This is a genomic window from Stenotrophomonas sp. YJH_SMC_119, from assembly GCF_059368315.1.
Genome location: NZ_JCAFRP010000007.1, coordinates 1 through 55,269 on the forward strand (window position 1 = coordinate 1; position 55,269 = coordinate 55,269).

The 55,269-nt window shown below is 66.9% G+C and carries 52 protein-coding genes and 1 pseudogene (1 of these 53 only partly in view); 27 read left to right on the forward strand and 26 right to left on the reverse strand.

Annotation, left to right across the window (positions count from 1 at the left end):
* Window positions 1-282: 282 nt before the first annotated feature.
* Entirely contained in the window at window positions 283-942 is a 660-nt protein-coding gene (locus AC5P6S_RS12075) for an RIO1 family regulatory kinase/ATPase domain-containing protein (RefSeq protein ID WP_495204620.1), read from the reverse strand.
* A gap of 436 nt (window positions 943-1,378) precedes the next feature.
* Here AC5P6S_RS12075 and AC5P6S_RS12080 point away from each other — a divergent pair, with 436 nt between their 5' ends.
* Entirely contained in the window at window positions 1,379-2,284 is a 906-nt protein-coding gene (locus AC5P6S_RS12080) for an aspartyl/asparaginyl beta-hydroxylase domain-containing protein (RefSeq protein WP_176433094.1), read from the forward strand.
* A gap of 118 nt (window positions 2,285-2,402) precedes the next feature.
* Here the strand turns inward: AC5P6S_RS12080 and speE are convergent, their stop codons facing one another.
* Complete coding sequence (gene speE / locus AC5P6S_RS12085) at window positions 2,403-3,254, reverse strand: polyamine aminopropyltransferase (protein ID WP_049432009.1); 852 nt, start codon at window positions 3,252-3,254, stop codon at window positions 2,403-2,405.
* Window positions 3,255-3,445: 191 nt separating this feature from the next.
* Here speE and speA point away from each other — a divergent pair, with 191 nt between their 5' ends.
* Genes speA through AC5P6S_RS12100 form a run of 3 tightly spaced genes read left to right on the forward strand, consistent with a single transcriptional unit; the run spans window position 3,446 to window position 6,037 of the window.
* Window positions 3,446-5,335, forward strand: coding sequence for an arginine decarboxylase (speA, locus tag AC5P6S_RS12090; protein ID WP_005411370.1), 1,890 nt, complete (start codon window positions 3,446-3,448; stop codon window positions 5,333-5,335).
* Between the two features lie 44 nt (window positions 5,336-5,379).
* Window positions 5,380-5,700, forward strand: coding sequence for a DUF6122 family protein (locus AC5P6S_RS12095; RefSeq protein WP_006474656.1), 321 nt, complete (start codon window positions 5,380-5,382; stop codon window positions 5,698-5,700).
* Between the two features lie 10 nt (window positions 5,701-5,710).
* Window positions 5,711-6,037 carry a hypothetical protein gene (locus AC5P6S_RS12100; RefSeq protein ID WP_043034269.1) on the forward strand — a complete coding sequence of 109 codons (327 nt, stop codon included), beginning with the start codon at window positions 5,711-5,713 and terminating at the stop codon, window positions 6,035-6,037.
* A gap of 249 nt (window positions 6,038-6,286) precedes the next feature.
* Here AC5P6S_RS12100 and AC5P6S_RS12105 read toward each other — a convergent pair whose 3' ends face one another.
* From AC5P6S_RS12105 to AC5P6S_RS12115, 3 genes are read right to left on the reverse strand one after another with little or no spacing between them, the layout of a single operon-like run.
* Window positions 6,287-7,606 carry a sensor histidine kinase gene (locus AC5P6S_RS12105; RefSeq protein ID WP_495204621.1) on the reverse strand — a complete coding sequence of 440 codons (1,320 nt, stop codon included), beginning with the start codon at window positions 7,604-7,606 and terminating at the stop codon, window positions 6,287-6,289.
* Entirely contained in the window at window positions 7,603-8,262 is a 660-nt protein-coding gene (locus AC5P6S_RS12110; RefSeq protein WP_062605489.1) for a response regulator transcription factor, read from the reverse strand. The genes AC5P6S_RS12105 and AC5P6S_RS12110 overlap by 4 nt, the downstream gene beginning before the upstream one ends.
* Window positions 8,262-8,552, reverse strand: a complete 291-nt coding sequence (locus AC5P6S_RS12115) for a PepSY domain-containing protein (protein WP_033834860.1) — start codon at window positions 8,550-8,552, stop codon at window positions 8,262-8,264. Before AC5P6S_RS12115 ends, AC5P6S_RS12110 begins: the two co-directional genes overlap by 1 nt.
* A 151-nt stretch (window positions 8,553-8,703) precedes the next feature.
* On the opposite strand from AC5P6S_RS12115, the gene AC5P6S_RS12120 reads away from it, so the two are divergent.
* Window positions 8,704-9,138, forward strand: a complete 435-nt coding sequence (locus AC5P6S_RS12120) for a PepSY domain-containing protein (RefSeq protein WP_012481469.1) — start codon at window positions 8,704-8,706, stop codon at window positions 9,136-9,138.
* Window positions 9,139-9,290: 152 nt separating this feature from the next.
* Here the strand turns inward: AC5P6S_RS12120 and AC5P6S_RS12125 are convergent, their stop codons facing one another.
* The 3 genes from AC5P6S_RS12125 to AC5P6S_RS12135 form a co-directional block, all read right to left on the reverse strand.
* Complete coding sequence (locus AC5P6S_RS12125; RefSeq protein WP_005411364.1) at window positions 9,291-9,773, reverse strand: hypothetical protein; 483 nt, start codon at window positions 9,771-9,773, stop codon at window positions 9,291-9,293.
* A gap of 126 nt (window positions 9,774-9,899) precedes the next feature.
* The gene (locus AC5P6S_RS12130; protein WP_414489631.1) at window positions 9,900-11,108 is read right to left on the reverse strand and encodes an NAD(P)/FAD-dependent oxidoreductase; all 1,209 of its coding nucleotides are present in this window, start codon (window positions 11,106-11,108) and stop codon (window positions 9,900-9,902) included.
* Between the two features lie 11 nt (window positions 11,109-11,119).
* Entirely contained in the window at window positions 11,120-11,614 is a 495-nt protein-coding gene (locus tag AC5P6S_RS12135) for a lipocalin family protein (protein WP_005411362.1), read from the reverse strand.
* Between the two features lie 182 nt (window positions 11,615-11,796).
* Here AC5P6S_RS12135 and AC5P6S_RS12140 point away from each other — a divergent pair, with 182 nt between their 5' ends.
* Window positions 11,797-12,045, forward strand: coding sequence for a hypothetical protein (locus tag AC5P6S_RS12140; RefSeq protein WP_005414723.1), 249 nt, complete (start codon window positions 11,797-11,799; stop codon window positions 12,043-12,045).
* A 334-nt stretch (window positions 12,046-12,379) separates the two neighbouring features.
* Entirely contained in the window at window positions 12,380-14,809 is a 2,430-nt protein-coding gene (locus AC5P6S_RS12145) for a DUF3772 domain-containing protein (RefSeq protein WP_050426961.1), read from the forward strand.
* Between the two features lie 536 nt (window positions 14,810-15,345).
* Here the strand turns inward: AC5P6S_RS12145 and AC5P6S_RS12150 are convergent.
* Together AC5P6S_RS12150 and AC5P6S_RS12155 are read right to left on the reverse strand one after the other, a co-directional pair.
* On the reverse strand, window positions 15,346-17,451 hold the full coding sequence (locus tag AC5P6S_RS12150; protein ID WP_495204622.1) for a phosphoglycerol transferase I: 2,106 nt from the start codon (window positions 17,449-17,451) through the stop codon (window positions 15,346-15,348).
* 244 nt (window positions 17,452-17,695) lie between these two features.
* A pseudogene (locus AC5P6S_RS12155) lies at window positions 17,696-19,342 on the reverse strand (ABC1 kinase family protein); the annotation flags it as partial.
* Between the two features lie 207 nt (window positions 19,343-19,549).
* On the opposite strand from AC5P6S_RS12155, the gene AC5P6S_RS12160 reads away from it, so the two are divergent.
* A complete protein-coding gene (locus AC5P6S_RS12160; RefSeq protein WP_005411357.1) occupies window positions 19,550-20,476 on the forward strand; it encodes a DUF808 domain-containing protein in 927 nt (308 codons plus the stop codon).
* Window positions 20,477-20,583: 107 nt separating this feature from the next.
* Here the strand turns inward: AC5P6S_RS12160 and AC5P6S_RS12165 are convergent, their stop codons facing one another.
* A complete protein-coding gene (locus AC5P6S_RS12165; protein ID WP_005411356.1) occupies window positions 20,584-22,122 on the reverse strand; it encodes a GGDEF domain-containing protein in 1,539 nt (512 codons plus the stop codon).
* 106 nt (window positions 22,123-22,228) lie between these two features.
* Here AC5P6S_RS12165 and AC5P6S_RS12170 point away from each other — a divergent pair, with 106 nt between their 5' ends.
* From AC5P6S_RS12170 to AC5P6S_RS12180, 3 genes are all read left to right on the forward strand, one after another.
* On the forward strand, window positions 22,229-22,864 hold the full coding sequence (locus tag AC5P6S_RS12170) for a Rossmann-fold NAD(P)-binding domain-containing protein (protein WP_012481462.1): 636 nt from the start codon (window positions 22,229-22,231) through the stop codon (window positions 22,862-22,864).
* Window positions 22,864-23,571 carry a helix-turn-helix transcriptional regulator gene (locus AC5P6S_RS12175; protein WP_049417955.1) on the forward strand — a complete coding sequence of 236 codons (708 nt, stop codon included), beginning with the start codon at window positions 22,864-22,866 and terminating at the stop codon, window positions 23,569-23,571. The genes AC5P6S_RS12170 and AC5P6S_RS12175 overlap by 1 nt, the downstream gene beginning before the upstream one ends.
* Before the next feature lie 192 nt (window positions 23,572-23,763).
* On the forward strand, window positions 23,764-24,150 hold the full coding sequence (locus AC5P6S_RS12180) for a VOC family protein (RefSeq protein WP_012481460.1): 387 nt from the start codon (window positions 23,764-23,766) through the stop codon (window positions 24,148-24,150).
* A 138-nt stretch (window positions 24,151-24,288) separates the two neighbouring features.
* On the opposite strand, the gene AC5P6S_RS12185 is transcribed toward AC5P6S_RS12180, so the two are convergent.
* Genes AC5P6S_RS12185 through pdhA form a run of 4 tightly spaced genes read right to left on the reverse strand, consistent with a single transcriptional unit; the run spans window position 24,289 to window position 28,180 of the window.
* Window positions 24,289-25,686: a dihydrolipoamide acetyltransferase family protein gene (locus AC5P6S_RS12185; RefSeq protein WP_012481459.1), complete on the reverse strand. Its 1,398-nt coding sequence runs from the start codon at window positions 25,684-25,686 to the stop codon at window positions 24,289-24,291.
* Window positions 25,683-26,036 (reverse strand): SH3 domain-containing protein, encoded by a 354-nt coding sequence (locus AC5P6S_RS12190; protein ID WP_005411349.1) that lies wholly within the window; start codon window positions 26,034-26,036, stop codon window positions 25,683-25,685. Before AC5P6S_RS12190 ends, AC5P6S_RS12185 begins: the two co-directional genes overlap by 4 nt.
* A gap of 1 nt (window position 26,037) precedes the next feature.
* Window positions 26,038-27,105, reverse strand: a complete 1,068-nt coding sequence (locus tag AC5P6S_RS12195; RefSeq protein WP_005414714.1) for an alpha-ketoacid dehydrogenase subunit beta — start codon at window positions 27,103-27,105, stop codon at window positions 26,038-26,040.
* Window positions 27,098-28,180, reverse strand: a complete 1,083-nt coding sequence (gene pdhA / locus AC5P6S_RS12200) for a pyruvate dehydrogenase (acetyl-transferring) E1 component subunit alpha (protein WP_188246401.1) — start codon at window positions 28,178-28,180, stop codon at window positions 27,098-27,100. The genes AC5P6S_RS12195 and pdhA overlap by 8 nt, the downstream gene beginning before the upstream one ends.
* A 335-nt stretch (window positions 28,181-28,515) precedes the next feature.
* On the opposite strand from pdhA, the gene AC5P6S_RS12205 reads away from it, so the two are divergent.
* From AC5P6S_RS12205 to AC5P6S_RS12220, 4 genes are all read left to right on the forward strand, one after another.
* Entirely contained in the window at window positions 28,516-29,391 is an 876-nt protein-coding gene (locus AC5P6S_RS12205) for a tryptophan 2,3-dioxygenase (RefSeq protein ID WP_005411346.1), read from the forward strand.
* A gap of 181 nt (window positions 29,392-29,572) precedes the next feature.
* Window positions 29,573-31,072 (forward strand): peptide MFS transporter, encoded by a 1,500-nt coding sequence (locus AC5P6S_RS12210; RefSeq protein ID WP_005411345.1) that lies wholly within the window; start codon window positions 29,573-29,575, stop codon window positions 31,070-31,072.
* A gap of 19 nt (window positions 31,073-31,091) precedes the next feature.
* The gene (locus tag AC5P6S_RS12215; protein WP_005411344.1) at window positions 31,092-31,697 is read left to right on the forward strand and encodes a thioredoxin family protein; all 606 of its coding nucleotides are present in this window, start codon (window positions 31,092-31,094) and stop codon (window positions 31,695-31,697) included.
* Window positions 31,698-31,998: 301 nt separating this feature from the next.
* Complete coding sequence (locus tag AC5P6S_RS12220) at window positions 31,999-33,138, forward strand: hypothetical protein (RefSeq protein ID WP_005411343.1); 1,140 nt, start codon at window positions 31,999-32,001, stop codon at window positions 33,136-33,138.
* A gap of 31 nt (window positions 33,139-33,169) precedes the next feature.
* Here the strand turns inward: AC5P6S_RS12220 and AC5P6S_RS12225 are convergent, their stop codons facing one another.
* Window positions 33,170-34,012, reverse strand: coding sequence for a PDDEXK nuclease domain-containing protein (locus AC5P6S_RS12225; RefSeq protein ID WP_425519723.1), 843 nt, complete (start codon window positions 34,010-34,012; stop codon window positions 33,170-33,172).
* A gap of 607 nt (window positions 34,013-34,619) precedes the next feature.
* Window positions 34,620-35,177 carry a MarR family winged helix-turn-helix transcriptional regulator gene (locus AC5P6S_RS12230; RefSeq protein ID WP_005411341.1) on the reverse strand — a complete coding sequence of 186 codons (558 nt, stop codon included), beginning with the start codon at window positions 35,175-35,177 and terminating at the stop codon, window positions 34,620-34,622.
* A gap of 66 nt (window positions 35,178-35,243) precedes the next feature.
* On the opposite strand from AC5P6S_RS12230, the gene hppD reads away from it, so the two are divergent.
* Window positions 35,244-36,356 (forward strand): 4-hydroxyphenylpyruvate dioxygenase, encoded by a 1,113-nt coding sequence (gene hppD / locus AC5P6S_RS12235; protein ID WP_005411340.1) that lies wholly within the window; start codon window positions 35,244-35,246, stop codon window positions 36,354-36,356.
* Between the two features lie 85 nt (window positions 36,357-36,441).
* The gene (hmgA, locus tag AC5P6S_RS12240; protein WP_005411339.1) at window positions 36,442-37,740 is read left to right on the forward strand and encodes a homogentisate 1,2-dioxygenase; all 1,299 of its coding nucleotides are present in this window, start codon (window positions 36,442-36,444) and stop codon (window positions 37,738-37,740) included.
* An 84-nt stretch (window positions 37,741-37,824) separates the two neighbouring features.
* On the opposite strand, the gene AC5P6S_RS12245 is transcribed toward hmgA, so the two are convergent.
* Window positions 37,825-38,361 (reverse strand): hypothetical protein, encoded by a 537-nt coding sequence (locus tag AC5P6S_RS12245; RefSeq protein ID WP_033833880.1) that lies wholly within the window; start codon window positions 38,359-38,361, stop codon window positions 37,825-37,827.
* Window positions 38,362-38,486: 125 nt separating this feature from the next.
* Between AC5P6S_RS12245 and AC5P6S_RS12250 the strand changes: the two genes are divergently transcribed.
* Window positions 38,487-39,143, forward strand: a complete 657-nt coding sequence (locus tag AC5P6S_RS12250; RefSeq protein ID WP_049427647.1) for a hypothetical protein — start codon at window positions 38,487-38,489, stop codon at window positions 39,141-39,143.
* A 73-nt stretch (window positions 39,144-39,216) separates the two neighbouring features.
* Window positions 39,217-40,176: a sodium:calcium antiporter gene (locus tag AC5P6S_RS12255; RefSeq protein WP_049419056.1), complete on the forward strand. Its 960-nt coding sequence runs from the start codon at window positions 39,217-39,219 to the stop codon at window positions 40,174-40,176.
* Window positions 40,177-40,250: 74 nt separating this feature from the next.
* On the opposite strand, the gene AC5P6S_RS12260 is transcribed toward AC5P6S_RS12255, so the two are convergent.
* The 8 genes from AC5P6S_RS12260 to AC5P6S_RS12295 form a co-directional block, all read right to left on the reverse strand.
* Complete coding sequence (locus tag AC5P6S_RS12260) at window positions 40,251-40,640, reverse strand: Na+/H+ antiporter subunit G (RefSeq protein WP_005414707.1); 390 nt, start codon at window positions 40,638-40,640, stop codon at window positions 40,251-40,253.
* Window positions 40,637-40,921: a K+/H+ antiporter subunit F gene (locus tag AC5P6S_RS12265; RefSeq protein WP_005411334.1), complete on the reverse strand. Its 285-nt coding sequence runs from the start codon at window positions 40,919-40,921 to the stop codon at window positions 40,637-40,639. The genes AC5P6S_RS12260 and AC5P6S_RS12265 overlap by 4 nt, the downstream gene beginning before the upstream one ends.
* Complete coding sequence (locus tag AC5P6S_RS12270) at window positions 40,918-41,424, reverse strand: Na+/H+ antiporter subunit E (RefSeq protein WP_005411333.1); 507 nt, start codon at window positions 41,422-41,424, stop codon at window positions 40,918-40,920. Before AC5P6S_RS12270 ends, AC5P6S_RS12265 begins: the two co-directional genes overlap by 4 nt.
* Window positions 41,421-42,956 carry a monovalent cation/H+ antiporter subunit D gene (locus AC5P6S_RS12275; RefSeq protein ID WP_049419052.1) on the reverse strand — a complete coding sequence of 512 codons (1,536 nt, stop codon included), beginning with the start codon at window positions 42,954-42,956 and terminating at the stop codon, window positions 41,421-41,423. Before AC5P6S_RS12275 ends, AC5P6S_RS12270 begins: the two co-directional genes overlap by 4 nt.
* Window positions 42,953-43,345 carry a Na+/H+ antiporter subunit C gene (locus tag AC5P6S_RS12280; RefSeq protein ID WP_012481447.1) on the reverse strand — a complete coding sequence of 131 codons (393 nt, stop codon included), beginning with the start codon at window positions 43,343-43,345 and terminating at the stop codon, window positions 42,953-42,955. Before AC5P6S_RS12280 ends, AC5P6S_RS12275 begins: the two co-directional genes overlap by 4 nt.
* Window positions 43,345-46,173: a monovalent cation/H+ antiporter subunit A gene (locus AC5P6S_RS12285; RefSeq protein WP_005411330.1), complete on the reverse strand. Its 2,829-nt coding sequence runs from the start codon at window positions 46,171-46,173 to the stop codon at window positions 43,345-43,347. Before AC5P6S_RS12285 ends, AC5P6S_RS12280 begins: the two co-directional genes overlap by 1 nt.
* 333 nt (window positions 46,174-46,506) lie before the next feature.
* Window positions 46,507-46,992: an Mpo1 family 2-hydroxy fatty acid dioxygenase gene (locus AC5P6S_RS12290; RefSeq protein WP_495204623.1), complete on the reverse strand. Its 486-nt coding sequence runs from the start codon at window positions 46,990-46,992 to the stop codon at window positions 46,507-46,509.
* A 142-nt stretch (window positions 46,993-47,134) separates the two neighbouring features.
* Window positions 47,135-48,061, reverse strand: a complete 927-nt coding sequence (locus AC5P6S_RS12295) for a phosphoribosylaminoimidazolesuccinocarboxamide synthase (protein WP_043034284.1) — start codon at window positions 48,059-48,061, stop codon at window positions 47,135-47,137.
* A gap of 144 nt (window positions 48,062-48,205) precedes the next feature.
* Between AC5P6S_RS12295 and AC5P6S_RS12300 the strand changes: the two genes are divergently transcribed.
* From AC5P6S_RS12300 to trpD, 8 genes are all read left to right on the forward strand, one after another.
* Window positions 48,206-48,535, forward strand: a complete 330-nt coding sequence (locus AC5P6S_RS12300; RefSeq protein WP_005411327.1) for a J domain-containing protein — start codon at window positions 48,206-48,208, stop codon at window positions 48,533-48,535.
* 29 nt (window positions 48,536-48,564) lie between these two features.
* Window positions 48,565-49,239 carry a ribulose-phosphate 3-epimerase gene (gene rpe, locus AC5P6S_RS12305; RefSeq protein WP_005411326.1) on the forward strand — a complete coding sequence of 225 codons (675 nt, stop codon included), beginning with the start codon at window positions 48,565-48,567 and terminating at the stop codon, window positions 49,237-49,239.
* 59 nt (window positions 49,240-49,298) lie between these two features.
* Window positions 49,299-49,781 (forward strand): GNAT family N-acetyltransferase, encoded by a 483-nt coding sequence (locus AC5P6S_RS12310; RefSeq protein WP_049417710.1) that lies wholly within the window; start codon window positions 49,299-49,301, stop codon window positions 49,779-49,781.
* A gap of 325 nt (window positions 49,782-50,106) precedes the next feature.
* Window positions 50,107-51,036, forward strand: coding sequence for a lipid kinase YegS (yegS, locus tag AC5P6S_RS12315; protein ID WP_049418008.1), 930 nt, complete (start codon window positions 50,107-50,109; stop codon window positions 51,034-51,036).
* 300 nt (window positions 51,037-51,336) lie between these two features.
* Complete coding sequence (gene trpE / locus AC5P6S_RS12320; protein WP_049418006.1) at window positions 51,337-52,812, forward strand: anthranilate synthase component I; 1,476 nt, start codon at window positions 51,337-51,339, stop codon at window positions 52,810-52,812.
* Window positions 52,813-52,878: 66 nt separating this feature from the next.
* The gene (locus AC5P6S_RS12325; protein ID WP_049407132.1) at window positions 52,879-53,658 is read left to right on the forward strand and encodes an SIMPL domain-containing protein; all 780 of its coding nucleotides are present in this window, start codon (window positions 52,879-52,881) and stop codon (window positions 53,656-53,658) included.
* Window positions 53,659-53,660: 2 nt separating this feature from the next.
* Window positions 53,661-54,248, forward strand: a complete 588-nt coding sequence (locus AC5P6S_RS12330; protein WP_012481439.1) for an anthranilate synthase component II — start codon at window positions 53,661-53,663, stop codon at window positions 54,246-54,248.
* 16 nt (window positions 54,249-54,264) lie between these two features.
* Window positions 54,265-55,269: the 5' portion of an anthranilate phosphoribosyltransferase gene (gene trpD / locus AC5P6S_RS12335; protein ID WP_005411320.1), read on the forward strand. Its footprint extends 27 nt past the window's final position; 1,005 of the gene's 1,032 nt are visible here — the first part of the coding sequence; the start codon lies at window positions 54,265-54,267; its stop codon lies beyond the right edge, outside the window.

Consider the following 55,269-nt stretch of genomic DNA (forward strand, 5'->3'; position numbering starts at 1 on the left):
ACTATGGACGGTCAAACGGGCATTTTTATGGTGGTTCATCCGGGCTCTTTGGGGTCTGGAGAGGTGTGGTAACCACCATTTTCCAAAGATGTCCCGGATGAACAACCTACCGAGAGATCACAACTAACAGTCGACTCTACCTGATAAGGCGCACACAGCCGCCGAGATGTCGTCCCCATCGGCGCACGCACCCCCCGAGGCATCGTCCCCGTCGGGGCACGCAGCCCGCCGGCGCTGTCCCATCTCATCTCGCGATCCATCGCCGCCCGAAAGACGCGGCGCTTACCGCCGCTTGGCCCACTTGTAGAACCGCTTCCAGCCCTGCCGCACGGCCGCGACCCAGCCCGGGTCGGCCACCAGTGCAGCCTGCGCGGCGCTCGGCGCCTGGCCGGTCACGCGCTGACGGATCTTCAGTAGGTTCTTCATGTCGCTGCGGCTCAGTTGCCGGCTCAGCGGGTTGCGGCGCAGCCAGCGTGGCGCGCGCCAGGCCGAGGTGAAGTCCAGCAGCACCGGTACGCCGCCGCTGACTACCACGTTGGTGCCATGCAGGTCGTTGTGGGTGATGCCGGCGGCGTGCAAACGGCTGAGCGCGTGCTGCAGCTGCTCGAACACCTCATTGCCGACGGCCTGTGCGTTGCTCAGGGTCTGGCCGGGGATGAACTCCATGCCCAGCGCCAGGCCACCGAGGGTGCCGAGCAGCGCGGGGGCGTGCTTCCAGCCGCCGAGGCGCTGCAGCATGCGGGCCTCGCGGCGCACCATCAGTCGCGCGATCAGCGAAACGGGAGTGCCGCGGTAGCGGGAATAGTCCTTGATGACTGCCTCGCGCCCGTCCAGGCAGGTGCGATAGACGTCAGGGGCCAGGAAGCGTTCGCCGCGCTTGAGCAGCAGCGGGGTGGCGGCCTCATCGCCGCAGGAGGAGGGGGGCAGAGCAGGAAGATACATGTCGGGGTCTCGGACGACCCGGTGGGTGGCGCAAAGCGTCAAGCGAACCGGTGTTACAGGGAGTTACTAAGTTTTCGTTAATTTTAGTACTCGCCAGTTCGCTATTCCACGATTTGTCGGAGAAATGTCAGGGGCGTGGCTGGAACAGTTCGTCGCGCTCAATCGGACAATTCTGTCTGACTTGGTCGACGGTTCTTTCAGAATCAATAGGTTGGGACTCGCATCGGTTCGTTCATCCGCAGCCCGCTGAACGCCACGCACGCCCGGCTTGACCCCGACGCACGGCCTGCCGACCATAAGCTGTTAATTCGCGACATCGGCGGCCGCCCCTTCCTGGCACGTCCCCGTCCCCTGCCGCGGTCCCCACCGGTGCTGGCCGTCCGGCCGTGCATCGCCCTGATTCCCGTTCCGGCTGCGGCTGGAGGAAAGTGTTTTGATCATCAAAATCGTCATTGCAGCGCTGTTCGTCGCCTGCGTGCTGTACATCCACTTCCGTGGCAAGGTCCGCGCGCGCTGGTCGCGCCAGCTGCTGGACCACTCCAGTTTCATGGCCCCGATCAACGTGGTCATGTACATGTTCTCGAAGGTGCCGACCACGCCGTTCCTGGACCCGGCCAAGGAGTTCCCGCAGCTGGAGCCGCTGCGCCAGAACTGGCAGATGATCCGCGACGAGGCGCTGGCGCTGCGCGATGCGCAGGCGATCGCGGCCTCCAGCACGTTCAATGATGCCGGCTTCAATTCGTTCTTCCGCCGGGGCTGGAAGCGCTTCTACCTGAAGTGGTATGGCCCGTCGCACCCGTCGGCCAAGGCGATGTGCCCGAAGACCACGGCGTTGCTGGAGTCGCTGCCGGACGTGCGTGCGGCGATGTTCGCGCAGCTGCCGTCGGGCAGCGAGCTGCGTCCGCACCGCGACCCGTTCGCCGGTTCGCTGCGCCTGCACCTGGGCCTGGCCACGCCGAACAACGACGGCTGCTACATCGAAGTGGACGGCATCAAGAAGAGCTGGCGCGATGGCGAGTGGATGATGTTCGACGAGACCTACATCCACCACGCGCACAACGAGACGCCCGATGACCGCGTGATCCTGTTCTGCGACATCGCCCGCCCGCTGCGCTTCGGCCTGCCGGGGCTGTTCAACCGCGCGGTGGCGGCCACGTTGCTGGCCGGTGGTGCCTCGCCGAACCTGCCGGGTGACCCGACCGGTGGCGTCAACAAGGCATTCGGCAGCGTCTACAAGGTGCGGTTGAAGGCCAAGGCACTGCGCGAGCGCAGCGTGGTGGCCTACCAGCTGATCAAGTGGGGCCTGGTGGTGGCGGTGATTGCCGGTATCTGGGCGCTCTGATCGTTGCATGAGGTTGCCGGCCAGCGGCCGGCACTACCGGAACATCAAAAAACCCGCGCTGTCGCCAGCGCGGGTTTTTCTTTTGCATGGGTGGGTGCCGACCGTTGGTCGGCACGCCTTACTTCAGTGCCGCCTGCACGAACGGCGGGGTCACCAGCACGCCGGTGTGCAGCGCGGCGGTGTAGTACAGGGTGTTGAAGGTCTTGGCGGCCGAGTCGGCCTGGCGGAAGTCGAAGCTGCTATCGCCCTTGCGCGCCATGGTCACGCTCCACCAGCCGGTGGGGTAGCACGGCTGCGGGAATGGCAGGGTCTTGAACGAACCGAAGCCGGCCTTGCCCATCTCGGCGCGCATTTCGTTGATCAGGTCCAGCTGCATCAGCGGCGACTCGGACTGCTGCACCAGGATGCCGTCGTCCTTCAGGGCCTTGAAGCAGCTCTCGTAGAAGGCCTTGTTGAACAGGCCTTCACCCGGGCCGACCGGGTCGGTCGAGTCCACGATCACCACGTCCACGCTGCCGGCCGGGCAGTTGGCCATGTAGGCCACGCCGTCGTCGAACAGCAGCTCGGCGCGGGCGTCGTCGTTGGAGTCGCACAGTTCCGGGAAGTGCTTGCGCGCCATCACCGTGACCTGCTCGTCGATATCGCACTGGGTCACGCTCTCCACGCCGGTGTGCTTGAGCACTTCGCGCAGGGTGCCGCAGTCGCCGCCGCCGATGATCACCACGCGCTTGGGCGCGGCGTGGGTGAACAGCACCGGGTGGCTGATCATCTCGTGGTAGAAGAAGTTGTCCTTGCTGGTCAGCATGATGGCCCCGTCGATGGTCATCAGGTTGCCCCAGTCGGTGGTCTGGAAGATCTCGATCTTCTGGAACGGCGACTGCACCTCGTCCAGCTTGCCGGTGATGCGGTAGCCGATGGCCGAGCCGGTGCGCTCGAAGTGTTCGATGTACCAGTTGTTGCTGTCAGTCATTGGAAAACAGTCCTGTTCGGAGGGGTGGAGCCGGGCTGGCGGGCGGGGCCGCGTGGCACAGATGCCACATCCGGACGGATCGGCCCGTTCAGGTTGGAACCTGTCACGGGCGCGGGCGCGCATGATAACGAACCTGTGGGCATATAGGCGTTATCATGCCCCCCCTTTTATTGCCAACAAGGCCGACTGAAATGACCGATTGGTCCCTCGACCAAGCCCGCAAGACCTACTCGATCCCGCATTGGGCGGACGGTTACTTCGACGTGGATCAGGCCGGGCACATGGTGGTGAGACCGACCGGGGCGGACGGCCCGGTGGTGTCGCTGCCCAAGGTGGTCGATGCGGCGCGCGCGGCCGGTGCCAAGCTGCCGCTGCTGGTGCGCTTCCCGGACATCCTCGGCCAGCGCCTGGGCAAGCTGCAGGCGGCCTTCGCCCAGGCCCAGCAGGACTGGGAGTACAGCGGCGGCTACACCGCCGTGTACCCGATCAAGGTCAACCAGACCCGCGGCGTGGCCGGCACCCTGGCCAGCCACCACGGCGAGGGCTTCGGCCTGGAAGCGGGCAGCAAGCCCGAGCTGATGGCCGTGCTGGCGCTGTCGCGCCCGGGTGGCCTGATCGTCTGCAACGGTTACAAGGACCGCGAGTACATCCGCCTGGCCCTGATCGGCCGCAAGCTGGGCCTGCAGACCTTCATCGTCATCGAGAAGCCGTCCGAGCTGAAGCTGGTGCTGGAAGAGTCCAAGGCGCTGGACGTGAAGCCGGGCCTGGGCGTGCGCATGCGCCTGGCCTCGCTGGGCGCCGGCAAGTGGCAGAACAGCGGTGGCGACAAGGCCAAGTTCGGCCTGTCGCCGCGCCAGCTGCTGGATCTGTGGAAGTCGCTGCGTGACACCGAGTACGCCGACTGCCTGAACCTGCTGCACTTCCACATGGGCTCGCAGATCTCCAACGTGCGCGACATCGCCAACGGCATGCGCGAAGCCACCCGCTACTTCGTGGAGCTGTCGCGCCTGGGCGCGAAGATCACCCACGTCGATGTGGGCGGTGGCCTGGGCGTGGACTATGAAGGCACCCGTTCGCGCAGCTTCTGCTCGATCAACTACGGCCTGCATTCCTATGCCAGCAACATCGTGCAGCCGCTGGCCAATGCGTGCGAAGAGTTCGGCCTGACCCCGCCGCGCATCGTGACCGAGTGCGGCCGCGCGATGACGGCACACCACGCGGTGCTGATCGCCAACGTCTCGGAAGTGGAAGAGGCGCAGGAAGGCCGCGTGCCGGACCAGCACGACGACGAACCGGCGGCGATTCGCCACCTGCGCGAGATCCACGACGAGCTGGACGTGCGCCCGGCGGTGGAACTGTTCCAGGAAGCGCAGCATTTCCACGCCGAAGGCCTGGCCAGCTACGCGCTGGGTCAGATCGACCTGCCGCAGCGTGCGCGTATCGACGACCTGTTCTACGCCATCGCCCACGGCGTGCGTGCGCGCCTGAGCTATGACGAGAAGAGCCACCGCCCGGTGCTGGACGAACTGAACGAGCGCCTGGTCGACAAGTACTTCGTCAACTTCAGCGTGTTCGAGTCGATCCCGGACGTGTGGGCGATCGACCAGGTGTTCCCGATCGTGCCGATCGAGCGCCTGGACGAAACCCCCGACCGCCGCGGCATCATCGCCGACATGACCTGCGACTCGGACGGCATGGTGGAAACCTATGTCGAGAACGAGAGCCTGGACAGCTCGCTGCCGCTGCACAAGATGAAGCCGGGCGAGAGCTACCGCATCGGCTTCTTCATGGTCGGCGCCTACCAGGAAATCCTGGGCGACATCCACAATCTGTTCGGCGATACCGACGCGGTGGAAGTGCTGGCCGATGCCGATGGCTATGCCATCACCCAGCAGCGCCGCGGCGACACCACCGACGTGATGCTGGACTACGTGGGTTACCGCCTGGACGAACTGCGTGCGACCTATGCGCAGCGCGTGGCCGAGGCCCAGTTGTCGCCGGAACGTGCGCAGGAGTTGTCGGAGGCGCTGGAAGCCGGCCTGACCGGTTACACCTACCTGTCCGACGAACCGCTGGTCTGATGTAAACGGGAACGCCGGGCGTAGGCCCGGCGCTACCGGCCCCGATGAGCGCGCGCGCGATCTTCCATCTGTTCCTGCATGCCGCCGTGCCAGCCCTGCTGGCATGGCTGTTCTGGCGCAAGCGCTTTGCCTCGGCATGGTTGCTGATGCTGCTGGGATGGATCATCGATCTGGACCACCTGCTGGCCGACCCGATCTATGCACCGAACCGCTGCAGCATCGGTTTCCATCCCTTGCACACCGCACCGGCGATTGCCGTGTATGCGGGGTTGTGTGTGCCGAAGAAAACGCGGTTGTTCGGCATCGGCTTGATGATCCACATCGTGCTGGACGCGATTGATTGCTGGTGGATGCATCACCGTTGATGTTTGATGTGTGTCGACCAAGGTCGACACCTACCGGGTGTACGGCGACCGGTCGGATTGGCGCTTGGTAGAGCCGGCCGCTGGCCGGCTTCCGCAGGGCGTTCCCGGTGACTACGTGGTTGCCGGCCAGCGGCCGGCACTCCCCATCGTTAGGTTGGCCAATGTCGACACCTGCCGGGTGTACGGCGACCGGCCGGATTGGCGCTCGGTAGAGCCGGCCGCTGGCCGGCTTCCGCAGGGCGTTCCCGGTGACTACGTGGTTGCCGGCCAGCGGCCGGCACTACCCACCGTGAGGTTGGCCAATGTGGACACCTACCGGGTGCACGGCGACCGGTAGGATTGGTGCTTGGTAGAGCCGGCCGCTGGCCGGCTTCCGCAGGGCGTTCCCGGTGACTACGTGGTTGCCGGCCAGCGGCCGGCACTACCCATCGTGAGGTTGGCCGATGTTGACACCTACCGGGTGTGCGGCGACCGGCCGGATTGGCGCTTGGTAGAGCCGGCCGCTGGCCGGCTTCCGCAGGGCGTTTCCGGTGACCACGTGGTTGCCGGCCAGCGGCCGGCACTACCCACCGTTAGGTTGGCCGCTTCACGCCACCGGCAACCACAACGCTGCGCGCAGGCCGGGCTGCGCATTTTCCAGCGCCAGGCGCCCGCCATAACTGGCGGCGATATCGCTCACAATCGCCAACCCCAATCCACTGCTGCCCTCGCGCTCATCCAGGCGTACACCACGCTGTGTGACCTGTGACAGCGCATCCGCCGCCAGGCCAGGGCCGTCATCACGCACTTCGATGCGCAACTGCCCGTCGTGGGCTTCCGCTTCGACAGTGACCTGCTGTTGCGCCCACCGCCCGGCGTTGTCCAACAGATTACCCAATATCTCTTCCAGATCCGCACTGGCACCGGCGAACTGCAGCGCCGGATCAATGCCTTCCGCTGTGAACGCAATGCCGCGTTCGCCATGCACGCGTGCCATCAGCCGGCACAGCGCCTGCGCGACAGTCGCCACGTCGGTGCGTTGGCGATGGTCGGCGGCCAACCCAGCGGCCAGGTAGCGGTCGACACTGGCCTGCATGCGGGCGCTCTGCTCACGAACGGTCGCCCGCCAGTCCCTGCCGTCGCCGTCGGCCTCGGTGGCCAATACGCTCATCGGGGTTTTCAGCGCATGCGCCAGATCCTGTGCGCTGGTGCGCGCGCGCGCGACCATGCGTTGCTGGTGGTCCAGCAGCGCGTTGAGTTCCTCACCCAGTGGTGCGACTTCCGCCCCAAGTCCCCGCGTCTCGATGCGCTGCACATCGCCGCGCCGAACCCGTTCCAGCTGCGCACCGAGGCGATGCAGCGGGCGCAGGCCGAAGTGGACCTGGCTGGCGAGCACCGCCAGCCACGCCGTGACCAGCACGCCCAGGGCGATGGCGGTGCGCTTGCGGAACGCGGCTACATCCGCATCCAGCGCGCTGCGGTCGGTGGCAACCACGGCCACGAACGGTGCGCTGGCGCGCGGCAGGCGCACCTGTTGCACGCGTGCACGCAGGGATTGCTGTAGTGGCCCAGCCAGATTGCGCGTGGCCGCACCTGTGGCCATGGCCGGCAGGGTTTCATCCCACAGCGAGCGCGACTGCAGCAGCACGCGGCCATCGGCACCGGCAATCTGCCAATAGGCACCGGAGAACACGCGCTGGAAGCGCGCGTCATTCGGTTCCTGGCGCAGGCGCAGCTGTCCTTCGGGGTCCACTTCGGCCTGCGCCAGCAGGGTCAGCATGTCCTGCTGCAGTTCGTGGTCGAGGCGGTCACGCGCGCTGCGCTTGAACAGTTCGCCCAGCAGCGCGCTGGCCAGCAGCGAAACCAGCAGCAGGCCGGCGCCGCCAGCCAGCAGCAGGCGCCGACGCAGCGAGGATTGCCGGCTCACGGCGCGGCCAGCCGCCAGCCCTGGCCACGCACGGTCTGGATCAGATCGATGCCGAGCTTGCGGCGCACGCGTCCGAGCAGCACGTCCAGCGCATTGGAGTCCGGGTCGTGGCCGCCGTCGAACACCTGTTCGCCCAGCCGGTCGCGGCCGATCACCTGGCCGCTGTGGTGGATGAAGTAACTGAGCAGGCGGAATTCCTGCGGGCTGAGCGACAGCGCTTGGCCGTCCAGCTCGAAACGGCCAGCGTTGACGTCCAGCTGCAGTGGTCCGCAGTGCAGGCGCGGGCTGGCGTGGCCATGGCTGCGGCGGATCAGGGCGCGCAGGCGCAGCACCAGTTCGTCGGCCTGGAACGGTTTGGTGAGGTAATCGTCGGCGCCTGCGTCGAAGCCGGCCAGCTTGTCGTGCCAGCGCCCGCGTGCGGTCAGCACCAGCACCGGGAAGCTGCGGCCGTTGCCGCGCCAGCGCTCGATCACGCTCAATCCGTCCAGCCCGGGCAGGCCCAGGTCGACGATGGCCGCCTGCAGGTCTTCGATCTGGCCGATCTCCTCGGCCTGGCGGCCGTCGGCGACGACGTGCACCACGTAGCCGGCCTGTTCCAGCAGGGGCCCCAGGCGCTGTGCCAGTGCGGCATCGTCTTCGGCCAACAGGATGCGCATCAGTCGTCCAGCTCCGTCTTCAGCAGCTTTCCGCTGCGCGCATCATAGTCCAGCTCCACCACCACGCCGTCGCTGCGCAGGATCTCCACTTCGTAGACGCCGTCGTCCAGCTCCACTTCCAGCAGTTGGCCCGGAAAGCGCTTGAGCGCATCGCGCACCACGCTTTCCAATGGCACGTAGCGGCCCTGCTGCACGGCGCGGCGCGCGACCTGCTGCGCCGGGTCCTGTGCGGGCGCGGCGGCGGTCGGGGCGCTGGCCAGGGCCAGCAGCAGGGGCAGGGTGGAGAGCATCGGGGCGCGGGGAGGACTGTAGGACCAGGCGTGAGTGTGGCGGAGGTGACTAACAGCTGGCTAACAGTGCCGGCTAAGGCGCTGTTAACCACGGGGTGCATTGTGGCGTTGCCGGGATGGTCCGGCCACGAACACGAACAGGAGAACCCCCATGTTGAAGTCACTCACCCTCGCCACTGTTGCCCTGCTGGCCGTCGCGCCGGCCGTACAGGCTGCGCCGCTGGGCATGGCCCAGGTTGAACAGACCCTGCGCAAGGCCGGCTACACCCGGATCCATGAGATCGAACGGGATGATGGCCTGTGGGAGGCTGACGTGAGCCGCGCCGATGGCCGCTTCAGCGAGGTCTACGTGGACCCGAAGACCGGCGAGATCTTCGATGAGCACAGCAGCCGCGCGCTGTTGACCACCGAGCAGGTGCTGGCACGGGCACAGGCGCATGGCCTGCGCGAGATCCATTCGCTGGAACGCGATGGTGCGACCTGGTCGCTCGAAGCCCGCAATGCCCGCAACCAGAAGGTAGAGGTGCGCCTGAGCGGTTATGACGGCCGCATCCTGCACAGCGAGCGCGATGGCTGGCTGGATTGATTCCCGTGCGGGTAGGTGCTGGCCGCTGGCCGGCACGGAATGCAGAGCGTGTCGACCAAGGTCGACACCCACCGGCACATGCAAGGTCGACACCTACCAAGCGTACGCAGCGGTAGTGGCCGACCTTGGTCGGCCCAGGCCCGACGCGGGGCTTACCAGCCAAACGGCGGCGGGTAATCCCAATAGCCCGGGCCGCGGCCGTAGTAGCCGCCGTACGGGCCGAAGAAGCCCGGGCCCTTGCCTTCGCTCACGTGGATGTTGACGTTGACCCCGTGGGTCTTGCCCTCATCGGTGGTGTAGTTCTTGCTCAGGTTCAGCGTGGCGGCGTTGTAGTGGCTGTTGCCACCGTTCTTGGAATAGCCGATACCGGTGGTGAAGCTGCCGGATACCTTGACCTTGTCATCGGTGACGTCGGCGATCTTCGCGTCGTCGTGCACGCGCGGGCCGCTCTTGTCACCGTAGTACGTGCCCGGCGGGTCCTGCTGCAGGGCCGGGTCGTTGAGGTAGCGCATCGGCGCCTGCGGCAGCGTCAGGTCCAGGCCGGCAGCCTGCGGCGCGGTGGCGCCGGCGGCGGACTGGGCCAGCACGGTTCCCGGCAGGGCCAGGCACAGCAGCAGGGTCAGGGGGCGGATCATGACGGTGCTCCAGCGGACAGATGGCCGCGCAACACGCGGCGGTACAGGCCGACGCTAGCAGGGGCTGCTTGAATGATGCCTGTCGGCGCCCGCTCGCGGTAGAGCCAGGCCATGCCTGGCTGCAGGCTACAACCGCCCGAACCCGAACAGCCCCGCCAGCGGATGCGCCCGCCGCTCGATCCCGGCCCGCAGCAGCTGCGCGCCGATCATCGAATAGGTGATGCCGTTGCCGCCGTAGGCCATGGCGAAGTGCACCCGCGGCCCCCACTGATCGTGCGGGCCGAAGAACGGCAGGCCGTCCGCCGTTTCGGCGAAGGTGCCGGCCCAGGAAAACGCCGGCACCGGGTCCAGCCGTGGGAACCAATGCAGCAGCTGCTTCATCAGCTTGTCGGCCTTGCTCTGAACGCGCCGGTCGCGGCGGGCGGGGATGTCGATGGCGTCGTCCAGCCCGCCCACCAGCAGGCGACGGTCGCCGGTGGCGCGCAGGTACAGGTAGGGGCGGGCGCTCTCCCACACCATGGTGGTGCGCAGCCGGCCGAGCACGTCCGCATCGATGGGATCGGTGATGAAGGCGTAGCTGCTGCGGTTGCGTGCAACCCGTTGCTTGAGCCAGCGCTGGTTGGCATAGCCCATGGCCAGCACCACGTGGCGTGCGCGGATGGTGGCACCATCTTCGGTACGGGCGGTCACCCCGCGCGCAGTGGCGTCGAGGCTGTGCAGCACCGTGCGGTCATGCACGTGGCCGCCGCGCCGACGCAGGCGCTGCAGCAGCGCATAGGTCAGCCGATACGGATCGACCCGCGCCGCCTGGCGCGTGAGCAGGGCACCACCGGCGTCCACCTCGAAGCGTTCCTGCAGTGCCTCCGGGCCCAGCCAGCGGGCATCCAGGCCGATGCTGCGCCGCGCCTCACCTTCGGCCATCAAGCGCGGAACGTCGCGATGGCGGCTGGCCAGGTACAGGCTGTCCATGCGCTGGAAATCCACGTCCTTCAACCCGCGTGCCACGTCGCCCAGCGCTGGGATTGCTTCCGCACACGCCCGGTAGGCAAGCGCCGCGGCGTCCTGGCCATAGCGCTGGGCCAGTTCCAGCAGGTGGGTGTCGATCTCGTACTGCAGCAGCGCGGTGCTGGCAGCGGTGCTGCCCCAGCCGATGTCACGCTGCTCGATCACCGCCACGTCGTGGCCATGCCCGGACAACTCGTCGGCAATCAGCGCACCGGTGATGCCGCCGCCGACCACCAGCACGTCGCAGCGCAGATCCCGCTCCAGCGGTGGGAAGGCGTGGATCAGGCCGTTGCGCACCGCCCACCACGGGTAGCCACTCTTCAGGTCCATGAGTGGGCGGCTCAGGCTGTGGGGCGACCGGTGTGCGGGGTGTGGATCAGTTCGGACAGATCGAAGCCCTGCAGGCGGGCGGTGGCCAGATAATGATCCTGCACGGTGGCGTCCAGCTGCGGTTCGCGGGCCAGCAGCCACAGGTACTTGCGGTCCGGGCTGCCGACCAGCGCCACGCTGTAGTCCGGAGCGACCTGGATCACCCAGTAGTCGCCCTTGGCGAACGGCAACCAGCGCAGACCCTTGGGCAGGAAGCTCACCTCCAGGCGCGCGCTGTCGTTGTCGACGGCACAGGCCTCGCCGGTGGCTTCCTCGACGTCGCCGTCCATGCGGCAGCGGTTGGTGACGCCGACGTTGCCGTTGTCGAGCAGGGTGTAGTGCGCCGACACATCGGTGCAGCCTTCCGGCTCGTGGCGCATCGGCAGGCGTGCGATTTCGTACCAGGTGCCCAGGTAGCGGGGCAGCTTGAGGTCGGCGACGGTCTTCAGCGGCGGGTGGTCGGTCATCGGCGGTCGTGGCAGGGGTGGGCCTCCACGATGCCGATGGCCTTGCCATGGGCGGGTGAAGCCGGGGCGATGGCCGTGTCCAGAACGTTCCGTCGCCGCTGTGGCGTGGCCGTTGTCACCGGCGTGGCGGTATGCTGCCGCCAGCGCCGTGTTTTCCTGATCCAACCGAGGTGGAGGTGCCGATGTACCAGGTGATCCTGTTGAAGAGTGAATCCGCGTTCGCACGCGAGCAGTGGCCGCAGGTTGATGACCTGGTCGACTACGAGGGCGTCAGCTACAGCCTGCGTGCCGGCCCGCGCCAGCCGCTGCCCACCGACCACGACTGGCACCCGGTGGCGGTGTACGCGCCCGATGAGATCACCGAGGAAGAGTTCCAGGACTGGTACGCGCTGCAGCAGCCGGCCGTCGAAGAGCTGCGCCTGAAGTACTGACTTCGCCGGCGTGGCGAGCGTGCGCGCGGAAACGCAGGCGGGGTGAACCGACGGGGTAGAGTCGACTGTTGGTCGACTGCTCTTCGCTGGACGCTGTGCAAAGCCCGCGCTGCGCGCGATAGTCGACTAACAGTCGACTCTACCCCCGTCGATTCGCCCGGCCACGATCACCCCGCCGCAATCGCCAGGCCGTTATCGCCCCGTCGTGACCACCCCGCGCCATCACCCCGTCGAAGCTCCCATCGCGGTGGGTGTGGTCCTCTGAGCCACCATCCAGCCTTTACCGCCTGTGCCGTATAGTCGCGCGCAGGCGCGGTGGTCCGCGCGAAACGGTGTGGCTGGCGTGTCTTCTTTCCTGCGATCGATCCGTGCACGGGGGCCTTGGCTGGCCCTGCTGCTGTGCACTGCCTTCCTGCTGTCCGCACCGGTGCTGGCCCAGGATGAGGACCCCACGCCGAAGCAGCAACTGGCGGACATCGATTCCAGGCTGAAGGAGGTCGAGCGCAAGCGGGGCGATGCAGAGGCCATCGAGACACTGGCGATGCTGTCCGAGAATGCCTCGCAGGCCCGGCGCGATGCCGAAGCGCTGGAGAAGGCGTTGCAGCCGCAGCTGGATCGGATCAGCGAACAGCTGGCGCAGCTGGGCACGCCTGCGGAAGGCACCACCGAACCGCCGGAACTGGCCGCGCAACGACGCACCATCACCAAACAGCGCGACGGCCTGGCCGCGTCGGTAGCGCAGGCCAAGGCCAGTGCCGTGCGTGCCCAGCAGCTGGCAGCCGACATCGACCAGCAGCGCACTGCGCAACGCGCCGAAGACATGGGGAAGAAGGTCGCCTCGCCGTTGTCTCCGGCGCTGTGGAGCAAGGTGGCCGAGCGCCTGCCGATCGATATCGCACGCGTCGCGCCGTTGGCCGAGCAGGGGCGCGATACGTTTGTTGCTGGTGTCCGGGCCAATGGCTGGGGCACGCCGTTGCTGGGCCTGCTGGCCGCGTTGGTGATGATGTTCCCGCTGCGGCTGTGGCTGCGCAGGCTGGGGCGGCGCTTTGCGGCGTCCGAGCGTGCGCCGGACGGTCGCCTGCGCCGCTCCGGCCTGGCCATGTGGCTGCTGCTGGTCGGTACGCTGCTGCCCGGCTATGCCGTGGTGGTGCTGATGGCAGCGCTCGATGCGATCGATGCGATCGCGCCGCGCCTGCAGGTGGTGGCCGACGGCCTGGAGACGGCCACCTTCCGCGCCGCCTTCATTGCGGCGCTCAGCGCGTGCATGCTGGTACCCAAGCGTCCGTCGTGGCGGTTGCTGAATCTGGATGACACCGCCGCACTCAAGCTGCGCAAGTACGCGTGGGGCGCGGCGGCGCTGGCCTGGCTGAGCACGGTGCTGGTCGCCCTCGATCAGGCCACGCGTACCAGCGACGTCACCACGGTGGCGCTGGACGGCCTGATTGCGCTGACCTACCTCGGCCTGATCATGGCCATGCTGGTGACCCTGGCACGCCTGCATCGCCGGCAGACCGCCGAGGCCGAGGCCAAGCTGGAGGCACAGGCCGATGGCGTGGGCGCGGCCACGCCGGTGCGTCGCAGCAGCTGGCTGGTACTGGCCCGGGTAGCGGGCAACATCGCGGTGGTGGCGGCCATCATTGCCACATTGCTGGGCTACCTGAACTTCGCCAAGTTCGTGAACCAGCAGCTGATCGGCGGCAGCATCGTGGTGCTGGCCGCGACCCTGCTGTTCAAGTTCGTCGATGACCTGAGCACCTGGATGCTCAACGCCGACAGCAAGGTTGGCCAGACCATCCTGCTCAGCACCGGCCTGAGCGTATCGCGGCTGGAGCAGGCCGGCGTGCTGCTGTCGGCGGCGCTGCGTACCGTGGTCGTGCTGCTCACGCTGCTTGCCCTGGTGGCGCCGTTCGGCAACATCGGCGCGGTGGTGGAGCGCTTCACTTCACTGTTCACGACCGGATTCGATATCGGTGGCACCAAGCTGGCACCGGCGGGGATCGTGTTGGCGGTACTGGCGCTGCTGGCCGGCCTGGCGATCACCCAGCTGGTGCAGCGCTGGCTGACCGACACCTACCTGCCCAAGACCGAACTGGATCTGGGCGCACGCAATTCGGTCAGTACGGTTGCCCGTTACGTGGGCATCATCATCGCGGTGATCTGGGCGCTGAGCGCGATGGGCCTGCAGCTGAGCAAGCTGGCGTTGCTGGTCAGTGCGCTGTCAGTGGGTATCGGTTTTGGCCTGCAGGTGATCACCCAGAACTTCGTCTCCGGCCTGATCCTGCTGGCCGAGCGCCCGGTGAAGATCGGCGACTGGGTGAAGCTGGGCGACCAGGAGGGCGACATCCGCCGCATCAGCCTGCGTTCGACCGAGATCCAGGTGGGCGACAAGTCGACGCTGATCGTGCCCAACTCCGAGCTGGTCACCAAAACCGTGCGCAACATGACGATGGGCAACAACCAGGGCCGCATCCAGATCCAGTTCGCGGTGCCGCCCAGCACCGATGTCGGCAACCTGCGGCAGGCGTTGCTGGATGCGTACACCGCGCATACCAACGTGCTGAAGCAGCCGGCGCCGACGGTCTACATCGACAGCATTGCCGGTGGCCAGATCACCATCAACAGCTTCGCGTACGTGGCCAGCCCGCGGCAGGTCTACGCCACCCGCAGCGATCTGTACTTCAGCCTGCTGCAGATACTGGCCGAGCGGAACATTCCGCTGTCGACCCCGACCGATATCCACATCACCCGCGATCCGCAGGAGTAGGGGGTGTTCTGCAGGGCTGCGCCCTGCACCCGCTACGAGCCGGAGCAAAGGCAACAGCAACAGCAACAGCAACAGCGGGCATTCCGTGGTTTGGCGGGGTGGGTCCGGTTGCGGGAGACGCCGTAAACCCGTCCATGGGGGCTTGGCCGCGGCATCCATGCCGCGGACACTCCCGCAACCGGACCCACCCCGCCTTCGACAATCTCCCGCGATCTGTTGGAATTGCTCTCGGGGTCAGATCCGTTTTCCGGAGGAAAACGGATCTGACCCGATCTTGATTTTCGATATCTGACAGAGTGTGTCGACCAAGGTCGACACCTACCGACAGCCGCAGGAACTGTCAGAGGTGGGGCGGTGTCGGAGTGCGGGGTGTCAGCCGCATGGATGCGGCTGCCAAGCCTCCAGGGACGGATTTACGGCGTCCCCGCACTCCGACACCGCCCCGCCAAACCACGGAATGCCCGCTGTTGCCGTTGCTGTTGCTCTTGCTTCGGCCGTTGCTTCGGCGGGTGCAGGGCGCAGCCCTGCAAAGAGCCCTACCCCCGCGGTCGGCCGCGCGAGGGCACCAGTGCGAACGTATCCACTGCCAGCTTCTCGGCATGGTTCAACCACGCGCGGATCTCCAGATCATCCACTTCGTGGTCCAGCCCGAACGACACGTTGATCTTGCCGTTGGCATCGGGCTGCACCCACTGCTGTGCCAGCACCACCTTGCGCTGCGAGGACACCGCCTCGATCCAGAAGCCACGATCCGGCCGCGTGCTCGCCACCAGCTGCAGCATGTACTGGCCGGCGCGGGTGCGGCGACCCTTCTGGGTGATCATGTGCGCCTGGCGCACGCTCGGGCGCGGGCCCTGGAATGCGTCCAGCGGTGCGTCCACGGCAATGCCGCCACGCAGGTCGTTGTCGCGGTACAGCTTGATGCCGTTGTCACGGTTTACCAGCAGGGCGCACCAGTCGCCATCGGCCGAGCCGTCCTCGAACGCGGTGCAGCGGTCGACATAGGCCAGGGTGTTGTCCGGGTCGGCATCATCGAACTGGCGCGAGGTGTTCTCCAGATACACCGACTTCAATCCCCAGTCCTTGTCGTATTCCAGCAGCACCGGCGGTTGCACGTGCTGCAGGCCGACCACCACCTGGTCGTCGCCGTCGATCCTCAGTTCGCGGGTCGGCTCACCCAGCCACAGCGAGCGGGCGAAGGCGAGGTACTGCGGGTAATCTCGGCCGCCATCACGCTGGGTGGCCACGCTGGCGCTGGGCGCGCGCTGGGTATCGATCAGTGAACGGCCAAAGCCCATCTTCTTCAGGTTCGGGTCCAGCAGGCTGAGCAGGGTCGCACCCGAATCCAGGGTGGTGCCGGCGTCGGCGCTGAGCTGCTGCGGCGCAATGCCATCGCCGAGGAACAGCAGCAGGTTCTCGCGCTTCTGCCGGGTCAGGATGTGGGTCAGATCGTTGGGCATCGCCAGGTGGTCGGAGGCGATCACGATCAGCGTGTCCTTGCCGTACGGGCTGGCCTGGATGCGTTCGACCAGCTGCGAGATCAGCCGGTCACTGCACTTGAGCGCGTTGAGCATGTTGATGTTGCCGTACTGGCTCTGGTAGCGCTCGCCCTTGCACGACACCGGCAGGTGGCCCGCCGGGTGGTGGGTGTCCATGGTGAGCGTGGTGAGCATGAACGGCGAGCCGGCGCGCGAGAGCTGTTCGAAGCGCTGGTAGGCGGTATCCAGCAGCACGTCGTCGTGCACGCCCCAGGCGGAGTAGTGGATGCGTCCGATCTTTTTCTGCTGCTTGAACCAGGCGAGGTCATGCACTTCGTCAAAACCGTGGCTGGCCAGGAACTGGCCCTTGCCGGCGAACTGGCCGTTGGCCCCGCCCAGGTAATGGTTGGTATAGCCCTGCTGCTTCAGGTAGTCGCCCAGGCACACCGCCTTGGGCAGGAAGCTGCCCATCCGGTCCATGCTGTTCTCATCGCCCTGCGAAGTGGTCAGCGGCACGCCGCACATCGACGACACCAGGCCGGCGATGGTCCAGCCGCTGCCCTCGGCCGAGGCCAGGTTGCGCACGTCCAGCGACTCGGACGCCAGCCGGTTGAGATTGGGCATCAGGCCTGGGAATACGTTTTCGTCCAGGTACGTGCGCTCCAGGCTCTCGCCGTAGATCCAGACGATGTTGCGCGGGCGCTGCAGCGGCTGCGTCGGCACCTGGTATTCGGGGGCGATGCGGGCGAAGTCGACCGGGCGCAGCTGCTGGTACAGGCGTTGGCCGTCGCGGGCCAGCGGGCTGATCATGATAGTGGCCACCCACACGGCCGCGAAGCCCGCGAACAGCGCGCCACCGTGGCCGGGCCGGCGCCAGCGCTTCACCCGCGTGGCGAACAGCGGCAGCAGCGAGACCAGCGCCAGCACGATGAAGCCGGCGATGTAGCCCTTGAAGTCGGAGACTCCGGCGCCTTCCATGTCGGCGCCGAGGTGGTACAGCGTGGCGGCGTTGAGCCCATCACCGGACAGCTTGTCGATCAGCCACCATGCGCTGAGCGTGAGCAGCAGCAGCGAGAACGCACTGGCCTTCCACCACACCCATTTGCCGGACGCGAGGAACAACCAGCACAGCAGCAACAACGACAGCAGCAGTATCCAGAGCATAGGCAGCTTCGGCAGTGACGGGGTGGTGGTGATGGACGTCGTACCGACGCGTGTCCATCCGACCGGCGCTGCCGCAAGCACATGCATGTGACAGGCCGATGACCCGATAGTGCATGCACGAACCTGACTGAAATGTTTGTTGGAATGACGCGCGCGAAATCGCGCTCAGTAGGTAAAACGAGCGTGAAAGGCTTCGTTGGATTGCATTAAAAACCGCATGAATACGGTTGTTTTCGCAGATTCGCTAGCGATGCCCGCGCTCTTCGCGTGCCCGCGCGCGACGATCGAACAGCAATGCACTGGTCACGATGCCAAGGCCGAGCACTACGCCGATGAACAACAGAATCAGGGCGATGAGCGGGTAGCCGAACAGATGCCAGCCGGTGTCGATCTTCATCATCATCGCGGCGGCCATGATCAATGCCGCGCTGATGATGCCGGCCGCCACGCGGTTGGCGATCTTCTGCAGGTTCTCCATCAACCGCGATTCTTCCAGGCCCGTCACCTTCATCTGCAGACGGTTCTCGGCCAGCAGCGCCATGATGTCCGACAGCTTGCGCGGCCCATCGCGCAGCAGCTGCTGCAGCTCCATCGCCTCGCTGGCGATGTTGGCTGCCGACAGGGACTTTTTCAGGCGCGCACGCATCACATGCTGCAGCTGGCGCTCGACGATGCGGCGGGTCTCCAGTTCGGGTGCCAGCAACCGGCATACGGTTTCCAGGTTGAGCAGCGCCTTGCCGAGCAGGCTCAGTTCCGGCGGTGTGCGCAGGCCGCAGGCGGTGGCGATGCGCACCATGTCCAGCACCACGCGGCCTTCGGAGAAACTGCCGCTGGCCGCATAGCGTGCGATCAGCTGGCCGGTCTCGCGCAGGTAGCGCTCTTCGTCGAAGGCCTCCAGCCGCGTGCTGATGCTGATCAGATCGTCGGCTACTTCCTCGCCACGGCCATCGACTGCGGCGAACAGGATCTTCAGCAGCCGCTCGCGCAGGCGCGGCGGCATGTGCGCGACCATGCCCAGGTCGAAGATCGCCAGCCGTCCATCGGGCATCACCCGCAGGTTGCCGGGGTGCGGGTCGGCGTGGATCTCGCCGTGCACGAAGATCTGGTCCAGGTAGCCGCGGATCAGCGCCGCCGCCAGCGGGTCCATCGATTGTTCGGTGCGGCGCACATCGGGAATCGCATCCACGCGCACGCCGGTGGCCAGTTCCATGGTCAGCACGCGCTGGCTGCTATAGTCCCACAGTGGCTGCGGAATCCACAGGCGGCGGAACGGCTTCAGGTGTCGGCCGAAACGGGCCAGGTTCTCGGCCTCGGCGTGGTAGTCCAGCTCCTGCATCAGGGTCTTTGCGAACTCGTTGAGCCAGTCGCGCAGGCGCACGCGGCGGCCCACCTGGGTCAGGTGGTCGGCGGCCAGCGCGAAGCTGCGCAGCGCCTCCAGGTCCGAGCGAAGTTGTGCAGCCACTTCAGGCTTCTGCACTTTCACTGCCACCTGGCGTCCGTCGTGCAGCACCGCGCGATGCACCTGCGCGATCGAGGCACAGCCCAGCGGCTCGGGATCGAATGAGGCGAACAGCTTGTTCACCGGTGCGCCCAGCTCCTGCTCGACGATCGCATGGATACGCTCGACCGGAATCTCGGCCACCTTTTCCTGCATGCGCTCCAGGGCTGTGGCGAACTCCACCGGCACCATGTCCGGGCGCGTGGACAGCATCTGGCCCAGCTTGACGAAGGTCGGGCCCAGCGCTTCCAGATCGCTGACGAACTGTTCCGGGTTGCCGTCCGCGGGAACGTCGGCTGGATTGCCTGCGGCATCCAGGTTCATGCCCGAGAACACCCCTGAATGGCGATAGCGCATCAGCAGGCGCAGGATCTGGCTGCGCCGGTTCATGCCTTTGACCAGCGGAGGATTGCCATTGGCGGTGGGCGGATTGCTCAAGCGGAACTCCCATGCGACGAAGACAGGTAGCGCCGGCCACGGGCCGGCAATGTCCGGATTCCGCAGTGTCGCCGGGGGGCGGTGGGCACGCGGTGAATCCGACGTCTTCCGCAGTCCACACCGGATCGGTCAGAATCCGCTCATTCCCTCTCTGGACTTCCCATGGCCGGTGCCAGCCTGTTCGCCCTGCTCGACGATATCGCCACCCTCCTCGACGATGTCTCGGTCCTGACCAAGGTCGCGGCGAAGAAAACCGCCGGCGTGCTGGGCGACGACCTGGCGCTGAACGCGCAGCAGGTCACCGGGGTCAACGCCAACCGCGAACTGCCGGTGGTGTGGGCGGTGGCCAAGGGCTCGCTGGTCAACAAGGTGATCCTGGTGCCGGCAGCATTGGCGATCAGTGCGCTGGAGGCCTGGCTGCACAGCCGCGGCTGGAACGTGCCGCTGATCGTACCGCTGATGATGATCGGCGGCGCGTTCCTGTGCTTTGAGGGCGTTGAGAAGCTGGCGCATCGGTTCCTGCACTCAGCCGAGGACGACGCCGAGCATCAGGCCGAGCGGCGCAAGGCGCTGGCCGACGCGCAGGTGGACATGGTGGCGTGGGAGAAGGACAAGGTGAAAGGCGCGATCCGCACCGACTTCATCCTCTCGGCCGAGATCATCGTACTGACCCTGGGCGTGGTCGCCACCGCATCGTTCACCAACCAGCTGGTCACGCTGGCCGTGGTTGCACTGGCGATGACGGTCTTCGTCTATGGGCTGGTGGCGGGCATCGTGAAGCTGGATGACGTCGGCCTGTACCTGTCGCGCAAGGGTGGGGCCGTGGCCGCCTTCGGTCGCGGCCTGGTGGCCTCGGCGCCGTGGCTGATGAAGTTCCTGTCGGTGGCCGGCACCATTGCCATGTTCCTGGTGGGCGGAGGCATCCTGGTGCACAACGTGCCGGCGCTGCACCACGCAGTACAGGCGATGGGCGGCGAGGGGCAGTGGGGCTGGCTGGTCAGCGCGGTGGGTAACATGGTGGTCGGCATCATCGCCGGCGCCATCGTGCTGGCGGCGGTGACCGGGTTCCAGAAGCTGCGCGGCAAGTAATCACCGGCGGGTCGCGAGGTAGAGGCCGACCTTGGTCGGCGCTTCGTTTGCCGCGCGCGCCAACCAAGGTTGGCACCTACCAAAGCGGTTCGCGACGGGCCGGACGGTCAGCCCGCCTGCACGCGGTTCTTGCCCTGTCGCTTGGCCGCATACAACGCGTCATCCGCACGGCGCAGCAAAGCCTCGGTATCGTCGCCCGGCTGCCATTGCGCCAGCCCGGCGCTGAAGTGCACCGGCACGCGCCGGTCCTGCACGGTCAGCACGCGGTGCGCCAGTGAGCGTTGCAGGCGCTGCACGGTGGCCATGCTGTCGGCACCCTGGGTTTCCGGCAGCACCAGCACGAACTCATCGCCACCCAGCCGTGCGATGCCGTCAGTGGCGCGCAGCAGCAGCCTGCAAACGGCCACCAGGTGCTGCAGCAACGCATCGCCACCGGCGTGGCCGTGCGCCTCGTTGGTCAGGTGGAAATCATCCAGGTCGATCACCGCCACGCCCAGCGGTGAGTTGTTGCGCGCAGCACGCGCCAGTTCACGCTGCAGCAGTTCGTCCAGGCCGCGGCGGTTCAGCGCCTGGGTCAGCGGATCGATGCGCGCCAGATCACCGGCGGCACGCAGTTCCTGCTCCAGCTCGGCAATGCGCTGTTCGGCGCGTTCCACTTCCTGCCGCGCATTGGCCAGGTGATCGCGGGCCTGCGCGGCCTGTTGCTGCACCTTGCCGGTGTCGCGCATCACGTCCTGCAGCAGCTGGTTGAGGTCGGCGATGCTACGCGCCTCGCGCAGCTGCAGTGCGTAGCTGCCGATGCGGTCGTGGTACTCGCCGGTGCTGGTGGCCATGCCATCCATGCGCTCGATGAACTCGCCCATCAACCCGCGCATGGCTGCCTTTGAATCGTCGATGCCCTGGCGCAGCAGGCCCTGCTTGTAGATCACTTCGCGCAGTTCGGCACGGGTGCGCTCGACTGCCTCGGCTTCCAGCGGCCCGTCCAGCAGCTGGCGCACCGCCGCGATCTGGCCCTGCAGCCAACTGCGGTCGTCCAGCAGCTCGCTCACGTTTTCCAACAGCAGCGCGAACAGTTCCAGCAGCAGCGCCTGCTGCTCCTGCCAGCTCTCGGCACGCACGCCGACCTGGTGCCCGAGTTCGCGCACGCCCTGTTCGATCGGCTCCAGTGCGGTACCCGGCTGCCACTGGCGCAGGCGCGTGGCCAGCGCCTGCGCTTGTTCGCGCAGATCCGGGTCGTGCTGCAGCAGGGCCACCACGGCGCCACCCAGCAGCAGCCGCAGCTGCTCGGACAGGCGCAGGCTTTCCGGCTGTCCGTCCGGCGAATGCTGTTCGATGGTGCGGATGTACTTGTCGATCAGCTGCCGCATCGCACGCCCGTAGCGCGGCCAATCGGCACTGGCCTGCGCCGACTGCAGGCGGTCGCCCATGTCACCCAGTTCGCCGGGCAGGGTGGCCATGCCGTTGGCGAAGGCGGCCAGCAGCGGTTCCGGCGCGTCGGCGCCGGCGAACAGCTGCTGCAGTGCCACGCCACCACCGCCCTGCAGTACCACGCGGTCGCCCAGCCCATCGTCCACCACCGCGCGCACGCGTGCCGGCGGCCCAAGGGCGGTACCGGGGGCAGGGCGGTGGTCGGGCTGGTCCGTCATGGAGCGAATCCTGGGGGGTGGCAGGGACTGGTTCCAGCATATCGGCGCGGCCGCCGACGGCTTGAACGGCTAGGATGGGCGACAGGATGCCGCAGTGGAGGTGGTGATGCGCGTGATGTTGCTGGGGGCAACCGGCCTGGTCGGCGGGCTGACCCTGTCCCGGCTGCTGGACGACCTGCGCTGCAGCGCCGTGGTGGCACCCACCCGCCGCCCGTTGGGCATGACCCACGGGAAGCTGGAGAACCCGGTGCTGGCCTTCGATGCGTTGCCCACTTCGCCAGCATGGGCGCGCGTGGACGCGGTCATCTGCGCGCTCGGCAGCACCATTGCCCAGGCCGGCAGCCGCGAGGCTTTCCACCGCATCGATCATGACTACCCGTTGGCCTTCGCCCGCCTGGCGCAGGCACAGGGTGCACAGACTTATGTGCTGAATTCCGCGGCCGGCGCCAATCCACAGTCGTCGATCTTCTACAGCCGGGTGAAGGGCGAATTGGAACGTGACCTTCGTGCGCTGGGCTTCCATTCGTTGACCCTGGTCCGCCCAGGGCTGATCGGGGGCGAGCGCAACGAGGTGCGTCGTGGCGAGCGCCTGGCGCTGACGGTGCTCGGTGCTTTGGGGCCGATGTTGCCACGGGCGTGGCGGATCAACCCGGCCAGCGAGATCGCCAAGGCACTGGTCGAGGCCGCGCTGGCCCCGCAGCCGGGTGAGCACGTGGTTGCATCGAGCGCACTGGTCGGCTGATGTCGCGTGCGCTGCGCCTGACCCAGTTGCTGCAGCTTCTGCGCCGCCATCGGCGGCCGGTGGGCGGGCAGACGCTGGCCGAAGCGCTGGGCATCAGCCTGCGCACGCTGTACCGCGATATCGAGACCCTGCGTGAGCAGGGCGCTGACCTGCGTGGCGAGGCCGGCGTTGGCTACCAGCTGGCGCCGAGCGACACCCTGCCACCGATGACCCTGCCGCCGGCCGAGATCGATGCGCTGGTGCTCGGCCTGCGCTGGGTCGCCGCGCGCACCGAGCCGGCGCTGGCCGAGGCAGCGCGTGATGCCCTGGCGCGCATCGCGCATGTGCTGCCAGCAGCGCGCCGGGAAGCCTTGCGTGACAGTGGCCTGCGCGTTGGCCCTTCGCGCGCTGCGGCCAAGGTGCCGGCTGCGCGTCTGCAGGCCGTGCGCGAAGCAGTGGGTTCACAGCAGCGCCTGAAGTTCGGCTACGAGGACGCGCACGGCCAGCGCAGCGAGCGCATCGTCTGGCCGTTCGCGCTGGGCTACTTCGATGAGGTGCCGATGCTGGCGGCGTGGTGCGAGCGCCGCGAGGATTTCCGCCATTTCCGTCTGGACCGCATCCGCCAGGCGCGTGTGCTGGAGGATCACTACCTCGTGCCACGCGCCACCCTGCTGCGACGCTGGCAGAAGGCGCAGGGCATCGCGCCGGACTGGCTGGACCGTTCATAACCACAGCAACAGCCGGGATCCGGGGCGTGTAGAGTCGACTGTTAGTCGACTGTCGCGCGCAGCGCGGAGTTTTAGGCAGGTTGAGGGAAGAGCAGTCGACTAACAGTCGACTCTACCAACAGTCGACTCTACTGACAGAATCTGTCAGCAGGCTCGTTCCACCATGATTGCTCCCAACAACGGAGCTTCCCCATGTTCACGCCCAGCACCCTGCTGCAGTACGTGCGCGACGTCGCCGCCAGCGCCACCTTCTACGGCGGCATCCTCGGCAAGCCGCCGGTCGAGCAGTCGCCCGGCTTTGCCCTGTTCCTGCTCGGCGATGGCGCCGCACTCGGCCTGTGGCAACGCGACGACGTGCAGCCTCCGGTGTCCGCGCAAGCAGGCGCCGCCGAACTGGCAATGGTGGTGGCCAACCCCGACGCCGTGCAGCAGATGCACGATGCGTGGCGCGCTCTTGGTGTGGAGATCCTGCAGGCGCCGGTGACGCTGGAGTTCGGCCATACTTTTGTCGGGGCAGATCCTGATGGCCACCGCCTGCGTGTGTACAGCCGCGCCGAGGGCCTGGTCGCGCGCGATTGATCGCCCGCATTGTGTAGATCCACGCCATGCGTGGATGGAGCGCGACGGAGCAGGCACAAAAAAACGCCGGGCAATGCCCGGCGTTTTCTCCAAGTCATGTGCCAACCAACGGTTGGCACCCACCGATCAGGTGGCCGATCAGCTGGCCAGCGCCAGGTCGTCCATCATTGCGCGCAGGAAGCGCGCCGCTTCGCCGCCGGTGGCCGCGCGGTGGTCGAAGGTGACCGACAGCGGGATCACCTTGTGCGCTTCCACGCCGCCCATCACCGGGGTCATCTGGTGGCGGGCACGGCCGGCACCGACGATGGCCACGCACGGCGGCACCACGACCGGGGTCGCGTAGCGGCCGGCGAACATGCCGAAGTTGGACAGCGAGATGGTGTAGCCGCTCAGTTCCGAGGCGGCGATCGAACGCGATTCCACCTGCTCGCGCAGGCGGTTGACGCCTTCGCGGATGCCACGTGCATCCAGCATGTCGGCATTGCGCAGGGCCGGCACGAACAGGCCGTCGTCGGTGTCCACGGCGATGCCGATGTCCACCTGCGCGTGCAGGGTACGGGTCAGCGCTTCACCGTCGAACCAGGCGTTCATCGCCGGCACCTTCTGTGCAGCGACCACGATCGAACGCACCAGGCGCGCGGTGACGTCGTTGCCCGGCAGCCAGGCATGGATGTCGGCGTCGTCGTTCAGCGTGGTCGGCACCACCTTGCTGTGCGCATCGGCCATCACGCGGGCCATGTTGCGGCGCACGCCCTTCAGCGGTTCCGGCTGGCCCTTGGCGACCACGCCCGGCGGCTGGGTGCGCATCGGCTTGCCGGCGGCGGACAGCGGGGTGCGGGCTTCGCTCTGCACCGGGGCAGACACCTGCGCCGGGGCCGGCGCGGCATAGGCAGCAGCGGCAACCGGTGCCGGAGCAGCGCCGAGCTTGGCGGTGCCGTTGGCGGCAGCCTGCTTGACGTCGGCCATGGTGACCGCGCCATCGGTGCCGGTAGCGGCCACGCGGCTCAGGTCCACGCCCAGCTTGCGCGCCATCGCACGCACGGCCGGCACGGCCTTGACGCCACCGACGGCCAGCGCCTGTTCGGCATGCACGGCATTGGAGCTCTGCATCGCACCGACCACGGTACCGGCGTCATCACGCTCGGCAGCGGCGGGCTTGGCTTCTTCTGCGGCCACCGGTGCGGCAGCAGCGGGAAGCGGCGGCGGGGTCGGTGCGGCAGCCGGCGCGGCCGGTGCGGCATGACCATGGCTGTGGCCGGTGTCCTGGCCATCGGCACGCTGCGGCAGGTTCGGGTCCAGTTCGAAGCTGGCCAGCACCGAACCGGTCGGGATGATGTCGCCGGCACCGCCGGACAGCTTCAGCACCTTGCCGGAGAACGGCGAGGGCACTTCCACCACGGCCTTGGCGGTCTCCATCGACACCAGCGGCTCGTCCAGCTTGATCACATCGCCTTCCTTGACGAACCACTCGACGATGGTCGCGTCCGGCAGGCCTTCGCCCAGGTCGGGCAGGTTGAAGTTCTTGGTCTGGCTCATTTGCAGTTCTCTTCCAGCAGTTCCAGTTCGCGGGCCGGCAGCCAACCCGTCGCGCCATTGGCGCGCTCGGACCACCACCACCCGCCGTGTTCGTGATGAAGCTTCACCATCTCGCCGCTTTCCACATCCAGCTCGCGGGCGTCGTAGTCGCACAGCGCTTCGGCGCGACCCTCGTCCAGCAGCTGCAACCAGGCGATGGGCGCCCATCCAGCGCGCCCATCGTTGGTGCGTACCCAGGCAAACGCCGGCCATTCCTCGTCACGTACACCTACTTCGACGATCTGGCCGGTGTGGAACCGGAGCGGGTTGGGATACTGGCTGCGGTAAGCCCCCAGAAGGCGGGCCCGCATGTCAGCCGGCCGCCACCGCGCGCTTGGCCGCAGCCACGATCCGCTCAACGCTCGGCAGGTACTTCATTTCCAGGCGGAACAGCGGGATGTGGGTGTCGTAGCCAGTGACGCGCTCGACCGGGGCCAGCAGGTCGTAGATCGATTCCTCGGCCAGGCGCGCGGCGATCTCGGCGCCGAAGCCCGCGGTCTTCGGGGCCTCCTGCACGATCACGCAGCGGCCGGTCTTGGCCACCGATTCGGCGATGGTGGCGAAGTCCAGCGGACGCAGCGTGGCCACGTCGATGACTTCGGCACTGATGCCTTCGCCGGCCAGCTTGTCGGCCGCTTCCAGCGCTTCCTTCACCTGCGCGCCCCAGGTCACCAGGGTCACGTCGGTGCCGTCGCGCAGCACGAAGCAGACGTCCAGCGGCAAGGCTTCGCCGTCGTTGACGACCACTTCCTTGTACTGGCGGTAGATGCGCTTGGGCTCCATGTAGATCACCGGATCCGGTTCGCGGATCGCGGCCAGCAGCAGGCCGTAGGCGCGCTGCGGCGACGACGGCAGCACCACGCGCAGACCCGGCACGTTGGTGAAGATCGCCTCGTTGGCTTCGCTGTGGTGTTCCGGCGCGCGGATGCCACCGCCCCACGGCACGCGCAGCACCATCGGGCAGTGCAGGCGGCCACGCGTGCGGTAACGCAGGCGTGCGGCGTGGCAGACGATATGGTCGACCATCGGGTACATGAAGCCATCGAACTGGGCTTCGGCCACCGGCTTCATGCCCTGCGCGGCAAGACCAATCGTCAGGCCGGCGATGGTGGTTTCATCCAGCGGGGTGTCGAGGATGCGGTCCGAGCCGAAGCGCTGCTGCAGACCGGCAGTGGCGCGGAACACGCCGCCGTTGACGCCCACGTCTTCGCCCAGCACCAGCACCGACGGGTCGTGTTCCAGCTCCCAGGCCAGCGCCTGGGTGATGGCTTCGATGAGGGTGATCGGGGTGGTGGTCATGCTCTCTTCTCCGCGCGCGACCGCAGCGCTGTCGGCGGCGTTGGTGTGCGCGCCGGGCGCGCCGTTCTTGATCTCATCCATGGCGCTTCTCCAGGGCGATCGCCTGGGCACGCTGGGCCAGCAGGTCCGGCGGCGGATCGGCATACAGGAAGTCGAACATCGCCTCGACCGGCTGCACCGGCGTGTTGAGGTACAGGTTCACTTCCTCGTCCACGCGCGTGCCGCACTCGGCGACCCAGGCAGTCTCTTCGTCCTCGCTCCACACACCGGCGTTGATCAGGTACTTGCGCAGGCGCAGCATCGGCTCGCGCTGCCAGGCATCCTTCACTTCGGCGTCGTCACGGTAGCGGCGCGCGTCATCGGCAGTGGTGTGGTCGGACAGGCGATAGGTCATCAGTTCCAGCACGGTGCCGCCGTCGCCGGCCAGCGCACGTTCGCGCGCCTGCTCCATTGCCGCCAGCACCGCGATCAGGTCATTGCCGTCCACCTGCAGGCAGTGCAGGCCACCGGCCAGGCCTTTCTGCGCCAGCGTTTCGGCACCGGTCTGGGCCGAACGCGGAACCGAGATGGCCCAACCGTTGTTGACGATGCACAGGATCAGCGGGAGCTTGTAGGCGCCGGCCGAATTCAGTGCTGCGTAGAAGTCGGTCTTGGAGCTGCCGCCGTCGCCGCACACGGCCACCGCGATCTGCGCTTCCTTGTTGAGCTTGAACTTCAGCGCCGCGCCTGCGGCATGCAGGCACTGGGTGGAAATCGGCACGCAGAACGGGAAGTCCTTGGCCGCGTTGCCGCCGTAATCGTTGCCGCGTTCGTCGCCGCCCCAGTACATCAGCACGTCGTGCGGACGCACGCCACGCATGAACATCGCGCCATACTCGCGGTACGAAGGCGCGAACACGTCGTCCTTCTGCATCGCCGCGCCGATACCCACGTGCGCGGCTTCGTGGCCCAGGCATGCGGCATAGGTGCCGAGCTTGCCGGTGCGCTGCAGTGCGATGGATTTGCTGTCGAACGTACGTACGAACAGCATCTGCTTGAACAGCGGTACCAGGACCTTGGGGTCGCGCAGCGACGCAGGCAGGTCATCGCGGACGAGTTTGCCGTCCGTATCCAGGTACTGCAGGTATTCGATCTTGAATTCAGCGGCAACCGTCATTGCGTACTGCACCTTCGACAGAGAAGTTACAAATGATATGAATCGCCATGTTAAGGAACGCGTACGGAATAGCCTTCCTGCGCCGCAACACGGGGATTCCCCGTTTTACCCCTGCCGGCGGGTGGGGGGGCAATAACAACAACGTATTCAGTCGTTGCTGCAAAGCATCAGAATACGCCTCAGGCTGACCGCCAGTACAACGGCCTGGACGGTTCCACGCGCAGGCCTGGGATCGGCCGATGCTCCACGGCCAACCGCACGCCCCGGTATGGACCCGGCGGCTGCCAGCGCGGCGGCAACGCGCTACCCTTGCCGCCCCCGATCTGGTCCCGCCCATGTCCGTCGACAACAACCAACGCGATCTCGAAGCCGGCATCCACACCGACCTGCAGGGACGCCTCACCTACGGCGGCTACCTGCGGCTGGACCAGCTGCTCAGCGCGCAGCAGCCGCTGTCCAGCCCGCCGCACCATGACGAGATGCTCTTCATCATCCAGCACCAGACCTCGGAACTGTGGCTGAAGCTGCTGGGCCATGAGCTGCGTGCCGCAATCGGCTTCCTGCAGCGCGATGAAGTCTGGCAGTGCCGCAAGGTGCTGGCGCGCAGCAAGCAGGTGCTGCGCCAGCTGACCGAGCAGTGGTCGGTGCTGGAAACACTGACCCCTTCCGAATACATGGGCTTCCGCGACGTGCTGGGCCCGTCGTCGGGCTTCCAGTCGCTGCAGTACCGCTACATCGAGTTCCTGCTGGGCAACAAGAACGCGCAGATGCTGCAGGTGTTCGAGCACGACCCGGCCGGGCAGGCGCAGCTGCGCACCGTGCTGGAGGCGCCCAGCCTGTACGAGGAATTCCTGAAGTACCTGGCCCGCTTCGGCCATGCCGTGCCGGCGGTCTACGAGGCCCACGACTGGACCCAGCCGCACGTGGCCGACGACGCCCTGCAGCCGGTCTTCGAACGCATCTACCAGGACACCGACCGCTACTGGCGCGAGTACGCGCTGTGCGAGGACCTGGTGGACCTGGAGACCGCCTTCCAGCTGTGGCGCTTCCGCCACATGCGCACGGTGATGCGGGTGATCGGCTTCAAGCGCGGCACCGGTGGCTCGTCCGGCGTGGGCTTCCTGGCCAAGGCACTGGAGCTGACCTTCTTCCCCGAGCTGTTCCAGGTGCGCACCAGCCTGCAGGCCGCGCCCCCGGCAGCACAGGCCTGATCCGCATTCAGCTTGGATCCCGGCCGGCGGCTGGATCGTTTCAGATGCAAGTTCAGCGAGCAGGCTGGCACCTGCCTCAAACGGCGTGTATTTGACGTGAACGCCAGAAGTCGGTGATCCTCGCGCGTTGCTCCAACTGCACAGCGGACGTGCTCGTCATCCACCGAACCAGGAAACCCGCATGAGCGTAAACGCCACTGCGAACACCCCAGAGCCGGCGCTGCCGGACTTCAAGACCACGCTGGGCCACCCGCGCCCGTTGTGGATGCTGTTCATGACCGAGTTCTGGGAACGCTTTGCGTTCTACGGCATCCGCTGGGCCTTGGTGCTGTACATCGTCGCCCAGTTCTACAACGGCAGCGCTGCCGGTGAAGGCGACGCCAGCCGCATCTACGGCGCCTACCTGGCCCTGGTGTACGCCGCGGCGATCTTCGGTGGCTACGTGGCCGACCGGGTACTGGGCTACCAGCGCTCGATCCTGACCGGCGCGATCATCATGGCCGCCGGCCTGTTCATGATCTCGCTGCCGCAGGAGCACATCTTCAAGCTCGGCCTGGCCACGATCATCGTCGGCAACGGCCTGTTCAAGCCCAACATCTCGACCATGGTCGGCAAGCTGTACGGGCTGAAGGACGAGCGCCGCGATTCGGGCTTCACCATCTTCTACATGGGCATCAACATCGGCGCGATGATCGCCCCGGTGCTGACCGAGTACCTGGCCCGCAAGGTGTTCGGTACCGACGCGATGCCGTCCTACAAGGTCGTGTTCATCGCCTCGGGCGTGGGCATGCTGATCTCGCTGGTGTGGTTCTACATCGGTCGTGCCGGCCTGAAGGGCATCGGTGCACCGCCGGCCGGCGCTGAAGGTTTCGGCCGCATCATCATGGTGCTGGCCGGTGCCGTGGTCGCCATCCCGGTCGCGTACTTCCTGCTGGCCACCGGCGCCACCGCGCTGGCCTGGATCCTGGGTGCGATGTTCACCGCGCTGGCCGTCCTGCTGCTGGTCGAGGGCATCCGCGAAGGCAAGGTGCAGCGCGACCGCGTGATCGCCATGCTGATCATCTTCGCCTTCAACGTGATGTTCTGGATGTTCTTCGAACAGGCCGGCAGCTCGTTCACCTTCCTGGCCGAGAACATCGTCAACCGCCAGTTCGGTGACTGGACCTTCCCGACCGCATGGTTCCAGTCGGTCAACTCGGTGGCGATCATCACCCTGGCCCCGGTGATCGCCTGGATCTGGGTGGCCATGGGCCGCGCCAATCCGTCCATCCCGCGCAAGTTCGGCCTGGGCCTGCTGTTCAACGGCGCCGCCTTCGCGCTGCTGATGTTCGCCCTGTCGCAGATGGTCGTGGACGGCAAGATCCCGTTCTGGACCCTGTTCATGGTCTACGTCATCCAGTCCGTGGGTGAGCTGTGCCTGTCGCCGATCGGCCTGTCGATGGTGACCAAGCTGGCCCCGGTGCGCCTGGTCGGCTTCGGCATGGGTGGCTGGTTCCTGTCCACCGGCATCGGCAACAACCTGTCGGGCATCTTCGCTGGTGTGGTCAGTGGTGAAGGCGGCATGACGGTCGAGTCGGCCCTGAAGGGGTATACCTTCGGGTTCTGGGCCCTGATCGGCTCCGGCGTGGTGCTGTTCCTGATCGCCCCGCTGATCAACAAGCTGATGCACGGCGTCAAGTAATGATGAGAGGGTAGAAGGCATGCGTAGCAAGCTCGGTACTGCGGCAGTGGTGGTCTGTGCGGCGCTGATCGGCGCCTGTTCCCAACCGCAACCGCCTGCCACCGCCGAGCCCACGCAGCCCCTGGATACCCGACCCACCGAGCCACCGGTCGCTGACCCCAGCGAACCGGTGGCCTCGGGCAACACCCCGGTGGCGGCAGACATCGCCGCCATCGCCGGGCTCGGTGCGCAGTTCGACCCGGCCCGCAACCCCGCCGATGATCTGGCCACCGCCAAGGTGGAAGCCCAGCGGGGCAAGAAGCGCATCCTGCTGGAGGTCGGCAACGCCGCCTGCGAGCGCTGCCGCGCGCTGGACGATGTCGTGGAAGGCAACGGCGACCTGCGTCGCTTCCGCGATGCCCACTACGTGTGGGTGAAGGTCAACGCCAGCGACGAGCAGCCCAACACCGCCTTCTTCGCTCAGTTCCCGGTGATGGAGCGCGACTACCCGCACCTGCTGGTGCTCGATGCCGATGGCGGACTGCTGGTGTCGCAGGCCACCGGCGAACTGCGCAGGGGCGAAGCCTTCCAGCCGGCACGGGTGAGCGCCTTCCTGAAACAATGGGCGCCTGACAAACCGGAATAGGGGTAGTGCCGGCCGCTGGCCGGCAGGGGTGGTGGTGGGTGGGTGCCGACCGCTGACCGGCAGGAGTGGTGGTGGGTGGGTGCCGACCGCTGACCGCCAACCCCGGTGGACGCCGACCGCTGACCGCCATCCCCGGTGGGTGCCGACCGTTGGTCGGCACAGAAGTGCATCCACGCATCACGTGGATCTACTGTGGTTGCGGTCACATTCCCGGAATCGGCATCTCAATATCGCAACGCGCTCGCCGTTACCGGCAAGGACCTCAGTCGACATCCCGTCGATGCAACCTTCCGGAATGCCCATGCACAGCGACCACGCCGAACGACTGCCCGAACCCGCCAGTGAGTTGGCCGAGGGTGGAGCAGGCGAGGGCGTGACCCTGCCGCCGCAGGAGGCGCTGCTGGATGACACCGGAACCGGCGAGGCCACCGTCGACCTGGCGCCGCCGCGTCATCGCCTGCCGCAGATCGCGCTGCCCGACAACGTGGTGCTGAAGGGGGCGGTGCAGAAGCTGGTCGAGCAGAAGTCCCGGCTTGATGCGCTGGCCGCCGATGGCCAGCTGGCCGGGCTGCTGCCACCGGAGTGGCAGGGGCACGGCGTGCGTGCGATAGAGCTGTCCACCTTCATCCAGGGTGTGCTGCCGTTCCTGCAACCCGGCGAACGTGGCGAAACCGCTCCCGCGCGCCTGCCGGTGCGCCATGTGCTGGGAGACGACAGCCGCTGGGGCCTGGACGATGTCGCCGAGCCGAAGTCGCTGGCCTGGTACCTGGCCAGCGACGAACGCGCCACCGCTGGCAGCAAGGACGTGGCCGAGGCCTATCTGGTGGGGGCGCTGGGACTGGCGTGGATGCAGGAAGGGCGCAGCCGCCCCGGCTTCCTGCGCGCGATGGGGCAGGACAGCCTGGCCGCGCGGGTGACCATGCTCGGCTACCCGCCGGCCAACGAACTGGCGCTGTACAGCGTCACCGCGCATGGGCAGCAACAGATCTGGTGCGTGCATGGCCGCCGTCGCATGCGCCCGCTGGTGGCGCCGTGGCTGAGCGTGCCGGTGCTGACCGCGTATGGCGTGCCGGCGCCGGTCGCGTGGCCGTCCAGTTTCCCGCCGGTGGAGGCCGTGGCCGAGCTGCTGGCGACCGCACGGCAGGGGCGCGCGCTGCCGGAAGTGGACCTGGCCAAGGCGGTGGCGAAGATCGCCGAGGACGCCGCCTCGGAAGCCTGGCAACCGGTCAGCCTGCTGCAGCTCAATACCTGGTCACCGCGTTGGCATTTCTTCCTGGGCACCTTCGTCGGCCTGCCGTCGCTGCTGCTGGTGGCGGCAGCGCTGGCGCTGCCGGGGGCGGTCGAAGCAGCCACGGTTGCGGCTTCCCTCGGCTTCGCCGGTGGTGCCATCGCGGCGCTCGCGGTGCCGTGGATCCATGCACGGCGCAAGCATCTGAGCTGAAGCATGGACGCCATCCGCGCGTGGCGTAGATCTACGGGAGGCCGGGCGCCGCGGTCTGCAGCTGCTGCCGCGCCCGCTCCATGGCAGTCTGCAATCTTTGCTTGAGGACCTCCCGGGAGGGCAGCGTGGTCAGGTACTCCGCAACATGGATGCCTGAGCGGTCCAGCTCCAGCAATTCAATCTGGCCCGCCTTCTTCCCTGTGCAGAGGATGATGCCCAACGGCGCCTGCTCGCCGTCCTCACGTTCGTACCGGTCCAGCCAGCGCAGATAGAGTTCCATCTGTCCCTTGTAGGCCGGCTTGAACTCGCCGATCTTCAACTCGATGGCAATTAGTCTGCGCAGGCGCCGGTTGTAGAACAGCAGGTCCAGGTGGAAGTCATCGCCGTCGATCTGGATGCGCTTCTGGCGGGCGACGAAACTGAAGCCCGTGCCAAGTTCAAGCAGGAAGCCCTGCATCTCGCGAAGGATCGCGGTTTCAAGGTCCTGCTCGTCCCAGCTGTCCTTGAGGCCAAGAAAGTCCAGCACGTAGGGATCACGCAGTACCAGCCCTGGAGACAGCTGCTGGTTGCCGCGCAGTGCCGCCAACTCTTCGGCGATGGTCTGCTCTGGCTGACTGGAGAGTGCCGTGCGCTCATACAGCATCGAATCGACGCGCTGGCGCAGCGTACGTACACTCCAGCCCTCGGTGGCGGCCATCTGTGCATAGAAGTCGCGCTTGAGTGGGTCCGCCAGTGGGATCAGCGCGATGAAATGGGTCCAGCTCAATTGTCGTATCAGCGATACGACAATCTGCTCGTCTGCAAATGCGATGGAGAACTGCACCATCCGGCGCAGGCTCTTCTCACCGAAGGATGTGCCGAACTCGGCAGACAACGCCTTGGCGATCCGGGTGAAGAGAACCTCGCCGTAACGCGCACGTGCCCCGCCATCTGGTCAACATGGATGCGACGACCGATTCGCCAGTACAGCAGCGTCAACTCGGCGTTGATGGACCTGTGCATCCTGCTGCGCGCTGCGCAGATCAGCTCTCTGAGATCGGCCAGCAATTCCTGGCCATGCGGCGACGTTGAACGCGAGTCATCCATGAGGGAGCCCGTTCGATGTGGATGGCCGGGCTGTACCCGTTGAACGTGTACCATCCGGCCGCACACGTGAGCAGTCCAATAGGAGAATTCACTGGATCAGCCCGTTTCGATACACCAGCCTGGCGGAAACGGGCCGTATCGGGCCAATGCGGAAATGCCGCTGGGCGAGGGCGACACTTCAGGGCGGGATCTGCGGAAGGTGAATGCGTCCGATGGCATCGTTTGCGGTCGGTCCGCAGTCCGCCAAAGAGCGGGTCCCGTCAGATCAAAGGGAGCGGACGACAATCGCCCAGCCACTGTTCCGCTACCGGCCGGGGTCGGCATCCGCGACTTGGGGCCCCAAAACGACTTAATCCCCTCCGTCCCCTTTTTCTTCCCTCCGTCCCCTTTTTCTTTCAGACTCCTTCGCCCATCCGCTCCAGGCCTTCGCCGGCCAGGCGCAGGATCAGCTTCTCCAGCACCTGCTCTTCCTCTTCGCTCAGCACCGACATCAGCTTGCGGGTGATCTCGATCACCATCGGCGCGATGGTCTCGTATACCTCGAAGCCGGCTGCCGACAGCGCCAGCACCGAGCGGCGGCGGTCGTCGCCGTGGGTCTCGCGCTTGATGAAGCCGCGCTCCAGCAGGCGGGCCACGGCACGGCTGACCGCCACCTTGTCCATCGCCGTGCGGTCGGAGACCTCGCTGGCCGAGGAGCCCGGGTACAGCGCCAGGATGGTGATCACCCGCCACTCGGGGATCGCCAGACCGTAACGATCGCCATATAGCTTGGCGATGTTGCCACTGACCCGGTTGGACAGCACGCTCAGCCGATACGGCAGGAACTGTTCCAGGTCGAGCAGGACGTGCGAGGAACGCAGGCGGGTCGAAACGGGATCGGCGGGGCTCATGTTGCGGTGCACCTTGCTGGTGGTTTCAAGTGTAACTATAAGGGGTAGGTCCAGACCCTGCATTCTCGCCGGGTCCCTACCTGCCCGCACCTGGTTTGTACCGATGCGGTACCGATTCGGAGCCACGCCATGAATACCGCAGTCCCGACCGCCTCGCATCCCAACCCCGGCATGCAGGTCACCACCTTCGAGAACCCGATGGGCATCGACGGCTTCGAGTTCGTCGAATTCGCCGCCCCGGCCGGCCGTGGCCAGGAGCTGCACGAGTACTTCCGGAAGATGGGCTTCAGCGCGGTGCTCAAGCACAAGCAGCGTCCGATTACCGTCTATCGCCAGGGCGACGTCAACTTCCTGGTCAATGAGGACCCCGATTCGTTCGCCGCCGACTTCGCCGAGAAGCACGGTCCGTGCGCCTGCGGCTTCGCCATCCGCTTCAAGAAGCCGGGCCAGGAGGTCTACCAGACCGCGCTGGGCAACGGCGCCGAAGCCATCGCCTTCAAGCCGGACAGCAAGGCGGTCAGCGCGCCGGTCATCAAGGGCATCGGCGACTGCATGCTGTACCTGGTCGATCGCTACGGCAGCGCCGGCAGCATCTACGACGGCGACTACGAGCCGATCGCCGGTGCCGACCTGCACCCGGTGGGCTTCGGCCTGACCTTCATCGACCACCTGACCCACAACCTGTATTTCGGCAACATGCAGCAGTGGTCGGACTACTACGAGCGCCTGTTCAACTTCCGCGAGATCCGCTACTTCGACATCAAGGGCCTGAAGACCGGCCTGGTGTCCAAGGCGATGACCGCGCCGGATGGCATCGTGCGCATCCCGCTGAACGAATCGTCCGACCCGAAGAGCCAGATCAACGAGTACCTGGACGCGTACAAGGGCGAGGGCATCCAGCACATCGCCTGCTTCACCGAGAACATCTACGAGACCGTCGAAGCGATGCGCGCGCAGGGCGTGGACTTCCTCGATACGCCGGAGACCTACTTCGACGTGATCGACCAGCGCGTGCCGAACCACGGTGAAGACGTGCCGCGCCTGGCGAAGAACAAGATCCTGATCGATGCGGATCCGGAAACCCACCAGCGCAAGCTGCTGCAGATCTTCACCCAAAACTGCATCGGCCCGATCTTCTTCGAGATCATCCAGCGCAAGGGCAACGAAGGCTTCGGCGAAGGCAACTTCACCGCACTGTTCGAGAGCATCGAGCGCGACCAGATCCGCCGCGGCGTGCTGTAAGGTCTGCAGGCAATGCCGGCGTCCCGCCGGCATTGCCTGTCCGAATGGTCGTGCCGGCCGCTGGCCGGCAATCTCTGGAGTTCCCATGTCCCCCGCCATCACCGCCCGTGGCTACCAGTCCGGCTTCGGCAACGAATTCGCCACCGAGGCCGTTGCCGGCGCGCTGCCGGTCGGGCAGAACTCACCGCAGAAGGTCGCCCACGGTCTGTACGCCGAACAGTTGACCGGCACCGCCTTCACCGCGCCGCGTGGCAGCAACCGCCGCAGCTGGCTGTACCGGATCCGCCCGGCGGTGACCCATGGCGAGTTCACCCCGTTCGCGCAGTCGCAGCTGCAGTGTGATTTCGGCGCACAGCCGGCTTCACCGAACCAGCTGCGCTGGAGCCCGCTGCCGCTGCCGGAGCTGCCGACCGATTTTGTCGAAGGCCTGTACACGATGGGTGGCAACGGCTCGCCCGATGCGCATGCCGGCGTGGGCATCCACCTATACGCTGCCAACCGCGACATGGTCGGCCGCTACTTCTACGACGCCGACGGCGAGCTGCTGATCGTGCCGCAGCTGGGCGCGCTGCGCCTGCTGACCGAGCTGGGCGTGATCGAGATCGAGCCGCAGCAGATCGCGGTGATCCCGCGCGGCGTGCGCTTCCGCGTTGAACTGCCCGATGGCCCGAGCCGTGGCTACATCTGCGAGAACTACGGTGCGCTGCTGAAGCTGCCCGACCTCGGCCCGATCGGTTCCAACGGCCTGGCCAATCCGCGCGACTTCGAGACCCCGCATGCGGCGTTCGAGGATGTGGATGGCGATTTCGAACTGATCGCCAAGTTCGAGGGCCGCCTGTGGCGTGCGCCGATCGACCATTCGCCGCTGGACGTGGTGGCCTGGCACGGCAACTACGCGCCGTACCGTTACGACCTGCGTCGCTTCAACACCATCGGTTCGATCAGCTACGACCACCCGGATCCGTCGATCTTCCTGGTGCTGCATTCGCCCAGCGACACCCCGGGCACCAGCAACATGGACTTTGCGATCTTCCCGCCGCGCTGGCTGGTGGCGCAGAACACGTTCCGTCCGCCGTGGTTCCACCGCAACATCGCCAGCGAGTTCATGGGCCTGGTGCATGGCGCCTACGATGCCAAGGCCGAAGGCTTCGTCCCGGGTGGCGCCTCGCTGCACAACTGCATGAGTGGTCACGGCCCGGACGCGCCGACCTTCGACAAGGCGTCCAATGCCGATCTGTCCAAGGCCGATGTGATCAAGGACACGATGGCCTTCATGTTCGAGACCCGCGCAGTGATCCGCCCGACCGCACAGGCGCTGGCCGCCGGCCACCGCCAGGGCGATTACCAGCAGTGCTGGAACGGCCTGCGCAATAACTTCCGCTGACCCTAAAAAGGGGACGGAGGGGATTAAGCCGCAATCAGCACACGTGTGCCTGAAACGACTTAATCCCCTCCGTCCCCTTTTTCTTCAGGCGACCTCGGCGAACGCGTCGCAATGCTCCAATGGCAACGCCTCCAGCAGGCGCTGCCGTACGCGCTGGCAATAGCCATCCGAAGTGAGCGTGGGCAGCAGCTGCATTGCCGACTGCAGTCGCTGCAGCACCTCGTCCTCCGCACGCGCTTGCTGCAGGTCGCGGAACAGCGCCGCCGCCTGTGGATGCCGCTGCATTTCCAGGATGCCCAGCACGTAGATGCGCGCTGCCACCAGTGAGCGCCGGCGTTCGACCGCGGGTGCAGCAGGTGTCGCTGCCGGCGGCGCGGGCACCGGCGCTACCGCGGCTGCGGTCGACGGTGCTGGGGTCGTGGCGCCCGTGCCGGTGCTCAGGTACCCCGCCTGTACCAGCTGGATGACCATCGCCGGTGCTTCCTGGCCGAGCAGACCGGTCAGGTCGGCGACGGTACGCTGGCCGTCGCACAGGATCAGCAGCCGGCGCTGGCGCATGTCCAGCGGCGCGCGGTGGGCCTGCAGCGCGGTTCGGGCGAGATCGGTCTTGCGCGGTTGCATGGAAGGGACGGCCAGGTCGGTGCTCGCCGAGCCTGAACGAAGGCGATGAAACCGCGATGACAATGCAGCGCCTGCACACCGGATGGGCTAGCGTGCAGCCATCCTTGTGCCAGGGAACCGCACCGATGAAGCACCTTCCGCTTGCTGGTCTGTTGCTCCTTTCGCTCACCGCCTGCAGTGCTGGCCCCGACAAGCAGGGGGCGGCCGGCAGCGGCAGCGACACCCCGGCGGAAACCGCCTCGGCGACCGGACCCTCGCAGTCGACGGATCCCGACCTGGCCGCCCGTCCAGCCAATGACCGTCGCGAGGACAGTCCCGCGCGCCTGGATGGCTTCGCTGGGGCGAAGCTGGGTGCCGGCATCGCCGAGGTCCGTGCCGGCTTCGGCACGCCGCTGCAGGGTCTGGGCACCGATGCGGCCGGCAAGCCGCTGCCGGCTGACGACAGCAACGACGGCTGCTACTTCCTGCGCCCGCAGGATGCCGAAGATCCGCGCCTGATGATCGAGGGCCGCAAGCTGGTGCGCTACGACGTGCGCAGCGCCGCCATCACCGCACCGGGCGGTGGCAAGGTCGGCATGACCCTGGGTGAGCTGCAGGTGCTGTATCCCGAGCGCGCGGACGTCGGCCCCGACAAGTATGACGAGAAGGCCCAGCACCTGCGCGTGCGCCCGGCGCAGGAGGGCGGGGCGGTGATCGACTTCGCACTCGGTGCCGATGGCCGGGTGGGTGCCTGGCGCGTCGGACAGACCCCGCAGGTCGATTATGCGGAAGGCTGTGGCTGATCCTTGATCCACGGCCCAGCCGCGCGTACGGGCCAGGCGTAGAATCGCGCCACGACCGCTGGGGGAGTGCTCGATGATCGCCATTGCCATTGCCTGGTTCCTGCTCGGCCTGCTGCTGCTGGCGCTGGGCGGGGACTCCATCATCAAGGCCGTGTCCGGCCTGGCCCAGCGTTTCGGCGCCAGCCCATTCACTGCCGGGCTGTTGCTGCTCGGGGTGACCACCTCGTTGCCGGAACTGGCAGTCAACGCGCGCGCGCTGGCGGTGGGCCAACCGGAGCTGGCACTGGGCAACGCGGTGGGAAGCAGCATCGTCAACCTGGGCTTGACCCTGGCGGTGGCGGCCATGGCTGCGCCCCTGCTGCTGCGCGCTCGCCTGCAGACGGTGCTGTGGTGGTCGCTGCTGGCGGCGGGTGTGCTGCTGATCCTGTTCGGGCTTGATGGCGGTCTGGCACGTTGGGAAGGGGGCATACTGCTGGCCGGCTTCATCGTGGTGCAGGTGCTGCTGCTGCGCCGTGGTCGCAGCGAGAGCGCGGAGGTGCAGGTGGCCATCGCCGAGTCCGCACTGAGCCGCACCAGCCTGCCGTTGAATGTGCTGCGCGTGCTGATTGCCGCGTTGGCGCTGTACTGGGGCGCGCGCCTGGTGGTGGGCGCCGCCGCCGACTTCGGCGCCGCCCTGGGTTGGACGCCCCTGCTGGTCGGCCTGCTGCCGTTGGCGATCGGTACCGCACTGCCGGAGGTGGCCACCGCCATCGCCGCCGCGCGTCGCGGGCATGGCGACATAGTGCTGGGCCACGTGCTGGGTTCCAGCGTGGTCAACCTGCTGCTGGTGATCGGTGCGATGGCGATACTGCAGCCGCTGGCGCTGCCGGCCTCGTTCGTGCGCCTGGAACTGCCGGCGCTGCTGGCGTTCGCGCTGGTGCTGTACCCGATGCTGCGTGGCGACCTGAAGATCAGCCGCGGCGAAGGTGTGATCCTGCTGGTCGCGTTTGTCGGCTGGTTCGTGCTGGAACTGCTGCTGGTCGGCGCGGCATGAGGTAGTGCCGGCCGCTGGCCGGCAACCTCACTGCCTCTGACGGAACCCTTGCCACTGCCGGCCAGCGGCCGGCACTACCGGTTCTGCGTGGCTTCCTCTTCCCGCACCGGCTCCGGCGGCGGCAGCTGCTCCTCGGCGGCACGTTCGTTGCCTGGCAGGGTGGGGCGGGTCTCCATCAGCAGCGACAGCGCGGCCTTGGCCATCATGTGCGCGCTGATCGGTGCGGTGATGAACAGGAACACGGTGATCAGCAGCTCGCGCGGCTGCGGGTCCTGGCCGAGGAAGATGTGGTAGCACACCGAGCACACCAGCACGCAGCCCACGCCCAGCGTGCTGGCCTTGGTCGGCGCGTGCAGGCGCTTGAAGAAGGTCGACAGCTTCACCAGGCCCAGTGCGCCGACCAGGATGAAGAAGCAGCCGAACAGCAGCAGGATCGACAGGCCGATCTGGATCGCGGTGATCATTCGACGATGTCCCGGCGCAGCACGAACTTGCTCAGCACCACGGTGCTGCCGAAGCCGAGCATGGCGATGATCAGCGCCGCCTCGAAGTAGATCGGCGAATTGAGGTACATGCCGAACAGCATCAGCTCGGCGATCGCGGTCACCGACAGGGTATCCAGCGCAAGGATGCGGTCGGGCACGGTCGGCCCGCGCAGCAGGCGCCAGGTGGCCAGCAGCATGGCCAGGCCGACCACGTGCATGCACACCACCAGGGTGGTCTGGATGACTTCAAAACCGGTCATGGGAAGATCTCCATCAACGGCGCCTCGTAACGGCGCTTGATCGTATCGATCAGGTCCTGTGGGTCCTCCAGGTGCAGCACATGCACCAGCAGGAACTTGCGGTCGTCGCTGAGCGCGGCCGAGACCGTGCCCGGGGTCAGGGTGATCATGCTGGTCAGCGCGGCGATGCCGTGGATGTTGGCGATGTCCAGCGGCAGCCAGATGAAACCCGGGTGGATGTTCTTTTCCGGGCCCAGCACCTGCAGGGCGACGCGGATGTTGGACATCAGGATGTCCCACAGGGTCACGCACACCAGCCTGGGCAGTGGCCGCAGGGTGCCGATACGGGCGAACTCGCGGTCCAGGCGCGCGGCGAACAGCGGCACCACCACGCCCAGCAGCAGCCCCAGCACGATCTGGCCGAGGGTGAAGCTGTCGGACATCAGCAGCCAGAACGCCACCACCATGATGCTGAGCATCGGCGAGGGAATCAGGCGACGGAACAGGGAGCGCTGGGCGGTCATGGCTGGCGGATCTCCGGCGTGGTCGCACGCAGTTGCTGCACGTACTCGCTGGGTTGCAGCAGCTGTGCGGCGGTGGCGTCGGTGTAGCGCATCAACGGTGCCGCAGCCAGGGTCATGCCGATGCCGTAGGCCAGCAGCAGGCAGGCGGCGTAGAGTTCTACCCGGCGCAGGGGAGCCTTGCGCGGCTTCGGTGCCTCCGGATCGACCGGCGGCACGCGCCAGAACAGGCGGATGCCGCCGCGGGTCAGGCCCATGATCACCAGCAGGCTGCTGACCAGCACGGCGGTCCAGACCGGGCCGGTGTACTGCGCCGGCATGCCGGCCAGCAGTGTGGCCTTGGCCAGGAAGCCGGACAGAGGCGGCAGGCCGGCCACCGACACTGCCCCGATCAGGAACAGCACCGCCGGCGTTTCCTTGCCCGGCATCGGCGCCACCACCTCCTTGCGGTCGCTGGCGCCACCACGGCGGCGGCGGATCAGGTCGGCAACCAGGAACAGCGCAGCGGCCACGAAGCTGCTGTGCGGCAGGTAGTACAGGCCGGCCGACAGCACCTGCGGCGTGCCCACCGAGAAGGCGATGAACAGTGTGGCTGCCGACACGATGACCAGGTAGGAAATCAGTACGCGCAGGCGGGTCGCGGCCAGGGCGCCGAGCCCGCCCAGCACCAGCGTCGCCACGCCGGCCCACAGCAGCCAGTCGCGGCCATAGCCGGCCATCGCGCCCGCGTCATCGCCGAACCACAGCATCTGGATGCGCAGCACCGAATACAGGCCGACCTTGGTCATGATCGCGAACAGCGCCGCCACTGCGGCCGGTGCGCGCGAATAGGCTTCCGGCAGCCACAGGTACAGCGGCATCAGCGCGGCCTTGGCGCAGAACACCAGCAGCAACAGGCCCATCGTGGCCTTCACCAGGGTCAGCTGCGTCGGCGGCACCGCGGCAATGCGCTGCGACAGCTCGGCCATGTTCAGCGAACCCAGCGTGGCGTACAGCAGGCCCAGCGCGATCAGGAACAGGGTCGAGGCGGTGACGTTGAACACCACGTAGTGCAGGCCGATGCGCATGCGCAGGCCGCGGCCACCGCTGAGCAGCAGGCCGTAGGAGGCGATCAGCATCACCTCGAAGAACACGAACAGGTTGAAGATGTCGCCGGTCAGGAACGCACCGTTGAGGCCGACCAGCTGGAACTGGAACAGTGCATGGAAGTGCGGTGCGCGGCGGTCCCAACCCGAGCAGGCGTGCAGCAGGCAGGGAATGGCCAGCAGCAGGGTGGTCAGCAGCATCCATGCCGACAGCCGGTCGGCCACCAGCGCGATGCCCAGCCGCGACGGCCAGTCGCCCAGCAGGTAGACGTTGATGTCACCGCCCGCGGTCGACGCGAACAGCAGGCCCACCGCCAGCGCCAGCGCCGACAGCGAGGTCCACGCGACCGCGCGCTGCACCCTGGGGCCGTAGCGGCGGTGTTCGACGAACAGCGACAGCGCGGCGCCGAGCAGCGGAATCAGGATCGGCAGGATCACCAGATGGTTCATGCGCGGTCCTCGCCCTGGCGCGCCGATGCGCTCTCATCCTGCAGGTCGTCGTCGGGCTCGTGGGCGTCCACATGGTCGCTGTGGTTGTCGCTGCGGCTGCGCATGGCCAGCACGATGCTCACTGCGGTCATCGCGAAGGCGATCACGATCGCGGTCAGCACCAGTGCCTGCGGCAGCGGGTCGGTGTAGTTGCCCAGGTGGCTGTCCACGCCCTCCTGCAGCACCGGCGCCTTGCCCAGCACCACGCGGCCACCGGCGAAGATCAGCAGGTTGGTGGCGTAGGACAGGAAGGTCATGCCGAGGATCACGTCGAAGCTGCGCGCACGCAGCAGCAGGTAGATGCCGATGGCGGTCAGCACGCCGATCGCGGTAGCCAGGGCCAATTCCATCAGTGCATCTCCCCGGTGCGGGCCGAACGGCGTTGCAGGTCGATCTCACCCTTGCGGGCAGCGCGGGTACGCGACGGCTTGATCGTGCCCATCATCGACAGCATCAGCATGGCGCCGCCGAACACCACCAGATACACGCCGATGTCAAAACCGATCGCGCTGGCCAGCGGCACGTCGCCGATCAATGGCAGGTGCAGGTCGAGGTGGCCACTGGTCAGGAACGGCACGCCGAACAGCATCGAGGCGCTGCCGCTGAGCAGGGCGATCAGCAGGCCCATGCCGATGCAGCGGATGTAGTCGAAGCCGAAGCGCGATTCCACCGACGCGGTGCCCTGGATCACGTACTGGATCAGCAGCGGCACCGCCAGCACCAGGCCGGCGATGAAGCCGCCGCCCGGTGCGTTGTGGCCGCGCAGGAACAGGAAGATCGACACGGTCAGCGTCAGCGGGAACATGATCTGCGCCAGGTCGGCCGGCACCGGCAGCTTGATCGGCGGGCCGGGCATGATCTGTTCCGGTGCCATCCGCGTGCGCCGCAGCAGTGCGTGCACCACCAGCGCGGCGATGCCGAACACGGTGATCTCGCCGAAGGTATCGAAGCCGCGGAAGTCGACCAGGATCACGTTGACCACGTTCTGGCCGTAGGCCTCGGGCAACGCACGGGCGAGCAGTTCGCCGGCCATGGTGTTCGGCGGCAGGGTCATCGCCGAATAGGCCAGCGCACCCAGGCCGGCGCCGGCGATGATCGCGATCACCGCATCGCGGCGCTTGCGCCAGCGCGGGCGTTCCGGCCCGGACTGCGCGGGCAGGTAGTTCATGCCCAGCAGCATCAGCACCAGGGTCACCATCTCCACGAGCAGCTGGGTCAGGGCCAGGTCGGGTGCGGACAGGAACACGAAGGTCAGCGCCACCATCAGGCCGACGCCGCCGACCAGCAGCACCGCCAGCAGGCGCTGCTTGTAGATGCGCAGGGTGGCCACCGCGCAGGCCATCATCACCAGCCACAGCGCCCAGCCCAGCAGCGGCATCGGCTGTGGCGCGGTCCAGTTTGGCGACGCCGGATCTGCCACGAATGGCGCGGCGGCAACTGCGATCGCCACCAGCACCAGGCCCAGCAGCATGCGCTGCAGGCTGCCGTTGGCGATGCCGTTGGTCAGGCGCATGGCCAGTGCGGACACGGCATCCAGCTGTGCATGGAACACATTGCGGCCAGTGCTGACGTTGGTCACGGCATGCAGGTTGATCAGCTTGCGCAGGCCGAAGTACAGCGCCACGCCGCCGATCACACCGATCGCGCTCATCGCCAGCGGCAGGTTGAAGCCGTGCCATACCGCCAGGCTGTACTCGGGCATGGCGCTGCCGAGGATCGACGCCGCAGCGGCATGCAGCACCGGTGCCACGGTCAGTGCCGGGGCGATGCCAACTGCCACGCAGATCACCACCAGCAGTTCCACCGGTACCTTCATCCAGCGCGGCGGCTCATGCGGCACGCGATCCAGGTCGTGCGGGCCGGGGCCAAAGAAGGTGTCGTGCACGAAGCGCAGGCTGTAGGCCACCCCGAACACGCCAGCCAGCAATGCGGCGATCGACACCGCCGTGCGCATGATTCCCGGGCCTCCGGCCGTGATCGCCTCGGCAAACAGCATTTCCTTGGACAGGAAGCCGTTGAGCAGCGGGATGCCGGCCATCGCCAGCGAGGCGATGATCGCCAGCGCGCTGGTGAACGGCATCAGCCTGCGCAGGCCGCCCAGCTTGCGCATGTCGCGGGTGCCGGTCTCATGGTCGATGATGCCGGCGGCCATGAACAGCGAGGCCTTGAAGGTGGCGTGGTTGAGGATGTGGAACACACCGGCCACCACCGCCATCGGCGTGGACAGGCCGAACAGCAGGGTGATCAGGCCCAGATGGGAAATGGTCGAATAAGCCAGCAGACCTTTCAGATCGTGCTGGAAGATCGCGTTCCAGGCGCCGATCAACAGCGTGATCGCACCGATGCCGCTGACCGTGTAGAAGAACAGGTCGCTGCCGGCCAGCGCTGGATGCAGGCGCGCCAGCAGGAACACACCGGCCTTCACCATGGTGGCCGAGTGCAGGTAGGCAGAGACCGGAGTGGGCGCGGCCATCGCGTGCGGCAGCCAGAAATGGAACGGGAACTGCGCGCTCTTGGTGAAGATGCCCGCCAGCACCAGGAACAGCGCGTACGGGTACAGCGCGCTGGCGCGGATCTGCTCGCCGGCGGCCAGCACCACGTCCAGGTCGAAGCTGCCGACGATGCGCCCGATCAGCAGTACGCCACCGAGCAGCGCAAGGCCGCCGCCGCCAGTGATCACCAGCGCCATCCGCGCGCCCTCGCGGGCGTCCTGGCGGTGCGACCAGAAACCGATCAGCAGGAACGAGCTGATGCTGGTCATTTCCCAGAAGATCATCAGCAACAGCAGGTTGCCCGAAAGCACCATGCCCAGCATGGCGCCCATGAACAGCAGCAGGTAGCAGTAGAAGCGGTGCGCGTTGTCCTGCTGGCTCAGGTAGTAGCGCGCGTACAGCACCACCAGCGCGCCGATGCCCAGCACCAGCCCGGCGAACATCCACGCCAGCCCGTCCAGGCGCAGGGTGAAGTCCAGGCCGATCTGCGGCAGCCAAGGGACCATCGTCCGCACCACCTGGCCGTCGAGTACGGACGGGGTCAGCCAGCCGAGGATGGCCAGTCCGCCCAACGGCGCCAGCGCCGCCAGCCAGGCAGCAGTCGAGCGCGAACTACGGGGGAAGGCCGCAACAGCCGCTGCCATCAGGAACGGCAGGGCCAGCAGCAGGGGCAGGCTGGGGAGCATGCAGGGAATCCATGATTCACGAGCAGGTCAGGGAGGATAACAGGCTGCGAAATGTCGCTGAAACCCATCGAACAGCGATCAATTGCATGTAACGTCCGCTGATTCATATTTTCTGCGACGCAACATCGCGTTCCTGCAGTCCCTCCCCGGTTGCCCTCGGGGGACGCCCTACGCCCACGCAGGGAGACCGCAGGCCCTGTCGCACAGGGGCTGCCGTCGACGGGCGGGAAGTGGGGAGCGGATCACCGGCGCAGGCTGGCAGGGCCGTCGTGGAGTGCGGGTGATGGAATCTGCCCGTTCAGGAAACGAGGGGCGCCGTCGACCCTGGGCAGGTCAGTAGCGCCAGTCGAGCTTGCGGTAGAACTTGGCCATCACCCAGGCCGGGCCGATCAGCAGGTAGGTCAGGTCGGTCAGGAAGCTGGGCTTGCGGCCCTCGAACTTGTGGCCGATGAACTGCGCGATCCAGGCCACCACGAACACGCCCACCGCCAGCCAGAACAGGTTGTGCAGGCCGATTTCGGCCTCCAGCAGGCGGCACAGGCAGCCGAACATGAAGAACTGGATGAGCATGCCGATGCCCAGCGGGCGCGACAGTTTGTTGTAGAAGCACCAGGCGCTGAACATCGCGAACGCCGACCAGATGCCGTACTGGAACCAGGTGATCAGCGGCGGAAGGCACCAGAGCAGAGCCACCACCGACCACAGGATCGCCGGGACCGCCACCACGTGGATGCGCTGGTTGATCACATTGCGGTGGTCGTCGGAGTAGCTGGCGAAATAGCGGTCGATCGGCCGCGCAAGCTCGGTGGATGTCTGCATGCTGCGTTGCTTCCTCGGACAACGGTAGTGCCGGCCGCTGGCCGGCACTCCAGAGCATAGCCGAGTTCATGAGGTTGCCGGCCAGCGGCCGGCACTACCCTTCAGAGCGCCCCCCGCCTTTCCGGCCGGGGGCGCAGGCGCATCAGTCGACGCTGATCCCGGCCAGGCGCTGCAGTGCCTCGGCATACTTGGCGCGGGTGCGCTCGATGATCTCGGCCGGGATGGTCGGGCCCGGGGCGGTCTTGCCCCAGTCCAGCGTCTCCAGGTAATCGCGCACGAACTGCTTGTCGTAGCTCGGCGGGCTGGTGCCCACTTCGTACTCGTCGGCCGGCCAGTAACGCGAGGAATCCGGCGTCAGCATCTCGTCCATGATGTACAGGCGGCCATCGGCGTCGGTACCGAACTCGAACTTGGTATCGGCCAGGATGATGCCGCGCTCGCGGGCGTAATCGGCCGCGAACTTGTAGATGCGCAGGGTGGCGTCGCGCACGCGCTCGGCCAGTTCCGCACCGACCTGCTTCACCATCGCATCGAAATCGATGTTCTCGTCATGGTCGCCGACAGCGGCCTTGGTCGAGGGGGTGAAGATCGGCTCGGGCAGCTGCTCGGCCTGGCGCAGGCCGTCGGGCAGGTCGATGCCGCTGACCTTGCCGGTGCGCTGGTAATCCTTCCAGCCGCTGCCGATCAGGTAGCCGCGGGCGATCGCTTCCACCGGCACCGGCTTCAGCTTGCGGGTGACCACCGCGCGCCTGGCATACAGGGCCGGGTCCACGCCTTCGGGCAACACGCTGGCCACGTCGATGCCGGTCAGGTGGTTGGGCATCAGGTGCGCGGTCTTGGCGAACCAGAAGTTGGAGACCTGACAGAGCATCTCGCCCTTGCCCGGAATCGGGTCGGGCAGGACCACGTCGAACGCCGACAGGCGATCGGTGGCCACCATCAGCAGGTACTCGCCCGGCGGGGTTCCGGCTGGCAGCCGCTCGCGCGGGATATCGAACACATCACGCACCTTGCCGCGATGGCGCAAGGGCAGGCCGGGGAGATCGGATTGCAACAGCGTGGTTGGCACGGGCACTCCTGGGGCGTTGTCGATACGGCTGCTGCCCAACGGACCCGGCGGGCCCGCTGACCAGCGGGCGGCCTAGTGTAAAGCCGTCCGGGCCCGCTGTGACGTAAAATGAGCGTCCATTTCGTCGGTCGACCCCGGAGCGCCATGCGCTGGTACGGAAAACTGCTCGGATTCATCGCCGGCGCCCTGCTGTTCCGGCCCAATCCGCTGTTTGGTGCAGTGGTCGGCCTGCTGATCGGCCATGCCTTTGATTCGGACTGGTTCCGCCTGAACAAGGAGAACCCGTACCGGGAGCTGGGGCTGACCTCCGAGGCCACCGATGCCGAGGTCGAGCGCGCCTACCGCAAGCTGATCTCGCAGTACCACCCCGACAAGCTTGGCGGCGCCGCCCCCGAGCTGCAGCAGCAGGCCGAGCAGAAGTCGCGGCGCATCAACGCCGCCTACGACCGCATCAAGACCCTGCGCAAGCGCTGACCCCTTTCCCCTCGTTGCAAGGCCCGGCCATGTCCCACTGCCTCATCGCCCCCTCCATCCTGTCCGCCAACTTCGCCCGCCTCGGCGAGGAAGTCGACAACGTCCTCGCCGCTGGCGCGGACTGGGTCCACTTCGACGTGATGGACAACCACTACGTGCCGAACCTGACCATCGGCCCGATGGTCTGCCAGGCGCTGCGCAAGCACGGCGTGACCGCGCCGATCGACGTGCACCTGATGGTCGAGCCGGTGGACCGCATCATCCCGGACTTCGCCGAGGCCGGTGCCACCTACATCAGCTTCCACCCGGAGGCGAGCCGCCACGTGCACCGCACCATCCAGCTGATCCGCTCGCTGGGCTGCAAGCCGGGCATCGTGCTGAACCCGGCCACGCCGGTGGACATCCTCGACTGGGTGCTGGAGGACCTGGACCTGGTGCTGCTGATGTCGGTCAACCCGGGCTTTGGTGGCCAGGCCTTCATCCCCTCGGCGCTGGACAAGCTGAAGGTGGTGCGCAAGATGATCGATGCCAGCGGCAAGGACATCCGCCTGGAGATCGACGGCGGCGTGAAGGCCGACAACATCGGCGAGATCGCGGCTGCCGGTGCCGACACCTTTGTCGCCGGCTCGGCCATCTTCAACGCCAAGACCAGCTACCAGGACGTGATCGCGCAGATGCGCGCGAACGTCGCTGCGGCACGCTGACAAAAAGGGGGCGGAGGGGATTAATCTCGTTTAATTCCCTCCGTCCCCTTTATCTGCGCATGGCACTGTTGAACATCCGTCCGGCCACCGTGGCCGATGCTGGCCTGATCCTGCATTTCATCCGCGAACTGGCCATCTACGAGAAGGCCGAGCATTCGGTACAGACCGATGAGATCGGCATCGCCGAGAGCCTGTTCGGTGTCGATGCCACGGCGCGCGCGTTGATCTGCGAAGGCGACGGCGAGGCCATCGGCTATGCGGTGTACTTCTACAACTACTCCACCTGGCTGGGCCGCAAGGGCATCTACCTGGAAGACCTGTATGTCAGCCAGGAAAAGCGCGGCGTGGGCGCCGGCAAGGCACTGCTGAAGTACATCGCACGCCAGGCCGTGGCCGAGGGCTGCGGTCGCTTCGAATGGTCGGTGCTGGACTGGAACACCCCGGCCATCGAGTTCTACACCGCTGCCGGTGCGAAGCCGCAGGACGAGTGGACCGTGTACCGGCTGCAGGGCCAGGCGCTGCACGATTTCGCCAACGGTTGAAGCGAAGTGCATCCACGCATGGCGTGGATCTACCAACTGGGTGTGTGCAAACCGCAACCCGGGGGGGGGCGAACCGCAACCTGGGGGGAGCGAACCGCAACCTGGTGGGTGCGAACCTTGGTTCGCACTCCCTGCACACCCCAAAAAAAAGCCACGCCAATCACTGGCGTGGCCTCGCTGCATGCGTGGGAGGCTGATCCTGCCTCCATCCGTCGTCCCTGCTATGGACTCCCATTCTCCGGTAGCTGAATGACATCTGCGTGACATTCACCGCAGGCAAACAGCGCATTGCTAGCCTGTGCCACCGCATCCCTGGAAGCTCTGCATGACCACCCCGCGCTGGCGCCTGATCCTCAACGGCAAATCCGCCGGCAATGATGAGTTGCGCGACGCCGTCGGCCATTGGCGCGGACAGGGCGTGCAGCTGGACGTACGGGTGACCTGGGAGGACGGTGACGCCGAGCGCTATGTCGCCGAGGCGATCGATCATGGCGTGGATGTGATCGTGGCCGCCGGTGGCGATGGCACGCTCAGTGCGGTGGCCGAGACACTGGCGCATCGTGAGGAGCTGGCAGATGCGCTGCCCTCGCTGGCGCTGATCCCGATGGGGACCGCCAACGATTTCGCGACTGCGGCCGGCATGCCGACCGAACCGAAGGAGGCCTTCGCCTTGATCGGGCAGGCGACGCCGCACGCCATTGACCTGTTGCGCGTTGACGCCGATGGCACCCAATGGTGGTGCGCCAATCTCGCCAGCGGTGGCTTCGGCACGCAGGTGACGGTGGAGACTGATGCGGGCTTGAAGAAGATGCTGGGCGGGCTGGCCTATGTGATCACCGGCATCGCCAAGCTGGGCCGCATCGAGCCGATCACCGCACGGTTGTCCGGTCCGGACTTCGCGTGGGAAGGCGACTTCATTGCGCTCGGCATCGGCAATGGTCGCCAGGCCGGTGGCGGCCAGCAACTGTGTCCGCAGGCATTGATCGATGATGGGCTGCTGGATGTCACCGTGCTTCCGGAACTGGAGGGTGAGGTCACCGCCACGCTCGGCCAGATGCTGAAGTCGGGCACCCAGGCCGCGCTCGAACAGCTGGCCACGCGCGCGCGGCTGCCGTGGCTGGAGATCGCATCTGAGCGCCCACTGACCCTCAATCTGGATGGCGAGCCGGTACAGGCCCGCCAGTTCCGCATCGAGTGCGTGCCGGGCAGGGTGCGGATGCATCTTCCGGCTGGCTGCCCGTTGCTGGGTGGGTAGGGAGGTAGAGTCGACTGTTAGTCGACTGCTCTTCGTTCCGACGGCGTAAAACCCCGCGCTACGCGCGCAAGTCGACCAACAGTCGACTCTACCGGTCCGCGTCGTCGGTTCCCGTGGCTGGCCCCGCCCGTGCCGTGGTTCAGTTTCCCAGGGTTCCCCTGCCGTCCAAGCTGCGATACAGTCAAGGGGTGTCCAGCCTGACGACCCCGCATACCCTTTCTTCCGCACGCCGTTGGTGGCGATGGTGGCCCGTTGCCGTCGTCCGCCCCCATAACGCTGTGTCCCGGAAGGAAAGTCGTCTTGAACTCGCACGCTCAGTTTCAGCAGCAGGCCGCTGAAGGCCACACCCATATTCCCGTCGTCCGCGAAGTGCTGTCCGACCTGGACACGCCGCTTTCGGTCTATCTGAAGCTCGCCGACGGCCCCAATACCTACCTGTTTGAGTCCGTCGAAGGCGGCGAGCGCTTTGGTCGTTACTCGATCATCGGCCTGCCGGCGCGCCGCGTGTACGCCTTCCACGGCCACACGCTGACCGTGCGCGAAGACGGCCAGGTGGTGGACACCCGCGAGGTGGCCGACCCGTTCGCCGAAGTCGAGGCGCTGCGCAGCGCCCACTCGGTGCCGAAGCTGGAAGGCCTGCCGGGCTTCACAGGTGGCCTGGTCGGCTGGTTCGGCTTCGAGTGCATCGGCTACATCGAACCACGCCTGGCCCCGCCGGCCGGCCGCGATGAGCTGGGCACGCCGGACATCCTGCTGCTGGACTCCAACGAGCTGGCCGTGTTCGACAACCTCAAGGGCCGCCTGTACCTGATCGTGCACGCCGACCCGCGTGTCGAGGGCGCCTTCGAGCAGGCGCAGGCGCGCCTGGATGCGCTGACTGCCAAGCTGCGTGCACCGGGCGCCGGTTATCCCGCACCGCTCAACAGCGATGTGCTGGACGAATCCGATTTCGTTTCCGGGTTCACCCGCGAAGGGTTCGTCGATGCGGTCCAGCGCAGCAAGGAATACATCCGCGCCGGTGACATCTTCCAGGTGGTGCTGAGCCAGCGCCTGAGCGTGCCGTTCAAGGCGCGGCCGGTGGATGTGTACCGCGCGCTGCGTGCACTGAATCCGTCGCCGTACATGTATTTCCTGGATGTCGGCGACCTGCAGGTGGTCGGCTCCTCGCCGGAAATCCTGGTGCGCCTGCAGGATGGCGAAGTCACCGTGCGCCCGATCGCCGGCACCCGCCCGCGTGGCGCCACGCCCGAGCAGGACCTGGCGCTGGAAGCCGAGCTGCTGGCCGACCCGAAGGAACGCGCCGAGCACCTGATGCTGATCGACCTCGGCCGCAACGATGCCGGTCGTGTGTCCAGGGCGGGCACCGTGGAAGTGGGCGAGCAGTTCGTGATCGAGCGCTACAGCCACGTCATGCACATCGTCAGCGAAGTGACCGGGCAGCTGCAGCCGGGCCTGAGCTACGCCGACGTGCTGCGTGCCACCTTCCCGGCAGGCACCGTCAGCGGCGCGCCGAAGATCCGCGCGCTGGAAGTGATCCGCGAGCTGGAACCGATCAAGCGCAATGTCTACGCAGGCAGCATCGGCTACATCGGCTGGCACGGCGATGCCGATACCGCGATCGCGATCCGCACCGCGGTGATCAAGGACGGCCGCCTGTACGTGCAGGCCGGCGCCGGCATCGTCTACGACTCGGACCCGGACAAGGAATGGGACGAGACGATGAACAAGGGCCGCGCGCTGTTCCGCGCCGTTGCCCAGGCTGCCAAGGGCCTGTAAGCCTGCCTCGCCACGGCGCCGCGCCGTGGTCGTTCCGCTGTTCCCGTTGAAGACAAGGAGTACCGCATGAAGCTGCTGAGCGCATTGCTGTGGTCGTCACTGCTGGCCACGATGGCCCCGTCTGCGTGGGCGCAGGCCAATACCATTCCCTCGCAGCCGCACCTGCTGGTGAAGGGCGAGGCGCGTCGCGTGGTGATGCCGGACCGGTTCGGCCTGCAGTTGAACATCGAAGAGACCGACATGGACGCCGACGCCGCGCGCCGCCGCGTGCAGGACAACGTTGCCCGCGTGCTGGCACTGTTCAAGCAGCACAAGGCGGTGGAAGGCAGCGTGCGCGCGGACAACCTGCGGATTGGTCCTGCGACGCGCTATGAGCAGAATCGGCAGGTTTTCATCGGCACCCGCGTGTCACGCCAACTGCGCGCCAGCTTCGCCAGCGTCCAGCAGATGCAGGACGTGCTGGGGGCGCTGAAGGCCAACGAGAACGTGCAGGTCAGCAGCGTGGCCCCGACCTACTCGGGCGAAGTGGCGCTGCGCCGCGAACTCAAGGGCGAGGCGGCGGCCCAGACCCGCCAGTCTGCGCAGGGCCTGGCCAAGGCCTACGGCACCCAGCTGCGTGGCCTGTACAGCATCTCCGATGTGGCGCCGAACTTCGCCTATGGCGTGCAGGCGGGCAACTGGCCCAGCAGTGGGGATCTGGTGACGCCGCCCTCGCCGCCCGCGCCCGAGGCACCGATGAACAGCATCGAGACCACGGGCTCGCGCCTGCGCGAGTCGGTGGAAGCCGGCCCCATCACCTACACCGAAAACGTGTACGCCATTTTCCTGATAAGCGACGGAACCTGACCATGTTGTGGATGATCGACAACTACGACAGCTTCACCTACAACCTCGTGCAGTACCTGCAGACGCTGGGCGCCGAGGTGAAGGTGGTGCGCAACGATGCAATGAGCGTGGACGAGATCGCCGCGCAGAAGCCCGAGCGCATCGTCATCTCGCCCGGCCCGTGCACGCCCAACGAAGCGGGCGTGTCGCTGGAACTGATCGAGCGCCTGGGCCCGACCACGCCGATCCTCGGCGTGTGCCTGGGCCACCAGGGCATCGGCCAGGTCTACGGCGGCACGGTCATCCGTGCCGGCAACATCATGCACGGCAAGACCTCGCCGATCCGCCATGAAGGCAAGGGCGTTTTCGCTGGCCTGCCGGACCGCTACCAGGCCACCCGCTACCACTCGCTGGTGGTGGACAAGAACAGTCTGCCGGACTGCCTGGAAGTGACTGCCTGGACCGAGAACGACGACGGCTCGATCGAAGAGATCATGGGCCTGCGCCACCGCCAGTTCCCGGTGGAAGGCGTGCAGTTCCACCCCGAGTCCATCCTCACCGAACACGGCCACGCCCTGCTGCGTAATTTCCTGCAGCGCCCGGCAGCCTGATCCAAGGAGCATTCCCATGAGCTTCTCCCCCCAGGAAGCCCTGCATCGCACCATCGAACACCGCGAAATCTTCTTCGACGAAATGGTCGACCTGATGCGGCAGATCATGCGCGGCGATGTCTCGCCGATGATGACCGCCGCCATCCTCACCGGGCTGCGCGTGAAGAAGGAGACCGTGGACGAAATCGCCGCGGCGGCCACCGTGATGCGTGAATTCGCCCGGCCAGTGCCGGTGGCCGATACCTCCAACCTGGTTGACATCGTTGGCACCGGTGGCGATGGCTCGCACACCTTCAACATCTCCACCTGCGCGATGTTCGTCGCTGCTGCTGCAGGCGCGCGCGTGGCCAAGCATGGCAACCGCAGCGTGTCGTCCAAGTCAGGCAGTGCCGATGCGCTGGAAGCGCTGGGCGCGGTGATCGAGCTGCAGCCTGACCAGGTGGCCGCGGCCATCGACCGGACCGGCATCGGCTTCATGTTCGCGCCGATCCATCACCCGTCGATGAAGGTCGTTGCGCCGGTACGCCGCGAGATGGGCGTGCGCACCATCTTCAACATCCTCGGCCCGCTGACCAACCCGGCCAGTGCACCGTCGGTACTGATGGGCGTGTTCCATCCCGATCTGGTCGGCATCCAGGCGCGCGTGCTGCGCGAACTGGGTACCGAGCGCGCGATGGTGGTCTGGGGCCGCGACAACATGGACGAGATCTCGCTGGGCGCCGGCACCCTGGTCGGCGAACTGCGCGACGGCAAGGTGCGCGAGTACGAGATCCACCCGGAAGACTTCGGCATCGCCATGTCGGCCAGCCGCAACCTGCGCGTGGACGGTCCGGAACAGTCCATCCAGATGCTGCGCGCCGTGCTCGACAACGAGCCGGGCCCGGCGCTGGACATCGTCGCGCTGAATGCCGGTGCCGCCCTGTACGTGGCTGGTGTGGCCAGCGACATCGGAGACGGCCTGGCCCGCGCCCGTGCCGCCATCGCCAATGGCAGCGCCCGCCAGCGCCTGCAGCAGTATGTG

What these genes read in the sequence shown, in the direction of transcription:
- AC5P6S_RS12275 (WP_049419052.1), bottom strand. Translation starts at nt 42,956, where the DNA reads ATGAACCATCTGGTGATCCTGCCGATCCTGATTCCGCTGCTCGGCGCC.
- AC5P6S_RS12215 (WP_005411344.1), top strand. Translation starts at nt 31,092, where the DNA reads ATGCGTAGCAAGCTCGGTACTGCGGCAGTGGTGGTCTGTGCGGCGCTG.
- AC5P6S_RS12095 (WP_006474656.1), top strand. Translation starts at nt 5,380, where the DNA reads ATGAGCGCGCGCGCGATCTTCCATCTGTTCCTGCATGCCGCCGTGCCA.
- AC5P6S_RS12300 (WP_005411327.1), top strand. Translation starts at nt 48,206, where the DNA reads ATGCGCTGGTACGGAAAACTGCTCGGATTCATCGCCGGCGCCCTGCTG.
- AC5P6S_RS12195 (WP_005414714.1), bottom strand. Translation starts at nt 27,105, where the DNA reads ATGGATGAGATCAAGAACGGCGCGCCCGGCGCGCACACCAACGCCGCC.
- AC5P6S_RS12280 (WP_012481447.1), bottom strand. Translation starts at nt 43,345, where the DNA reads ATGGAATTGGCCCTGGCTACCGCGATCGGCGTGCTGACCGCCATCGGC.
- AC5P6S_RS12250 (WP_049427647.1), top strand. Translation starts at nt 38,487, where the DNA reads ATGAAGCACCTTCCGCTTGCTGGTCTGTTGCTCCTTTCGCTCACCGCC.
- AC5P6S_RS12130 (WP_414489631.1), bottom strand. Translation starts at nt 11,108, where the DNA reads ATGGACCTGAAGAGTGGCTACCCGTGGTGGGCGGTGCGCAACGGCCTG.
- AC5P6S_RS12210 (WP_005411345.1), top strand. Translation starts at nt 29,573, where the DNA reads ATGAGCGTAAACGCCACTGCGAACACCCCAGAGCCGGCGCTGCCGGAC.
- speE (WP_049432009.1), bottom strand. Translation starts at nt 3,254, where the DNA reads ATGACTGACAGCAACAACTGGTACATCGAACACTTCGAGCGCACCGGC.
- AC5P6S_RS12165 (WP_005411356.1), bottom strand. Translation starts at nt 22,122, where the DNA reads ATGACGGACCAGCCCGACCACCGCCCTGCCCCCGGTACCGCCCTTGGG.
- AC5P6S_RS12140 (WP_005414723.1), top strand. Translation starts at nt 11,797, where the DNA reads ATGTACCAGGTGATCCTGTTGAAGAGTGAATCCGCGTTCGCACGCGAG.
- AC5P6S_RS12075 (WP_495204620.1), bottom strand. Translation starts at nt 942, where the DNA reads ATGTATCTTCCTGCTCTGCCCCCCTCCTCCTGCGGCGATGAGGCCGCC.
- AC5P6S_RS12325 (WP_049407132.1), top strand. Translation starts at nt 52,879, where the DNA reads ATGAAGCTGCTGAGCGCATTGCTGTGGTCGTCACTGCTGGCCACGATG.
- yegS (WP_049418008.1), top strand. Translation starts at nt 50,107, where the DNA reads ATGACCACCCCGCGCTGGCGCCTGATCCTCAACGGCAAATCCGCCGGC.
- speA (WP_005411370.1), top strand. Translation starts at nt 3,446, where the DNA reads ATGACCGATTGGTCCCTCGACCAAGCCCGCAAGACCTACTCGATCCCG.
- pdhA (WP_188246401.1), bottom strand. Translation starts at nt 28,180, where the DNA reads ATGACGGTTGCCGCTGAATTCAAGATCGAATACCTGCAGTACCTGGAT.
- AC5P6S_RS12125 (WP_005411364.1), bottom strand. Translation starts at nt 9,773, where the DNA reads ATGATCCGCCCCCTGACCCTGCTGCTGTGCCTGGCCCTGCCGGGAACC.
- AC5P6S_RS12135 (WP_005411362.1), bottom strand. Translation starts at nt 11,614, where the DNA reads ATGACCGACCACCCGCCGCTGAAGACCGTCGCCGACCTCAAGCTGCCC.
- AC5P6S_RS12115 (WP_033834860.1), bottom strand. Translation starts at nt 8,552, where the DNA reads ATGCTCTCCACCCTGCCCCTGCTGCTGGCCCTGGCCAGCGCCCCGACC.
- AC5P6S_RS12230 (WP_005411341.1), bottom strand. Translation starts at nt 35,177, where the DNA reads ATGCAGGGTCTGGACCTACCCCTTATAGTTACACTTGAAACCACCAGC.
- AC5P6S_RS12265 (WP_005411334.1), bottom strand. Translation starts at nt 40,921, where the DNA reads ATGACCGGTTTTGAAGTCATCCAGACCACCCTGGTGGTGTGCATGCAC.
- hmgA (WP_005411339.1), top strand. Translation starts at nt 36,442, where the DNA reads ATGTCCCCCGCCATCACCGCCCGTGGCTACCAGTCCGGCTTCGGCAAC.
- rpe (WP_005411326.1), top strand. Translation starts at nt 48,565, where the DNA reads ATGTCCCACTGCCTCATCGCCCCCTCCATCCTGTCCGCCAACTTCGCC.
- AC5P6S_RS12110 (WP_062605489.1), bottom strand. Translation starts at nt 8,262, where the DNA reads ATGCGCATCCTGTTGGCCGAAGACGATGCCGCACTGGCACAGCGCCTG.
- AC5P6S_RS12260 (WP_005414707.1), bottom strand. Translation starts at nt 40,640, where the DNA reads ATGATCACCGCGATCCAGATCGGCCTGTCGATCCTGCTGCTGTTCGGC.
- AC5P6S_RS12255 (WP_049419056.1), top strand. Translation starts at nt 39,217, where the DNA reads ATGATCGCCATTGCCATTGCCTGGTTCCTGCTCGGCCTGCTGCTGCTG.
- AC5P6S_RS12220 (WP_005411343.1), top strand. Translation starts at nt 31,999, where the DNA reads ATGCACAGCGACCACGCCGAACGACTGCCCGAACCCGCCAGTGAGTTG.
- AC5P6S_RS12185 (WP_012481459.1), bottom strand. Translation starts at nt 25,686, where the DNA reads ATGAGCCAGACCAAGAACTTCAACCTGCCCGACCTGGGCGAAGGCCTG.
- AC5P6S_RS12330 (WP_012481439.1), top strand. Translation starts at nt 53,661, where the DNA reads ATGTTGTGGATGATCGACAACTACGACAGCTTCACCTACAACCTCGTG.
- AC5P6S_RS12310 (WP_049417710.1), top strand. Translation starts at nt 49,299, where the DNA reads ATGGCACTGTTGAACATCCGTCCGGCCACCGTGGCCGATGCTGGCCTG.
- AC5P6S_RS12190 (WP_005411349.1), bottom strand. Translation starts at nt 26,036, where the DNA reads ATGCGGGCCCGCCTTCTGGGGGCTTACCGCAGCCAGTATCCCAACCCG.
- AC5P6S_RS12205 (WP_005411346.1), top strand. Translation starts at nt 28,516, where the DNA reads ATGTCCGTCGACAACAACCAACGCGATCTCGAAGCCGGCATCCACACC.
- AC5P6S_RS12175 (WP_049417955.1), top strand. Translation starts at nt 22,864, where the DNA reads ATGTCGCGTGCGCTGCGCCTGACCCAGTTGCTGCAGCTTCTGCGCCGC.
- AC5P6S_RS12290 (WP_495204623.1), bottom strand. Translation starts at nt 46,992, where the DNA reads ATGCAGACATCCACCGAGCTTGCGCGGCCGATCGACCGCTATTTCGCC.
- AC5P6S_RS12180 (WP_012481460.1), top strand. Translation starts at nt 23,764, where the DNA reads ATGTTCACGCCCAGCACCCTGCTGCAGTACGTGCGCGACGTCGCCGCC.
- hppD (WP_005411340.1), top strand. Translation starts at nt 35,244, where the DNA reads ATGAATACCGCAGTCCCGACCGCCTCGCATCCCAACCCCGGCATGCAG.
- AC5P6S_RS12270 (WP_005411333.1), bottom strand. Translation starts at nt 41,424, where the DNA reads ATGACCGCCCAGCGCTCCCTGTTCCGTCGCCTGATTCCCTCGCCGATG.
- AC5P6S_RS12150 (WP_495204622.1), bottom strand. Translation starts at nt 17,451, where the DNA reads ATGCTCTGGATACTGCTGCTGTCGTTGTTGCTGCTGTGCTGGTTGTTC.
- AC5P6S_RS12170 (WP_012481462.1), top strand. Translation starts at nt 22,229, where the DNA reads ATGCGCGTGATGTTGCTGGGGGCAACCGGCCTGGTCGGCGGGCTGACC.
- AC5P6S_RS12285 (WP_005411330.1), bottom strand. Translation starts at nt 46,173, where the DNA reads ATGCTCCCCAGCCTGCCCCTGCTGCTGGCCCTGCCGTTCCTGATGGCA.
- AC5P6S_RS12160 (WP_005411357.1), top strand. Translation starts at nt 19,550, where the DNA reads ATGGCCGGTGCCAGCCTGTTCGCCCTGCTCGACGATATCGCCACCCTC.
- AC5P6S_RS12120 (WP_012481469.1), top strand. Translation starts at nt 8,704, where the DNA reads ATGTTGAAGTCACTCACCCTCGCCACTGTTGCCCTGCTGGCCGTCGCG.
- AC5P6S_RS12245 (WP_033833880.1), bottom strand. Translation starts at nt 38,361, where the DNA reads ATGCAACCGCGCAAGACCGATCTCGCCCGAACCGCGCTGCAGGCCCAC.